Below are 57,671 nucleotides of genomic sequence, written 5' to 3'. Positions count from 1 at the left end.
GGCTATAAATGCTAATTTCTTCATGTTATAAATTGTTAATTGAGCCATATCAAAGATAATAAAAACAAAGAAGCGGCAAATTGACTATTTTTGCGAATTGTAAAAATGCATATTTCATGAAGAAGCTATTTAAAATCCTTACCTATGTTAAACCCTACTGGCCTTACGCTAGTTTGAATGTATTCTTTAATATCTTGGCGGTTATCTTTTCATTGGCTTCGTTTGCGGTGTTTATCCCCATACTAAATATGCTTTTTAAAATGCAGGATATTCCGGAGGAAGCTGTTCCTCTTGATATTTTCAACTTCGATTCCATCTCTGAGAATTTCAATTTCTATGCCGGACAACTGATTAAAATGCATGGTGAAATGGAAACTCTATTGTATATCGCATTTATTATTCTAGGACTATATTTCCTTAAAAATCTCTTTCGTTATTTGGCCATGTTCTTTTTGGCACCCATACGTAATGGTGTGGTGAGAGATCTAAGAAATGATATGTATAAAAAAGTACTGATCCTTCCCATCAGTTATTTTAGCGAAAAGAAAAAGGGGGATATTATCTCCAGAATGACTTCTGATGTTTTAGAGATAGAATGGTCTATTATGAGCTCTTTGGAATCGGTTTTTAGAGAACCCATTGCCATAATTGCTTCCATTGCAGTCTTGTTTTTTATGAGTCCAAGCTTAACTATTTTCGTGATGGTATTATTGCCCATTAGTGGCTTCTTGATTGGTCAAATTGGTAAAAGTCTGAAAAGAACCAGCGATAAAAGCCAGAAAAGTATGGGTTTTATATTGAGCGTAATTGAAGAAACCATTGGAGGCTTAAGAATTATCAAAGGCTTTACAGCCATCAATAGTACCGAAAAGAAGTTTCAAGCCATCAATCAAGATTATACCAAGTTGATGATTAAACTATATCGTAAACGAGATATGGCCTCTCCGCTAAGTGAATTTATGGGAGTAGGTGTGGTAGTTACCATTCTTTGGTATGGCGGTAGATTAATCCTAAGCGAAGATTCCACAATGGAAGCAGCAGAATTCCTTGTTTATTTAGGGATTTTCTCGCAGATTTTGAATCCAGCTAAAGCCATCACCACTGCTTTCTATAATATTCAAAAAGGTGCGGCCTCAGTGGAAAGAGTAGAAGGCGTATTAGATGCGCCTGAAATCATAGAAGAAAAGCCCCAAGCCATTGCTAAAAAAGAATTTATTGATACTATTGAATATAAAGACCTCAGCTTCTCCTATCAAAATCATGTAGAAGTCTTGAAAAAGATTAACTTGAAGATAGCAAAAGGAAAAACCATTGCGCTTGTTGGGGCATCAGGAGGAGGTAAATCAACATTAGCCGATCTATTACCACGTTTTTACGATCCTCAAGAAGGAAGTATTTCTATTGATGGAGTAGATATTAAAGACATTGTAATTGATGATGTGCGTGGTTTAATGGGTATCGTGACTCAAGAGTCTATTCTTTTTAATGATACTGTATTTAATAATATTGCTCTAGGAATTGAAGACAAGGTCACTTTAGAGGAGGTTAAAAACGCAGCCAAAATCGCCAATGCTCATGAGTTTATCGAGCAAATGGAGGAGGGCTACGATAGCATTATTGGTGATAGAGGACAAAAATTATCTGGTGGACAAAGACAGCGATTGAGTATTGCGAGAGCAGTTTTGAAAAACCCACCCATTATGATATTAGATGAGGCTACATCAGCACTCGACACTGAGTCAGAAAGACTCGTTCAACAAGCTTTGGAAAACCTTATGAAGAACAGAACTTCACTCATTATTGCACATCGCTTGTCGACTATTCAACATGCCGATGAGATTATTGTAGTAGATAAAGGTGAAATTGTAGAGCGAGGAATTCACGAAGAGCTCCTCAAAGAAAAAGGGATATATCATCGCTTGCATGATATGCAAGCATTTGCTTAAAGCCTAGGTTCGACGACCCCTAGCTTAAGCTAGGGGTCGTCGACCCTAGGCCAGCTATAAGCGAGCCTTTATAGCTTTAGTAGCTTCTTCAAAACCTGGTTTTCCCAGAAGAGCAAACATATTCTTTTTATAGGCTTCAACACCTGGTTGGTCGAATGGGTTTACATCTAAAATATAACCACTTAATCCACAGGCAAACTCATAGAAATAAATCAACTGGCCAATATTCTCTTCGTTTAATTCTGGGATACTGATTCTTAAATTGGGTACTCCACCATCAACGTGAGCAATGGCAGTTCCAAGTTCTGCATTATAATTCACCTCAGTAATGGTTTTTCCTTTTAGGTAATTTAAACCATCGAGGTCGGCAGCATCCAATGGGATCTCGAGCTTTCTTTTGCTCTTCTCCACACTAATTACTGTTTCAAAGAGATTTCTAATTCCCTCTTGGATATATTGGCCCATACTGTGTAAATCGGTAGTGTTACTCACTCCAGCTGGGAAGATTCCTTTGTTCTCTTTTCCTTCACTTTCGCCATATAATTGCTTCCACCACTCTGTCATATAATAAAGAGTAGGTTGGTAGTTCACCATGATTTCGGTGGTTTTTCCACTATTATAAAGTGCATTACGAGTGGCAGCATATAAGGCAACAGGATTGGTTTCTATGGCAGTGTTCTTCTCGTTGAACTCTTGCATCTCAACTGCTCCTTTAACTAGGGCGTGAATATCGAAGCCAGCAACAGCAATAGGTAATAATCCAACAGGAGTTAAAACAGAATATCTTCCTCCAACATCATCTGGCACCACATAGGTTTTATAACCTTCTTTATCAGCAAGGGTTTTTAAAGCACCTCTAGATTTATCTGTGATGGCGATAATTCTATCGGCGGCCTCTTCTTTACCATATTTAGTTTCAAGATGGTTTTTGATAATTCTAAAAGCCAATGCGGGTTCAGTGGTAGTTCCAGATTTGCTGATTACAGTCACTGCATAATCAAGTCCGTCCAAAGCTTCCATCAGGTCCACCATATAATCTTCGCTAATGTTTTGTCCAGCGTAGATTACTTGTGGTCTGTCAGATTTCACAAAACCTTTAAACTGATGTTGCAAAGCTTCAATAACAGCTCTAGCACCTAAATAACTTCCTCCAATTCCGATAACCACAAATACTTTTGCTTTTGCAGCCATTTTATCGGCATCGGCTTTAATCTCGTCTAAAAACTCAGTGCTAATAGAGGAAGGTAAATCTACCCAGCCCAAGAAATCATCACCTTTTCCTGTTTTATTTAAAAGGTTTTGGTGATTTTTGTTGATCACATCTTGAAAGGCATTGATGTCTTCTTTCTTTACAAAGTCTAATGCTCTGCTAATATCTAAGTTGATGTTTATCATGTTTTTATAAGTTTTAATATCTAAATATGGTTGTTTGCAAATATCATAAATTTAGGAATACAAAAAAGAACCCTATTTAAAAAGTCATTGATTCTTAAAGAAAACGAGCATCCGAAAAGAATCAATGACTTTCAAAAAATTTTAAAAGAGACTATTTATTGATGACTATCTTATGTTGTACTGTATTTTTCTCATTTTTCAGCTCTAACATATAGCTTCCAGAGGCCAAGAGACTTAAATCTAATTCTAATTTTTGGCTACCAGGCTTTATTTTGTCAGTAATAACTTTACTTCCATTTAGAGTCCAAAGTATAACTTCGGTATCAGCTTCTAATGGCTTATTGATTTCAATATAAAGTCTGTTCTGCGCAGGGTTGGGATATATCGCTACATCCATAATAGAGACCTCAAAAATTCCAATGGGAATAATTTCAATAAGCATTTCAGAGGCTTCACTTAGTCCGCAAAGATTTTCAGCGACCACTGAAAGCATACCTGAATTGGCATCCTCTGGGAAGTCTATGGTAATTTCATTACTTCCTGTTCCGGCAATCAAAACCCAACTTGGATCCAAAGTCCAATTATAGGATTCAGCACCATCAAGAGTCTCCACAGAATAGGTTTCTGTGTCCATTCCCCAAATTTGATCTAGGCCTGTAATACTACTAAGTTCACTTAACACAGGATTAGAATTCAGTGCTTTTGAAGTTGCGGGGCTTAGTCCACACTCATTTTCTAAGACAACTGAAATATCGCCATCATTAGAACCAACGGTTACAGAAATCTGATGTGTAGCGCTAGTCCCAGCCCAGCCACTTGGCAAACTCCAATTATAGGAGACCCCGCTTTGCTCTTCCATGCTATATATTTCTGTTACTCCAGCACAAACTTCTTCTTCTCCCAATATTTCACTGGCTGGTATTGGCACCTGATTTACATCGACAGTCAAGCTATTTGAAGGACCATCTCCACAACCATTGGAAGGGGTGACTATGATTTCGCCACCATTATTTCCGATACTTGCTTCTATTTCGTTGTTTGCGCTTGTTCCATTCCATCCGTTAGGCAATTCCCATGAATATTCAATACCATCAACAAATTCAACAGAATAAGTTTCTGTTTCTCCAGCACATATTTCTTGAGCTCCACTTATGGAGCTAGGCTGAGCAGGAGTACTTGTAAGGACTCCTAGAGTGGCTGTTTGTGGCGTTCCTTCACCACAAAAATTACTTGGTGTTACTGATATTTCACCACCAGTATTTCCCACTGTAACGGTGATAGAATTGGTGTTGCTATTTCCTGTCCAACTACTTGGAAGCGACCATTCATAGCTATCTACTGATGGGTCGAATGGAACAGAATAGGTTTCTAAGAATCCTATACAAGCCATAATAACACCTTCGATAGGATCTGGCTGTGCTGGTCCTTCATTAGTTACTTCTAATGAAATGGATTGACTAGGGCCCGAACCACATTCATTATTCGGAATAACAGAAATATTTCCTCCATTACTACCAATGGTGACAGTAATTTCGTTACTTATACTTGTTCCTGTCCAGCCTGAAGGAATAGACCATGTATAATCCTCCACATTCTCATCTAGTTCAACCGTATATAGCTCTTGAGTTCCCTCACAAACTGATGGATTTCCATCTATGGCACTGACTTGAAATGGGATGGAAAATGATATAACATTTAATTGTCTCGGGGAACCATTTCCACATCCATTTACTGGAACAACTGAAACAACACCATCCTCTGTTCCAACTGAAACCGTAATTGAACTCGTGCTACTTGTTCCAGTCCACCCACTTGGCAAAGTCCAAATATATGAATCTGCATTTGGGTCATTAGTAATTGAATAAGTGATAGATTCTCCTTCACATGGAGTTTCGTCTCCACTAATAGCAGAAGGTTGCTCTGGTAGTGAGATAGCATCAACAGCCAAGGATCTTGAGGATCCATTTCCACAATCATTCATTGGGCTCACTATAATATCTCCTTCTGTACTTCCTGCGGTAACAGTGATTGAGTTGGTATTGCTATTTCCCGACCATCCACTTGGAAGGGTCCAAGTATAAGACAATACATTAGGATCGTTATCTACAGTGTAAGTTATAGAGTTTCCTTCACATGGAGAAGTTTCACCAGATATGATAGAAGGCTGAGCTGGTAATTCATTTACCTCAATAGCTAAAACTCTAACAGGACCACTACCACATTCATTCTCAGGTATAACAGAAATATTTCCTCCTGTAGAACCAACAACTACAGTTATTGCACTATTTGTGCTTGTCCCTGTCCAAGTACTTGGTAAAGTCCAATTATAAGTATCTGCATCAGGGTCATTAGTGACCGAATAAGTTTGACTAGTGCCTTGGCAAGGCTGAAGATTTCCAGCCATGCTGCTCGGTTGTTGAGGTAATGTATTATTGGTGAGCGTTGCAGCAGCAGACAAGGCAGACATTTGTCCATCTTTTTCTACTTTCCCTTTATACACCCCATTTACCAGATCTGGAAAAGTATAGAAGTTAGTATTAGCGGTGGCATTATCCAATACAGTACCTGAATTATCTGTAAGGTAGAAAGTTTGGTTTCCACTCAAGCTACTCGTCACTTTAATGGCTCCAGTATTACAATCTGGAATGGCAGAAACTGTAGCCACAGGAGTAGGTGCAGAACCCTCGATATTGATATGATCAACAAACCAATCGTCACCATCATCATTAGTCATTACAAAAGCAATATAAATCTCTTGCCCAGCATAGGCAGAAAGGTCAATTGTTTTTTCTGAATAGTTAACAGAAAAGGTGTCTTCACCCCAAGAGTTAAGAGTTGAAAAAGACGAAATATTGGTTTGAGATGTTGTGGAAACTTTAATATAATACATTGATCCATATTCTGCTTCGTATGCCTGCTTTTGGTAGAATGACATTTCAGCACCAGAGGATATAAGTATCTTAGGGCTGACCAACCAGTCTTCAGCTAGACCTTCTGTATTTTCCCAAACTATGTGAGCTGATTGACTACCACTATAGGCATCATCTGAGGATTGCCAATCTTGTACAGTTCCTAGCCCATTAATTCCTCTATAAGAATCCCAACAGTTTGGTGGGAAAGTTGATGACTCAAAATCCTCAGTAAATGGTAATCCTAGTACTCCGCAATCAGTGGTAAAAACTTCCTGCCCTCCATAAGCTGTTCCGTAACTGTTTATGGCATAGGCTCTAGTATAATATGTTGTTGCTGGTGATAAGCCTGATACTGAGGCAGTATAGTTGCCTGTTCCTGTATTGGCATTTACTATTTTGAAATCATTAGTAGTAGGGTTCGAGGAGGTGCTATAAACCACTCCTCTCTCCGAAATATTAGAGCTTCCTTGGTTAATCACATTACCTCCTAGCGTTGCAGTAGTTTGAGTAATATTAGTTGGAGTAGTTGTTTGTACAGAAGGAAGGTCTGTATTTTCCAGAACTAGTGGAGATTCCCATAAGCCTCTTCCATAGGAGGCCAGTCGGAGTTTGCTATCGGTAGCATCTCCGGCGTAATAAATCTCTAATTCTCCACATTGAACCTTGGGGAGGTTGGTATTATATTCCGTCCAATCGTTACTACCCTCTCTAAAATATACGCCAAGCTCTGTTCCAAGATAAAGGTGACTTGTTGAGCTTGCCTGTGTGTTTTGAACTATAGTATATGCTGGAATGGAAGGTAAACCATCAGAAATATTATTCCAAGTGCTTCCTCCATTTGTAGTTTCATATACCAAATTATTATTATATCCACTCAAGCTTACCCAAACGGTATTGGGATTATCAGCTTTTATGGCGATATAGGTAATATTGGAGCTACTTGTTGGCAAATTAGATGTTACGTCAGTCCAAGAACCTCCTCCATTAGTAGTTTTCCATATTTCATTAGGATCTGAGACGAAAAGCACATCATTATCAGAAGAAGCAATGGCCATGGCACGAATTTTTGAGGAGGTATTCATAGTTGAAATCTTGGTCCAATTATCTCCCTTATTGGTGGTCTTCCAAATGTCAGTATAACCAGCAAAGAGCGTGTTATGATCTACAGGATCAATGACATAAGGCGTTACCCATGCGCCATCTCCAGCAGCAGAAGGCTCAATATCTGTACTTGAGGCCCAATGATTTGTGGTTCTTGTGATTTGCCCATTAACATATGTAGCATATTGTGTGTTTGAGGAAGTATAGTCGATAAGACATTCCATACCGTCGCCTCCTTTTACATCGTCCCAGAAATTACTAAAAAAGAGCTTTGAACCATTGTCTTGCAATCCTGTAATAGTTTCAGTGGCATTGGTTTGAGACACTCCCAGTTTATACATTTGGCTGATGATCATCCCATTAGTTTTGTCTGTCCAAGAAGTTCCGTTATTAGTAGACAGATAGATTCCTCCATCATTACATTCAAACAAATCACCATTATCTCTATATTTCAACATATGCTTGTCGGCATGCACAGCAGGAACGCCATCGCCCCACCAATGATTAACTATTGACCAAGAGGAACCTCCATTTGTAGATCTCCAAGTATTAATTCCTCCAACCAATATGGTGTTGGCATCATTTGGAGAAACAGCAATGGATAAATCGTACCATCCTTGTCCTTGAGAACCTCCACCATTGGAATCCCATCCCAATAGGTTTGAACTATTTCCACTAAACACTTCAGAAAAACTATTCCCGCTATTTGTTGATTTATAAATTCCATCTAGAGCACTACTTGAGTTGGCTATTATGGCATACACATAAGTTGGCTCGTCAACAGAAACAGCTAGCTCTATTCTGTTACCTTGAGATAATTCTTCACTCCAGTCGCCTCCTCCATTTGCACTGCGATAAATACTTCCTGAGGTGGTTGAACCATAAAGGGTATTAAAATCACCTGGTTTGTATTCCATATCGATGAATGAAATTGAGGTAAGTTGATTATCCCAAGTGGAGCCCCCATTCGTGGTTTTATAAACACCATTGCTGGTGGCTGCAATAATGGTTTGGTTATCACTTGGGTGTAATAATAAACGAGTTACCATATCACCATCGGATAAATTAAATTGTATTCCTGTAGTATTCCAAGTAAAACCTCCATTGGTGGATTTTAAAACTCCAATGCTTCTATTGTCCCATGCATCTCTATCTCCTGTGGCAATATATATGGTTTGGGAGCTGCTATAATCAGTTGGAATAACGATGTCAGAAACTCCCAATACATTATTTTCATCAGTTAGGCATGTCCAAGATGACCCATTATTTGTGGTTACCCATAGTCCACCAGCAGGTGCTCCAACCCAATAGGTACTATTATCTGTTGGATGAAATGCCACACAGTTTAATCTGCCCACTCCAGCATAACCTCCAGTTGAACTACTTGGTCCTAAATTCGTCCAATTTGCAGATTTATAATTTCTTTGCTCAGGATTTGTTTTGATAAACTCATCATAAACTTGTTGTGCTGTTTTACTTGGGAAAATTCCTGTACTCGGATTTACTTTGGCTTCCATTTGATAATACCAACGATAAAACTGTTTCCAACCAGGTGCTTTAACTTCTTTGCCATCCTCTATATAGTATCCTTTATTATTAACTTGGTAGGGCTCCCAATATTGATGGAATGCACTTTCGTAATCATATAAGGTCCATTCTTCTTTGGATTTATTCTGAGGCATATTTTGCAGCCAAGGCTGTGCCATTAACAATGTAGAACTAAATAAAATTAAAATGAGTAATATTTTCTTCATGATGATGCTTTTCGATGTTGTCAGTTTATTATAAAAAAACCTGTTGTGTGTTAATAGTGATGTGCCAAGTAGCAAAAATACCATTTCTGAATAAACAAAATCAATAAAAAATGCTGCCAGAAATCTGACAGCATGAACATATTATCTACTATTATTATGAAATTATAATATTTATGGAGTGTAAATTACATTTGTATTTCTATATCCAGCTCCATCACTATACCAATCAGGATAATTCGCTCCATCACTTTCTGCCCAATCACCAAAATAGTTATAAGCATCGATGATAGCTGATTTCTCAATTGGATAATCAAAACCGCTTGAAATATCGATAGCCCAAGGTAGATTATTAAAAGATTTATAATAATATCCTGCACTGGGAACGCTTTCATCTTGGCCTGTGCCAAACAAACTTAAATTCGCTAAGTCAGTAGGCTTATTGTTTTTCAAATGTACTTCTCTACTTCTATCACCGTTTATAAAAATAAATGGGTTGAAAGGTGTTTGCCCAAGGTTGATATCACTTATTGGATAGGCAAAGCTAATTAAGAAATCTATTTGCTGAGGCTCCACATAAATAGAACCAGGCCTTGTGTTTACTCCAGTTCCGCCACCTGGGTGTGGAAGTAAGTCAAAGCCATTGTCAAAGAAAACAACAACAGCATTAGATTGTCCTGTTTCTAGATTTCTTCCATCTAAATTGATAATGTTTTGTGTCATACTAAAGTCACCAGTAACTTCACTCACCATATCATTAGCAATAGGTAGCTCCATTCCAAATCCATTCTTGTAACTAGCACCAATTGCCATGACTTTTAAGCTCACATATATTTCAACTGCATTATCATTAGCATTGGTTACGGTATTAAAATTATAATCCACAACCAAATCGTTAAAGTCATAATCAGCTTTAAATGGCCATAAATCTTCAAAAGCTAAGGTGCCAAATGTGTTCTCATTAGGGTGGTAATTATTGAAAGCTCTTTCTGGATCATATGGATAATCATCAAACTCATCAATTACTCCATCTCCATCTGTATCTAGACTTCCTGGTCCTTCGCTACCTGGATTACAATATGTTTCAGGTATACTTGCTTCACAAAATGTTACACTTGGAGCAATGGTTCCATTATTAGTTTCTATTTCATTCTCATCGCAGTAATCTATGTTTCCAGAGATGCTTCCAGAGCTATTTATGGTGGTGTTTCCTGTTACTACTATTTTAGAATAAGAAGAACCATTACCAACAATATCATCATTAATCATCATGTGAACTACATCAATCAAAGCTTGGTCATACATTTGTAACTCCCCATTACTATTAAGAGTTAGAGTTCCATTGATATCCATATATGAGTAATTATATAAGGTGCTATTATTATTGAAGTTGCCAGCAACATTAGCTCTACAGTGATTTTCAAATATTGCATTGGAATTATTGGCTACATTTCCTGCGAAATTCATAATTCCTTCATTATAGGTGAAACTATTATTGTTATAGTGATTAGAGAATGCTATAATACCATAATTGTAAAATTGACCACCACTGTTGATGTTAGCTCCAGCTAAGGCTATATATCCCCAGTTTTTAAAAATACCATTAACATTAGGGCCAGCACTTACCATGAAAACATCACTATAATTTTCAATAACTAAATCGGAGCTGTTCATATTCAGCGAGTTTGAAATAAAAGCACCATCGTCATTTATAATAATGGTTCCGCCACCATTTATCCATTGTGAAGTTAAGGTTCCGCAAACTTTAAGAGTTCCACCATTCATGGTTAAACCTCCGGTAAAAGTAGCTCCATTTAAAATACAAATTGTTTCTCCGCTATTTATTGTTAGCGTTCCAGTTAGATGATCAGAAATAGTAGTAGTACAATCGCTGCAACCGGGACCGGTTACATTTCCTCTCATGCTATTTACCGATTTAGTATCTGTGAATATGTATTCTAATTTTTCACCATTAATATCCATTGTTACAGTTTCTATTACACCACTATTTGTTGTACGACGGATGTAAATAGTTTCTTGATAAGCGGGTAAGATTATTGTCGTTTGGAATTCTTGGTTTCTATTAGTAATCCCTGATTTAATGGCTTTACCATTCTCATTAGGGTTGGCATCAAAGAGTTCAATTTTTAGGGCTGGGAGACCAATATGGTCGCTCGCAATAATCTTTATATCTATAGTTTGGCTGGTTTTGAAATTAAATGTTTCGCTTACTAGCAAGTCCTCCATGGTTTTTTCAGGAATACATGGTGGGTCTTGTTCTAAGTCTTTAGAACAGGAAGAAAACCCCCAAACTAAAACAAATACTAAAAGTATAATTTTTAAGTCTTTCAGTAGTTTCATAGGTCTAATTTTAAATGTCACCGATAATATCAAGAATTATGCCAATAGCTTCGGTTTGTCAGGATTCATTTTTATGTTTCAGATATTCAGTATCTTTAAGTTCGTATGCTCAGTTTCTATGTTTGTGAATATTTTCCATTGTAAAGAATGTTTAAACCAGAATTAGAGATTGAATTAGGCCACAGTTTCAGATAATTATACCAATTGTATAATGAAATTAGTTCTTAAGCATTTCATTATTACAATGGTTAATGCCGATAAGAAATGATCCATTTGTATTAAGATTAATTTTTAGGCTAAGTCCATTTCATCATCGGTATTAGTTCATATATGACACAGATTTATGAAGAGCTATCAGGATAGCCTAAAGAAAGTTGTGAAAATATAGGGGCTAATTTCGATATCCACTAGTGGAAAAACCAATAATACATTATCTTTTACTTAATCATCCTTTGATGTAACCCGTTATAACTACATGATTATTAATGCAAATCTAATACATCATTGGCTTCCTGATGAATTATTTAATAATCGAACCTCAGGTTTTAAGGAATTTGAGAAATGCAAATAGCCCTACTGGCCTAAGGTTTAGTAAATGTTTTCATTCTGGATTTCTAAAAAAAGCACATAATGTATTTTATTTTCATGCAAAAAAAATGCTGCCAGAAATCTGACAGCATGAACCTATTATCAATTATTATGAAATTATATTATTTATGGGGTATAAATTACGTTAGTATTTCGGTAACCAGCACCATTTGTATACCAATCTGGATAATTGGCTCCATCACTTTCGGCCCATTGTCCAAAATAGTTATAAGCATCAATAATGGCTGTTTTCTCAATTGGATAATCAAAGCCATCGATGATATTTATTGCCCAAGGAAGATTGTTTGAAGATTTATAATAATATCCTGAATTAGGAACACTTTCGTCTTGACCAGTTTGGAATAAACTTAAATCTGCTAAGTCAGTAGGTGTATTGTTTTTCATGTGTACTTCTCTTCCTCTATCCCCATTTACAAAGATGAATGGGTTAAATGGCGCTTGTCCAAGATTTGCTGCGCTCACAGGATAATCAAAGCTGATTAAGAAATCTACTTGTTGTGGTTCTACATAGGTAGCACCATTTCTAGTATTTACTCCTGTTCCATCACCAGGGTGAGGAAGCAAGTCGAATGCATTATCAAAGAACACAATAACAGCATTACTTTGTCCGGCCTCCATGTTTCTTTCATCTAAACTCACTATATTTTGAGTCATGCTAAAGTCACCTGTTATGCCACTAACTGCATCATTTGCAATGGGAAGTTCGATTCCAAATCCGTTTTTGAATCCAGCACCTATGGCCATCACCTTTAAACTTACATATACTTCTACTGAATTATCATTGGCATTGGTTACCGTATTGAATTGATAGTCCACAACCATATCGTTGAAGTCATAATCACCTTCAAAAGGCCATAGGTCTTCAAAGGCAAGTGTGCCAAAGGTGTTGTTATTAGGGTAATAATTATTGAAAGCTCTATCTGCATCATTTGGATACTCATCAAACTCATCATCTACACCATCCCCATCTGTATCATTTCCTCCGGAACCTCCAGAACCGTTGCTGCCTGGGCTACAATAGGATTCAGGAATGCTAGCTTCGCAGAAAGTCACACTGGCTTCAATAGTTCCGTTATTGGTTTCTATTCCACTTTCATCACAATAATCTAAATTACCCCCAATTGTAGCATTATTCAATGTGGTATTATTAGAAACCATAATTTTTGCATAGCTATCACCTAAGCCGTACACATCATCATTAATGGTCATGTCTACTGTTTCAATTAATGCTTCGCTATATAAATTCAAACCTCCATTACTATTATTGGTGAGCCTACCATTTATCTTAGCATAAGAATAGTTATTAAAGGCACTACTATTGTTTAAGTTTCCGGCAATGATTAATCTACAATGATTGTCGAAAGTAGAATTTGAATTGTTTGCTACGTTTCCTGAGATATTCATAAGCCCCTCGTTATAAGTATAATCACTATTGTTGTAATGACCAGAAAAATTGATATTCCCATAATTATAGAACTGACCTCCACTATTAATATTAGCTCCTGCAAGGTTTATGGTACCGTAATTCTTGAAAACTCCTTTAAGGTTTGGAGCAGAGCTTACCATAAAGGCATCACTATAGTTTTCGAAAACAAGCTCATCATCGTTCATGTTCAAATTACTTGCTTGTAGTACTCCATCATCATTAATAACAATAGTTCCATCACCATTTAGATTATTGATTATCAGTGTACCACACACTTTTAGTGTTCCCCCTTGCATTAATAAGTTTCCAGTAAAAGAACCTCCTGAAACAATACATATTACATCATTGTTCTTTACTTTTAGGACTCCATTCTGTGCGTTTGAAATGGTACTAGTACAATCCACACAACCAGGACCATCTACATTTCCTTTTAGTGCATTAGCAGATTTGGTATCTGCAAATGTGTATTCGATATCTTCTCCAGTAATATCTAAAGTGACCGTTTCGAGAGAGCCATCTGTAATTGTTCTACGGAGATAAACCACTTCTTGACTAGCTGGTAGGGTAATGGAAGTAGAAAATTCTTGTTCTTTATTAGTGATGCCCGTTTTGATAATTTGACCATCCTCATTAGGGTTGGCACTAAAGATGTCAATCTTAACAGCAGGTAGGCCAATCTTATCGCTAGAAACTACCTTAATATTAATAGTTTGACTGGTTTGAAAATCGAAGGTTTCGGTTACGACCAAATCATCCATGGTTCTGGCTGGTGTGCCTGGATCATTATTGGTATCTAGTTTTTTGTACAAGATGTGGCTCCCCAAATAAATAAAAAAGCCAACATGGCATACTTAAAGTTCTTAATAGGTTTCATAATACATTTTTTATTGTTCGTTTATCAATTCACAAATAGCGTACCAAATTATTACCAAATTATTAACAAAATATAATACAACCTGATACATAGAGGCATATGGGTAAATATATTTACTTGGTCATATTTATTGGTTAGATAAATATATCTCGATATGAGAAATCACATCAATATGAGAACGTAAATAATATTCTTAAAAGAAAGTCTTTTTTAAATAAGCCAGATTAAATATACAAAACTTTTCGAAGCAACTGCAATCCAGAGCGTGATATATTTATTTTTTCGCCATTAGTCAGTAATAATAGATAGGAATCTTTATTGTAGTTTTCCAATTTTCTGATAAAACTGGTATTTACTATATAGGAACGATGGACCCTTACATATTTTTTAGGGTCTAAATTTTCCTCAAAGAATTTCATTCGTGCATTCTTCAGGTATGTTCTTTCTTTGGTGTGAATAGAGATATAATCATCCTGCGCCTCCAGAAAAACCACATCCTCAATAGCGATTAGGTGAATATCCGTCTTATCTTTTACCGCAATCCGATCTAATTGTTTGTCATCGTTATCTTGGATGGAGCTTACTATATCTTTATAATCTTTTGTATTTATTGCTTTTGGGGAATTATTAAACTTTTCATATGCCTTATCGATAGCATTAAACAATCTATCCTTTGCAAAAGGCTTGAGGAGGTAATCCACTGCGTTTTTCTCAAAGGCTTCAATGGCGTATTGATTATATGCTGTTGTGAAAATAATCATAGGAGCATCGTCAAGTAGTTCGAGTAATTCGAGACCCGTCAACTTAGGTAACTCAATATCTAAGAACACTAAATCAGGTTTTAAATCTTGTATGGCTTTTAATCCACTAAAGCCATTATCAAATTTACCTATCAGTTCTACCTTATTATTCTCCTCTATATTTTTCCCTAATAATTCAGCGGCTAAATACTCATCTTCTACTATAATTGCCTTAAGTTTAGTCATCAGTTTTTATGTTTTGAGGGATAATTAATCGAACCCTAAAGATATTACTTTTCTTCTCAATTTGAAATAAATGAAATTGCTTGAATAATATTTCGAGTCTTTTTCGCACTGTATAAAGGCCAGTCCCTGAACCTTTCCTATGTGCTGTCTTTTCATCGTAATTATTTTCTAATTCTAGGTATAAATTACCTTGTTCTACATGACAATTAAAGGTAATGTTTACCTGGTCCACATCTCCCTGTAAGCCGTATTTTATGGCGTTTTCAAGTAAGGGTTGTAGTATTAATGCCGGAATCTTCATTTCTTTGCAATTGACTTCCCCGTTTCTTTCAAAATGAATTTTGTTGCCAAATCTCATAGTTTCAATGGCTAAATATCTTTCTAGGTTTAGCATTTCATCATCTAAGGATATGAGTTTTTTATAATCCTGATTCAAGCTAAATCTTAAATAATCAGATAATTCCAGTAGCATATTAGTAGCTTTATCTGGCTGTATTTGAATAAGCGCATGTAAAGAATTTAAACTATTGAACAAGAAATGTGGATTTAGTTTAGAGCGGAGGAGGTTGATCTCTGTATCTTTGAGCGTTCTTACTAAGTCGTTCTCTTTCTTTTGACGCTGCTGCATATGAGAATAATAGCTGTTCAGGTAATAGAAGAGGATAAGAACAATATACATTAAAAAACCATTAAGGTATCTCCAGCTGATTGCTTCCCAAAGGAAATCCTGAATTTCTGGAGTTTCAGAAAACAGTGCTGATAACAGATAAATACCGCTAATCACCCATATGCTTACTATAATAATTAAAGAACTGGCATGCTCCATAAAAATAGAGAATGTACTTTGTTTTTGAAACTCATTAAAACGAATAAAAAACCAAAGTCCTATTCCGAATAGATAAAACAACGCACCATATACCAAACCATCCACAACTGCATAATGCCAATCGAAATTGAATAATTGCATGAGGGCAAATGTTTGAATGCTAATGATAAGGATCCAAGCCAAGCTATAGAAGGCCAAATTTGCTTTATTACTGAGAACAGGATGCGGTTTCATAATTTATCTCCTTGTTGATGCTTTAATTAGTATGATTTAATTTCAGCACCTCCAAAGATAACAAGCCCTTTGATTACAAGCACAGAATCGCTTCCTTCTCCCGTTTGTAGTTCTCGGGAGATGTATCTTTGGTCTGAAAATCCACCAAAAATAGGTGTAGCTTCCAATACAATATTCCAATCTGAAGGCACTACAATCTCAGAGCCACCAAACATAAAAAACACATTGAGATAATTTCTTCCAGGAGCTAAACGAGAGCGAGTCATATTTACTTCAGAACCTCCAAAGATGGCCGTCATGCGACCACCTTTAAAGTTTGAAGAGTTTATTCTTTTTTTAGTACCACTAAATATAGCCACATCATCCACATAGTCGGCATCAGAAAAAGAGGTGTTTTGGTATTTTTTTCCATGAGGGCCTTGATGGGGAGGGGTGAATGGGCCAGAGCCATTTCCTTTGTCGTTTCTGTCATTCCCATCGTTATTATTGTTATTCCATGGGCCATTAAAGTTATGACCAGGACGTTTGAAGAGCAACATGATACCAACAATGATAATCACTACAGGCCAGAAAAGCTGACCAGCTCTAACAGATAGGTCGAAAATATTTGGTAGCCAAAAGAAAGTTCCAATGGCGATAAGGATAAATCCAGCTACTTTATTTCTAGAAAGGGTAAGGTTTAAGATACCGATTCCAATAAGTAAGGTTTTCCAGCTGAAAATATAATACCTTATTTCGGGAGTGAGGAAATCGAAATTACGGAGCAAGAAAAGTAGTCCGATAGTCAGTACAACAATTCCTCCTATGAGGTGATTATTTGTTTTGTTGGCAGGGGCTTGATTTGTCATGATTTCTATTTTTTAGTTTTATTTTCTAATTGATGAAGCAAAACTAGGTTCAGAAGGTTTTTTTCGCAATCGCTTTTCGGTGAACGGAGGTTATGTTTCGGTGAATGACGAAAATACAACCATTAAGCTCACTATTATATAAAACAAACCCTCAAGAATAAGGATAAATTCTAAATGATAAGTTTAAACCATTTAGGAAACAAGATTACTAGACAATTGTCTTAATGGATACAGAACAGAAATGGCACTCATGGTTAATACCATAAATAGGACTTTAAAGAAATCAGAGAAAATGATTTGGACAGGATAAGCATCAACAACGAAACCTGTCCCGCCTTGACCCAAAGAAATGACACCAAATTGCTGCTGAATAAACGCGATTAAACCACCCATTAGCAGCCCGATTAAACCACCAGCCAAGCTAATCATCATTCCTTCCATAGCAAAGATTCTCAGGATTAGTTTCTTAGAGGCCCCCATAGCTCTCAATGTCGCCATATCTGGTTTCTTGTCAACTATCAACATACTAATGCTACCGATTATATTAAAAGTAGCTATCAGCAAGATAAAGCCAAGAATAAGATAAACCATAGCCTTTTCCGACTGCATGACTTGTAGTAGTACCGATTGCTGTTCGAGACGATTTTTCACAATAAAACCCTCCCCTAAAAGTTTCTTTATTTCTTTTTGTACTTCATTATAATCATAACCTTGTTCCATTGCTAATTCAAAAGAACTGCATACATTTTTTTGACCTAAAATATCCTGTAGTGCTTGAAAGGAGATAAAAGCATAATGTTCATCATAATCTTGGCGCACGCTAAAATATCCCGAAGGAAACAAGCTCAACGTTTTAAAAGAATCGTCTAGTTTAGTACTGGCTTTTTTGCTTTTATCTGGCACATATACTTGTATTGAAGAATAAAAATCACTCAATCGGCTTTGTAAACGATAAGCCACTCCATAACCTAAAACTATGTAATCGGCTCGTTTTTCACGTAATTTAAACTGTCCTTGAACCATCAAAGTATCCATCTGACTCATGATGGCAAAAGAGGAATCCACACCTTTTAATTTCACTATGGCTTGGCGGTCTTTGTATTTTAATAGTGCATTTTCTTCTAAAACAGGGCATACGTATTTTACTCCTTTAATATTTTGTAGCTTCTCCAAAGGAAAATCTTTCATATGGATGGTTTTCCCTGTGGAGGGCTCTACCACTAATTCTGGATTAAAGCTATTGAATAGTGAAATGACCAACTTTTCGAAGCCATTAAAAACAGACAGTACAATAATTAATGCAGCAGTAGTCAGCATCACACCAACAACAGAGATGATGCTGATGTAATTAATAATGTGATGCGATTTCTTGGCGAAAAGGTATCGTTTGGCTATGTAGAAGTCGGTTCTCACTTTAGAAAATCACCCCTAGATTTAGTTCGAAATAATAAGGAACAGCCTTTGCATCGACGCTGTTATCAACAGTGTTTGTCCCTTTTAGAATATTTGTAAATCCGTTATTAAAATTGATTCCGATCACAACACTTACCGATTCGTCAATTACATACTCAGTTCCAGCTCCTACTAATAAGGAAGCTTTTACAAGAGTTGTTTCTTCTTTAATGTCTATTTTGTTCTCGCCATATGAATATTTCCCAGTTATGGGATTACTTCCGCTATACTCATCATTGGCTTTCGCTCGTATATTGAATCCAGTATTAATCCCTATCTGTCCAAAAAACTTTAAATTTTTTGCCAATTCATTGGTTTTCATTTTCAGTGCCATTGGTACCTCAATATATCTTAGATTATAATCTCTTTGCATTTCACCAGTATAATCCATAGGAATTCCAGCAGTTTCAAGAGTGGCCATATGAGGGTATTTTAATTTTCCACCAAAATAACTCACATTAAAGCCTGTGGCTAGATAGTAATTCTCCATTAGCGTAATATCAGCTATTAAACCCCAAGAAAATGTAAAGTCACTTCCGTTTCCTTCGTAGTTTTTGGCATCTGGACTTAACCAACTAATAGCAGGGCTTAATTTAAATCCAAATTTAAAAGGTTTCTGCTGGGCTCGGCTCGAGATGCTGAGCATCAAAAACAGAACGATAAGAGAACTAAAGAGCGTGTTTTTAATATAATATTTCATCCGTTTATATTTTATTTTCGTTGATTTATAAAAGTGTTTGAATTAAAAAAAAACATTTTTAACTGAAATTTGTGTAGATTATTCATGTTTTAAAGCTACCAAATGAGTGGTTTATGTGCTAAATTGGCATTAATTCCTTAAAAAACGAATGAAATCTCATTTCATTTTAACGAAAGTATTATATTTGAAAGTTCAAACAGCCAAGTGCGATGGCTATTTTTAAACAAATCTATGTTGAGTAAGTAATTATAAAATCTATATGTTATGAGAAAATTATTCCTTGTTTTTACGGTGTTATTAATGAGCACAGCCTTAATGGCTCAATTGCCAAATATTGGTATTAGAGGAGGTCTAACGACTTCAAAATTATCAACAAATCTAAGTGAAAATTTTGCATCTGAAAATCAGTTGGGTTATCAAGGTGGTGTGTTTGTTCGATTAAAATTCAATAAGTTATATATTCAGCCAGAAGCGATCTATAACCATAGGAGTACTAAATTAGAGTACGAAGTAGTACCTGTATTAGATTATGATAATCAGAAAGTGGGTGCTAAAACCAGTATGAAGATTGGTACTATAGATGTTCCTGTTCTTGTAGGTTTTTATTTGGTAAAAAGTAAAATGTTCAATTTGAGGATTTTTGCGGGACCAGAAATTTCTTTCGCATCTAGTAAAAGTGTAGAATATCAATATACAACTGGAGATGGTACTGATTTCAATGGTGAGGTAGTGGATCCGATTACCGTTGATGATTTCAACCAAACTACATGGTATATGCAGGCTGGAGCTGGGGTTGATGTTCTTTTCTTCACTTTCGATGTACGTTACGAAAAAGGCTTGAGTGATTTGTATAATAAAAGTGATTTCAACTTTAAAAATAATGTCTGGGTATTTACTTTAGGTTTTAAATTTATCTAAAGAAATAAAAAAATTACAAAACCGTTTCCTTAATCAGAAACGGTTTTTTTTGTAATCTATAATTTAATAAAAATGAGGCAGGTAAAACACTTTAAACTCTCCTTGATATTTTTTGTAATTTTAATATTTGCAAGCTCATGCAATCATCCTTTTAACGTGGATGTTTCAGATATAGAAAGTAGGGATATTAAAATTCAACGCTATGAACAAGCTTTGTTTGCTGCGCCATTAAGTATAGGAAGAATAAATGAGCTACAAACACAATTTCCACTTTTTTTAGGCAACAAAACACTACAAGAAGACCAAATTGTACAGTTAAAAAACTATGTGAGCGACCCTTATTTGCAGAAGCTTTTCGACGAAACTGAGAAGGTATTTCCTAACTTAACGTCTCAAGAAGTTGAACTATCAAAGGCCTTTCAGTATTTACAGTTCTATTTCCCCAAATTTCAAATTCCAGAAGTATATTCTTATATCTCCGGCGACCAAGCGGAAACCTATTATGAGGATCCTGTTATAGTTATCAGTCTAGATCATTACTTAGGCTATAATCACGAAGCTTATAACATGGCTGGAACTCCAAAATACAAGCAGTTTTCTCTAGATAAAAAATTTTTCCTTAAGGATGTTCTAATGGCCATTGCTAAGTCTTATATTCCATCTCCAGGGAATAATGCCCAACTTCTAGAGCAGATGATTTATGAAGGTAAAATGCTCTATTTTATCAAAAGTATGAGTCCTGCATTAAGCGACAAAGTGCTTTTTACTCAAACAGAAACTCATTTTCAATGGCTTCAAGAAAAAGAAAAAGATTTATGGAGGTATTATATTGAGAATGAATTATTATACACTTCAGATTACTTGACTTATAATAAGTTCATTTCAGATTCACCATTCACAACATCATTAGGTGATGATTCTGCGCCACGAACAGGAATTTGGCTTGGCTATCAAATTGTATTTTCTTACATGAAGAAAAATGAAGTGGAACTAAAAGATCTCCTTCAAAACAAAGATGCCCAGCAAATACTGATTAAGTCTGGGTATAAACCTGGATTGTAGACCTTTATAAATATACTGCTAGTTGATTCTCTTAGGTGACAATCCATATAAAAATTATGATGTTATATATACCTTGGATTCAGGTTTTTTAACTTTTTAAGCAGTCTTATTTTTCATACTTTTGCACAAATTTTTAAACATAAGACATGTCGCACAGCAAAGTAATTCAAGAAGGCCTCACCTACGATGATGTACTTCTAATTCCAGCCTATTCTGAGGTTTTACCTAGAGAGGTTAATGTGAAGACCCAATTTACCAAAAACATTGAACTCAATATTCCTATTGTATCTGCAGCTATGGATACAGTAACTGAATCAGCAATGGCTATAGCACTAGCACAAGACGGTGGTATAGGTGTGATTCATAAAAACATGAGTATTGATAGCCAAGCTAATGAGGTAAGGAAAGTGAAAAGAGCAGAAAATGGGATGATTATCGATCCTGTTACACTACACTCTAATGCATTGGTTTCTGATGCTTTAAATATGATGGCTGAGTATAAGATTGGTGGAATTCCAGTAGTGAATAAATATAACGAATTGGTGGGGATTGTCACCAATCGTGATTTGCGTTTCGAAAGGGATTTCAACAAACCAGTTAATGATGTAATGACTCATGAAGTGATTACTACTAATGAATTTGCTGATTTCGAGAAAGCAGCAGACATTCTTCAAAAATATAAAATTGAAAAACTTCCAGTGGTTGATAAAAACAATAAGCTGGTTGGTTTAATTACCTATAAGGATATCATCAAAATTAAGCAGCGCCCAAATGCCTGTAAAGACACCATGGGTAGACTTCGAGTGGCTGCTGCCATAGGCATTAGTGGAGATAGCTTGGAAAGAGCCGATGCTTTAGTAAAAGCAGGAGTTGATGCTATTGTTATCGATACAGCCCATGGTCACACCAAGAGTGTGGTGATGGTATTAAAAGAAATCAAAGCTTCCTTCCCTAATATTGATGTGGTTGTTGGAAATATTGCTACTGGTGCAGCTGCTTTAGCTTTAGTAAAAGCGGGTGCCGATGCAGTTAAAGTTGGAATTGGACCTGGTTCTATATGTACCACAAGAATTATTGCAGGTGTTGGTGTTCCTCAATTAAGTGCTGTGCTCAATGTAGCTAAAGCATTAAAAGGTACCGGTGTCCCAATTATTGCCGATGGAGGAATCCGTTATACAGGTGATATTGTAAAAGCTTTAGCGGCTGGTGGTCACACTGTTATGGCTGGCTCATTGTTCGCTGGAGTCGATGAGTCTCCAGGAGAAACCATCATTTACGAAGGAAGAAAATACAAGTCATACCGTGGGATGGGTTCATTAGAGGCCATGCAAAAAGGTAGTAAAGATCGTTACTTCCAAGATATGGAAGACGATATTAGTAAATTGGTTCCAGAAGGAATTACTGGACGTGTGGCTTATAAAGGCACTTTATCAGAAGTTATTCATCAAATAGTTGGAGGATTAAGAGCAGGTATGGGATATACTGGTTCATCGGATATTAGTGACCTTCATAAAGCACAGTTTACTAAAATCACAGCCGCTGGGGTAGCTGAAAGCCATCCTCATGATGTTTCCATTACTCGTGAAGCTCCTAATTACAGTAGATCATAATTCATTTATCCAATCATAAAGTCAAAACAATTAAAAAATGAAATTCTTTAAATCTTTATTGTTAAGCTTAGTTGCTGTTCTTATCGTATCTCAAGTACAGTCGCAAAATGCAGAAAAAACCTTAATGACCGTTGGTGAGGAAGCCATCACTGTTGAGGAATTTTGGAATATCTATCAGAAAAACAACACTGATAAATCAATAGACAAAAAATCTGTAGATGAATATCTTGACCTCTATGTTAACTTCCGATTAAAAGTAAACGAAGCCAAATCCATGAAAAAAGATACGGTTCCTTCTTTTATTAAAGAGCTTGAAGGTTATAGAGATCAGTTGGCAAAGCCTTATTTGGTTGATGAGGATATCAATGAGGAATTAATGACGGAAGCTTATGACCGCATGCAAAAAGATGTGAGAGTAAGCCACATCTTATTATTTCTTGATGAGGATGCCTTACCAAAGGATACTTTGAAAATCTATAATAAAATTGATAAAATCAGAGCAGAAATTGAATCTGGCGAAATTAGTTTTGCGGATGCTGCAGTTAAATATTCTGATGATCGTTCTGCTAGAGATATGCCTGCTGAAGGGCGAAGACCAGCAAGAAAGGGGAATCAAGGTGATTTAGGCTATTTTACAGTATTCGATATGGTTTATCCTTTTGAAGTTGCGGCTTATAATATCGGTATTGATGAAATGTCAGCTCCAACTCGTTCTCGCTTTGGATACCATTTGATTTATAAAACAGATGAAATACCAGCGATAGGAAAAGCTCAAGTAGCTCATATTTTCATTAAAAGTATGGAGGGTGACACTGCAGTTGATCCAGTGGAAGCTAAGAAGAATGTAGAAGCTATTTATGCTAGATTTTTAGCGGGTGAGTCTTTCGAAGATTTAGTGAAGACCATGTCTGATGATAAAGGTTCTGCAGTTAAAGGTGGGGAACTACCCATGTTTGGTGCAAATCGTATGGTTCCTGTTTTTATTAAGCAAGTTTCAGAATTTGATAGCATAGGGCAAGTTTCTGCCCCTATACAGACCATGTATGGCTGGCATATTGTGAAATTCTTAGACCAAAAACCCATTGGTTCTTTCGAAAGTGTTAAAAGTGAAATCAAAGACAGATTGAAGAAAGATGTAAGAAGCGAAAAAGGACGTCAGTCTAAAATTGCTCAAGTGAAAAAAGAGGAAGGTTTTAAAGAAAACCCTGCTGCTTTAAAGGAGCTCACCACGCTGCTCGATTCTACTCTGTTGGCTCATAAATACGATGAAGAAAAAGCAAAAGAATTTACCACAGAATTATTCACATTAGCTGATGAATCTTATACCCAGTATGATTTAGTGGTTTATATTCAAGCCAGCGGTAAGAAAGCTGCTATTACGGACTTATCTCGTTATATTTATAAGAAATATCAAGATTTCGTTGATGAAACAGTCATTGATTACGAGAACCGTCACTTAGAAGCTAAATATAAAGAGTTTGCTTTATTGATGAATGAATACCGTGATGGTATCTTATTATTCGATTTGATGGATGAGAAAGTTTGGTCAAAAGCCGTTAAAGATACTACTGGATATGAAGCTTATTTCAACGAACACCGCAACGATTATATGTGGGACAAACGAGTGGATGCTGCTACTTTTACTTTTACCAATCCAGAAGCATTTAGTACAGTCCAAGCTCTGGTTCAGTTAAATAAAACTGATTTAGATATTTTAGGTGAATTACAAAACGACAGCTTGAACGTAGTAAAATACGAGCGTGAAAAGTATTTAAAAGGCGACAATGCTGATATTGATAATGTAAAATGGAAAACGGGTTCATATGAAGTGATTAAGAACGAAGCAGGAACTCCATTGGCTTTAATCAGAATTCATGAGAAATTAAAACCCATGCAAAAAGAATTATCAGAGTGCAGAGGTATGGTGATTTCTGATTATCAAAATGAATTAGAAAAGCGGTGGATAGTAGAATTAAAAGCAAAATATCCTGTGATTATCGATAAGGAGGTTTTAAAAGATTTAAAGTCTAATGGACTTGTAAAATAATACTTAATAGCGAGCCCAAAGTTGAGCGTAGCGTTTCAAGAACCTCCTCTACTTTGGGTTTACTTATGATGAAAAAATGGACTCAAATATCACTTATTTTATTGCTGCTCATGTCTTCATTTGCTTGCAAGAGACATCTGTATTCCGATAAAGAAACAGTATTGGCCAGAGTGGGTGAAAGTTATTTGTATCTTTCTGAATTATCTGAAAATATTCCTAGAAATATTAACAATACAGATAGTATTCAAATGCTTAATAGCCTTGTTGACAACTGGGTGAGAAAAGAATTATTATTGCAACATGCCGATAAAAACTTACCTGATAGCTTAAAAGATTTCTCAGAACAGTTGAGAATCTATGAAAATAGTTTGACTATTTATGAGTTCAAAAAGAAATTGGTGAATCAAAGGTTAGATACTGTGGTTGAAACTAAGGAGATTGAAAAATATTATGAGGATCATTTAAAAGATTTTCAGTTGAAAGACAATATTCTTCAGTTTGCATTTATTCAGATTCCTATTCAATCAGATTCAGTAGATCAGGCTAAGGAGTATATTCAAAATATCGCAGATACTGCTCTTGATAGAAGTAGAGTTGAAGTGTTTTGCCAAAACAATGCCATTGATTATTACTTGAACGATGAACATTGGATATCTTTCAATGAACTCATTAAAAGAGTTCCTATCGAGACCTATAACCAAGAACTCTTTTTGGAGAATAATAAGTTTATAGAAATAAAAGACCATCCCTATTGGTATTTTGCCAATTTGCGAGATTTTAAAATAAAAGAAGATGTGAGCCCTTTAAATTTTGAAAAGGATCACATACGAAATATTATTCTTAACCGAAGAAAGTTGAATATGTTGAATAGCTTAGAAAACGATATATACGAAGAAGCTACTCGACAACAACAATTCGAAATATACTAAATATGATACAAAAAAACGTGCTTAGATACTTTTGGTTACTAGCAGGTGGATTATTCCTCCTTACTGCTCAAGCTCAAGAACAGACTGAAATTACGAAATTTGAAGATGATAAAATTCTAGATCAGGTAGTGGCTGTAGTTGGAAAAAATATCATCCTGAAATCGGATATTGAAACTCAGTATTTGCAATATAGAATGCAGGGTTTTATTGAGGGCAATAGCAGAACCATTAAGTGCGATATTTTAAAAGATCTTATCTTCCAGAACTTATTGCTTAATCAAGCCGATGTGGATAGTATTGTGGTTGGTGAAAGCCAAGTTGACCAAGAGCTTGATCGTCGTTTTCGTTATTTTATTTCTCAGTTTGGCTCTAAAGAAAAGCTAGAGGAATACTATGATAAATCTGTTGATGAGTTTAAAGATGAGATGCGTGTAGTAATTAAAAAGCAGCTGATACAGCAAAGTGTACAAGGTGAAATTGTTAGTAATGTGGGCATCACTCCAAAAGAAGTAAAAGCTTATTATAAGGAAATTCCTCAGGATAGTCTTCCACTCATCAATACCGAGTATTTTGTAGCCGAATTGGTGAAGGAACCCCAAATTACTGCGGTGGAAAAATTGGCTGTAAAAGAAAGACTTTTAGAACTCCGTAAGAGAATTTTAAAAGGAGAAAGTTTTGCCACTTTAGCTATCCTATATTCTGAAGACCCAGGCTCAGCAAAGAAAGGTGGGGAACTAGGAATGTATGGTAAAGGTGAATTGTACCCGGAATTTGAAGATGTAGCTTTTAATTTAAAGGAAGGTGAAATTAGTGGTATTGTGGAAACTGAGGCTGGATTTCATGTGATTCAAATGATTGAAAATCAAAAAGACTTTGTGAACGTTCGCCATATATTATTGCGCCCAAAGGTTACGCCTTATCAAATTCAAGAAACTGTAAGCTATTTAGACAGTATTTATAACCTGATTCAGGACAGTACTTATACTTTCGCACAAGCTGTTAAACTGTTTTCAGATAACCCAAACAAAATTAGTGGAGGATATTTAATCAATCCACAAACAGGAAATAATATGTTTCAAGCTGAAGCTTTGGACCCAAAGGTTTTTTATGTGATTGATAAGATGCAAGTGGGTGATGTAAGTAAACCTACATCATATACCAACGAAGATTCAAAAGAAGCCTATCGATTATTACAATTGGTGGAGAAGACACCTCCTCACCGCGCCAATATTGAGCAAGATTACGATAAGATTTATAATATTGCACTCAATCAAAAGCATCAAGCCATACTAGACGAATGGGTGGTTGAACATGCTAAAAAAGCTTATATCAGAATAGTAGATAATTATTCTGACTGTGAATTATATAATGACTTGATGTCCTCAAAGAAATAAACCATGAAAAAATACGCATCAGATGTGGAGGCAGTAGATGCTTTTGCAGAAAAGTATAAGCTTCTTAAAGCAGAGATTTCTAAAGTGATTATTGGTCAAGATGAGGTCGTTCGAGATGTAATTATTTCTGTATTTAGTAAAGGGCATGCCTTATTGGTTGGTGTGCCTGGTTTGGCTAAGACATTATTGGTAAATACGATAGCAGATACATTAGGTTTAAATTATAAAAGGATTCAGTTTACGCCCGATTTAATGCCTTCCGATATTATTGGTTCTGAAATTTTGAATGATAAAAGAGAGTTTAAGTTTATTCAAGGTCCAATTTTCTCCAATATTATTTTAGCGGATGAAATCAATAGAACCCCGCCTAAAACTCAATCGGCGCTTTTAGAAGCCATGCAGGAACAATCAGTTACTGTAGGTAGAACAAGTTATCAGTTGGACAAGCCTTTCTTTGTTCTAGCTACTCAAAACCCCATCGAGCAAGAAGGAACCTATCCACTTCCAGAGGCTCAGCTCGACCGTTTTATGTTTAATATCATCCTTGATTATCCTTCCTACGAAGAAGAAGTACAAGTGGTTAAAGCAACAACTGGATCTCATAAAAACGAAACCAATGAGATTTTAGGAGCAGAAGAAATCCTGTTTTTCCAAGACTTAGTTCGTAAGATTCCTGTTACTGATAACGTATATGATTACGCCGTAAAGTTGGTGGCTAAAACTCGTCCGAATACTCCAATGGCCCACCAAATTACCAACGACTATTTAAGTTGGGGTGCAGGGCCGCGAGCTTCACAATATTTAATTATCGGAGCAAAGTGCCATGCTGCCATTAACGGGAAATACGCCCCAGATATTGAGGATGTTAAAGCCGTAGCTCCTCAGATTCTTCGACATCGCTTAGTCAGAAACTACAAAGCTGTAGCCGAAGGAATTAGTATGGAATTTATTATTTCGGAATTGGGGAAGGCTTAGGAAGGATAAAGGAGGAAGCCTGAAGCCTGAAATTGGAAGCGTGAAGTATGGGATGATAGCCCTTTACGGGATAGCGTCCCTGGTATTTTGTAGAAATTGACATTGAAAACAATACCCAGAAACTAGCACCCAGAACCCACCACTACTTCAAGCGAAAAAGTTGAATGGCTTGTCCAATAATATATTTTGAAGTGAGCCAATACTTGTCCAACAATTCTTCTGGTTGTCCTGATTCACCAAAACAGTCTGGCATTCCCATGATCTTCATCTTAACGGGATGGTTTTGACTCACCACCTCAGCCACAGCAGAGCCTAAACCACCATGTATTTGGTGTTCTTCCACCGTAAGAATAGCTCCAGTTTCTCGTGCTGCTTTAATGATGGTTTCTTCATCGAGAGGCTTAATGGTATGCATATTGATAACTCTAGCATTTACACCCTCCTCCTTTAGTTTTTTGACTGCTACTAATGCTTCCCATACCATATGTCCAGTTGCAATAATAGTAATATCATCTCCATCTACTAGGGTTTGAGCTTTCCCAATTTCAAAAGGTAAATCAAAAGAAGTAAAATTAGGAACGGCTTCTCTACCATAACGAATATATACTGGTCCATTGGCTTGTTCAACGGCTGCAGACACCGCCAAATGTGCTTGATTGGCGTCGCATGGGGAAAGCACCGTCATATTTGGTAATACTCTCATAATAGCCAAATCTTCCAATGCTTGATGAGTTGCTCCGTCGGGGCCAACAGAAATACCAGCATGAGCCCCGCCAATAATAGCATGCACATTATTATAACACAAGGAGATTCTAATTTGGTCGGTTGTACGTAATGCAGCAAAAACGGCATAAGTAGCAAAAACAGGGAGCTTTCCACTTAAGGCCAAACCCGCAGCAACACCAATGGCATTTTGCTCAGCAATCCCTAAAGAATAAAATCGTTCTGGAAAAGCATCAGCGAAAAAGTTCATGCAAACCGAAGAGGTGATATCGCTCCCTAATCCAATAATATTTTCTTCTTTTTCAGCAATAGATTTTAATCCCTCCCCAAAACCAAAACGAGTAGCTTTTGAGCCCAAATTTGAATATTTCATATATTTTTTCCTTTCTATCTCAAAGTTAAAGAAAAAGGGAAAATATTCCAAGGAGAAATTTCTGAGGAGGTCTTTTGGAGAAATTAGAGTGTGATTTAGTAAAGAAATGTTCAAAGTACTTGGAGGTAAAAGCTTATATTTATGTAATAAAATATCCTTCAAATTGGATTCTTACAGAAAAAGACAACTATTAATCACTTTACATAGGTTACTGAACTTATCGAAGTGTTCCAAATGGTCAGCAAGACAGAATAGCCTGAAAAATGACCCCTAATTACAGATCAGCCTGAAGAAAATATTTTGCAGAACTTTTCAATATGTCAATGATAAGAATATTGAATTTGATTTCTCAGTGACAAGCTTGGAATACTATTCTCTAATAATCGAGACCATCATCCTTTACATAAGGGCATAAAAAAACGCCCGAATGAAACATCCGGGCGCAGAATATATATACTCTTGTTTTAATGATCTTATTATTTAGAAGTATTTAGCAAAAGATGTCAAGGTCGAGGTTTTTGCAGTCTTGAAATTTAGGAGTCCCGATAGAAATCATCGGGATGACTGAATTTAAAACAATAAAAACGATGAGATTGGCTATTTCTTGCAAATACAACTTACATTTTAATCCATTTTTGGATAGTTACTTCACCATTCTTTTGAAGTCTTACTAAATAAACTCCATTCTCCATTTCGGAGCCTTGAGAATTTCTACCATCCCAATTATACTGATAGCTTCCGCTAGATAATCTACTGTCTTCTAATCGCTGTATCAACTGCCCATTGATATGGAAAATCTCAAGCTGAACAGCAGCAGGCTCTTCCAAAACTAAACTGATGGTTCCATGATTATTGATTGGGTTTGGAGCAATAACAAAATATTCTTTAGAATCGAACTCATCATTAACACCTACTCCATCTGAAGCTACAATACTATGATAATTATTAGCTTCCGTTGTGACAATAAGGCTATCATAAAAAATGGCTTTGCCTACTGCCACATCCAAATATACTTCAATAGACTCTGATGGTAATAACTCATAAGGATAAGAAGTGATTTCAGGAACAGTATGATTAATCCACCATAATGGAGAACCAGTTTCTCCTCTGACTATATTAGTTATTGCAGCAGGGCCATCACCAGTATTGTTTATAATGATAACGTGCTCTTCAGTTTCATGAACAAATAAAGTATCAGGAGTGAATGTAATATTTTCAGAAACAGCTTCACCACTTACAGTAAATACAAATGGATCTGGAGCACCAATATAAGGCATATTTTCGCTTCTTCCACTTTCATCGGCTGCATGAATATAGTAGGCCACTTCGTCACCTTCACTAGCGATAATATCAGCTGAGAACATCTCTTCTCCATTATCAGTCATAGTCATATATTGGAAAGCTCCCCCATTGATTTGATAATAAACCAAAAGAGAATCTGCATAAAGACTTTCGTTGCTATAAGGATGAATTTTAGCTTCAATGGTATAAGCGCTTTGTACTTCTACTTCGCCATGGAATGCTGGAATATGAGTGATCTTCAACATGCCGAAATCAGCAATCTCATGGGTTCTACAGTGCAGAGCATCAGAGTTTAACCAACCATCGCTTCCTGCCATTACGGTAACAATATTATAACCCGGCATGGCTTCCTCGTAAGTTGCAATAGCAGTAGCATCGTGAGTGCTTCCTGTAATCGGCAAAAATACTGTATTGTTTAAAATGAGTGAATTAGTATAAGGTGTGTAAGGATAATTTCCTGGAGCATAAACTCTAATCACCTCAAATGGATAGCCATAAGCACAGTTTCTTGTGGCAAAGTAATTGGCAGCAGCTTCATAATCCTCATAACGATAATCACTTTCTGGAACTTGAGAAACCAATACCTTATCTACATCGAGGAATTTTCCCCAACAATCGATATGCATGATATAATCATCTAATGGATCAGTTACCACAAAATTATCTGTCACCCCTAAATATTCTTCCATATAAGCATCTACTTGTGCATCTGAAATGGAGTTTTCTTCATAAACTAATTCTGTTTGAGCCGCAATGCCAAAGCCATCACACATATAGTTTCCACCTGTGTGAACAACAGGCATATTATAAACTGCAGCACCATATATATCGGCTATTTTAGCAGGAATAATATCATCATCTGGACGAGGTCTGTTATAGGTAAAGTTAACGATAGAAACCTGATCTTCTTCACGAATAAACCATGGACCGTAATCACGTGTCCAATAAGTATTATGAGGCTCCACCATAAAATCAACATTATCCATATTTACACCAGCATTTTCATACTGAGTAGTAACTGAGTTTTGTTGGCTAGTGGAATGTACTAAAGTGGTTACCTTAACCACATTCGACATTTCTACTATTAATTCCATTGGAATACCAAATGGATAAGCAATTAGAACCGCTTCCATGGGCTCAAACTCAGCAACTGGATTTATAGGGCCTTCAGGAGCCTCGCTAGGTTGAAAGAATTTACCAACATTGCTTCTATTGTCATATTCTTCTTGTGATAACCATCTTCCTTTTTTCAATTCTTCTGAAGATAGTTGTTGCGCGAAAAGACTCATTCCTGACCAAAGAAAGGCCACAAATATCAATAGGTATTTTTTATTCATGTTTGTTAATTATGATGTTTTTAATAGCAGACCAAATTACATCATTAATGGTTGCCTTAGCACTTAGAAAGTAATTTATAATGATTTTTAGTTGTGAATCAAATATTAAATATTCATTTATTCCACGCAAAGAAAACGCAAAGGAAAACCCGCAAAGGCCAGCTAAGAAAAGGAAAAAAAATCTCTACAAAGCCACAATATTTGAAATCTTCATTCATACATCTGTATAGCTGCGTAGCCAGATAGATTATTGGCATTTCTTCCCTACATTTGCCTCATGCTTAGCTTATACACATTTCAACTATTAGAGGAGGGTGAATTTAATAGATTCTACCCAGAAATATGCTCCCAACTACCTATTTCTGTTCAGCAAAAAGTAGATACCTTTAGATTTCCTGCTGACAAACAAAGGAGTTTGATGGGTGATTTAATGGTGAGAAAGTTCTACAGTCAAAAGCTTAACCAAAATCCAAAGGAAATTGACTTTGAGTATACCGAGCATCAAAAGCCCCTGCTAAAAAATGTAGATGGAGAATATTTCAATATCAGTCATAGTGGGAATTATGTGGTGGTGGCCTTTAGTGACAAACCTGTTGGCATTGATGTGGAATTGATAAAAAAAGATCGAAGGAATATTGCAGAACGATTCTTCACTCCTTCAGAAATTATAGACATGAATGCGGCCGGTACCGAAGAAGAACAAATCAAATATTTCTATCAACTTTGGACCTTAAAAGAAAGCTATATGAAAGCCATTGGTGATGGCTTAACCATGTCATTAAGTTCATTTTCATTTGCTAAAAATGAGGAAGGTTACTATTTGTCCAAAAGCAAATATGGATCGGATTGGTTTTTTCATTCTCAAGAATGGAATGGTGATGCTTTTTTGAGTATTTGCTCTAAATATCCCCAGATACAAAACCAAAGCCCTTTTGAAATAGAACTCGCTCGAAAGCTTTTTACATCATCTGCTTGAAAAAAAGGTTTTATTGCCACGAAGCCCCAAAGACACAATATGGGCTACTAAGCCTTTAGTTTCAGAGCAAATTCTTCAGCGACCCGTGCGAGATAGTTGGATGAGTTTTTAATGGAATCGTCGATATTTTTAGCATAAGCCTTTACTTCAGCCAAATAATCTACTCCATATTTCGCTAAGTCTTGCTCATCGAGCTCACTGAAACCACAGAAAACAGCTAATTTTTGATTGGTCTTTGAGTCCATCACTCCTTTGATGACTTTTCCAGAGAAGGTTTGCTCATCGAGCCTCCCCTCGCCCGATATCATCCAATCGGCTCCTTTAATCTGCTCATCGAAATGGGCTATTTCTTTAATTAAAGCTATGCCTGATTTTAATTCAGCATCTAAAAACAAAACTGTTCCAGCTCCAAGGCCTCCCGCCGCTCCGGCACCTGCAATATTCTGTAAATCAAAGTTGAACTGATTATTAATAATGTTACTGAAATTTTGCAATCCTCCATCTAAGGTGGCTACCATTGGTGCATGGGCTCCTTTTTGAGGAGCGTAAATATGAGCTGCACCATTTTCACCAAATAATGGATTATCCACATCACAAGCCACATGAAATTTGATGTCTTTGAGTGTAGGAGAAACAGATGTGGTATCAATATGCATCAATCGGTTTAAGTCTTCTCCTTTCCCCAATAATTCTTCATGATTCAAATCATAAAATCGATAGCCTAGGGCACGGGCCATCCCCATACCTGCATCATTAGTAGCACTTCCTCCAATTCCTAAAATGATATGCTGGGCACCTTTTTCAATGGCATGCTTAATGAGTTCACCCGTTCCAAAAGTTGAGGTTTTTAATGGGTTCAGTTCTTCATTTTTTAATAAACGAATACCTGAAGCATCAGCCATTTCTATGAAAGCCATTCTCTTTTTTGGTGAATATAAATAGGATGCTTTAATCATTCTTGCTAGCGGATCATGTACTTCTACTTCCACTCGTTCACCTCCCATATAATACTCCAATACCTCCACCGTTCCGTCGCCACCATCGGCTAAAGGAAGCTTCTTTATTTCTACGGAGTCCAAATGTTTTTTAAGGGCCTCCTCCACAATATCACAAAACTGTAATCCACTGAGAGCGCCTTTAAACTTATCGGGTGCGATTATGATTTTATACATTTGTCAATTCTTTAAAACGGCACCGTAAAAATACTTCACGGTGCCATGGGGGTGTTATTAATCAAATCAATTATTGAACCAATCCTGTTTACGAAACCAGTTCATGAAAAAAAATGTTTCAAATTTATTCTGCATCGGGGTTTTTAAACTGCTTAATATAATCGTAAACTCTACGTTGAACTCTAGCTTCGTTTAGTCCATAACCCAATTCAGTAGTCTTCACTTCATTAAACCTATTGCGAGCTAGAATAGCAGATAATTGAGCTTCCAATGCCGTTCTACGCCACATGGGATGATGTGCTCTATCTTTTAATTCCTCAGCTCTTTCAATTTCCGACTGAATATCTTCCTCTGTTACATAAGCGGCATATTCATAATCTTCGAAAGATTCTCTGTTTCTATTTTGGTCAACAATGAGCTCACAATCTTTACTCATTTCTAAGTCTTCTCGATCAATATCCAATCTCATGCTGAAAATCTTTTTAGAGGCCAAGTCAAAGGATACCGCTGACTTGTCCAGCTTCAATTCTTCTTGTGCTTCTTCTAAAAGATTGCTTAGACTGGCTTTGTTTATCTTGAAAGCACTATTCACCGATACTTTTGTACTTTGCTCTGCTGAATTATATCCTCTAATAATGATGGATTTACCATCCTCGCTTCTCTTTATAGCCGTAACTTTCATGGTATTTAATGAATCACTAGCCGAAAAATAGGACTTATTTGTTTTTATCTCACCTTGATGTTTATCGGTTGTACAGCTAATGAGATCGGAATTATAAATATTCGACTTTTGACAAACTTCGGCTTGCTCTATATTTCCTTCATGAGGGTAAACAGCGTATTCAAATTGCATTTCACGCAGACACTGGGCATCTGGAGTAAAAATCTCTGGCCCTGCATCGCCAATTCTAGAATTAATTTCTTTGGCTATCCATCCTACTGAGCGGAATAAAGTAAGCGCAATTTGGTCATCGTTTAACACCTGATATTCTGGCAATCCTTTTGAAAATACCGACAAACCATCCACACCATCATTTAAATCTACAAATTCACGATTCAAGAAAATAGTATTAGGCTTGGCTTCTCTAGCTCCAATAATCACTTTTTTTACATCCTCAGGAATAGAAGACTCATCATAATCTTCAATATGAATGGGACGCTTCACCACATCGAATGGGCTTCCAGCATAAGCGATATCCGTATCAACACCACTTGGGAAAATCACACGCATCAGGTGGTCCTTTACGGTATTTCTCAGGTGAGTTTTACATTTTACAATTCCTGAATCCGACTCAATGGTATAATAATTTATCAAAGGAAGCTTCCTCAATTTTTCGCTTCTGCAAGTATGGTTTTCAGCATCAGACTCTGGTAGCTCCAAATCATATTGAGTACGAATGATAACTTTTGAATCGCTTTGCTCTACAATTTCTATTTGTGCTTCTACATGTTCCGAAGTAATAATTTTATCTACATCGGGATAAGAATAATTATACTCATCACCAGTATCCGCTCTATCTTCTATGATACCTAAATTCTCAAATAACTTCCCACTACTCTTGTGAAGAATGGTAAAACTACCATTACTGTTGAAACATACTTTAATATGTTTATTACTAATATCTAAACCATCAACTTGGAGCTTATCGTCGTTTTCATCAGACTCCTCTATTAGTTTATATCCCATAGCTGGAATATCTTTCACATAATAAGAAGCATCTTCGAAATCCACATTCTCGGAGCGCTCTTGCATACTGGTATTGAAGACAATTTTCACATCCTCAGTAGCAGAATTAGAAGTATCGATAAGGCTACAAAGTTCTTTCAGTTTTTGTTCTGTTAAGGATTGAGTAAGCATATGAACCACTCTGGTTCGGTTTTCCATATCGGTATGAACATCATCGATACTCACCCCACAAATGCTATCGTGAGGATGATTTTTGAGGAGGGTTTTCCAAGCTTCTTTTATCTGGGTTTGTTCATATTCGCCTCCCAATGCCCATACTAAAGCTGACAAAGGTTCTACGCGTTTTTCGAGTGCCTTTTGCTGTTCATCATTTTGAAGTTTCAAATACATACGTGCCGACATCACGCCTGGAAAAACAGAAATAAACCTTCCACTATATAAAGCGCCTTCTAAGGTTTTCAAATCGGGTTTCTCCTCCATCACATCACGGATATATTTCACCGGATTCGATTGGATGATTTCAAACTCCTCGGTATCCATTTTCCCATTACTGATATAGGGCTGGATATCATCAGGAATCATCTCCTGATCGTAACCATTCATCAATAAAATTTGATTGGTGGTGGCAAAAGGGCTGAGCTTGTTTACTTCATCGTAAACTCGATCTTTCATAATGTCATTATGCTCTGCTAATCGCATCACATTTCTATAACTATCTAATAAATACATAGAGGGAAGTACAGTTCCATCGGGTGATTTCCATAAAAACTCCGACTGAACATCATTGGGATCCATTTCTACACCACGCCAAACAAATAATCCTTCTAGATTAAATTGCTTGTGAAGCTGGGTAGTTTGTGAAATCTGACCGAAATTATCAAGCATCCAACCCACATTCATGGCGCCACCTAATTCTTTAGCCGCTTGAATTCCATAGGTGAAATTTCTTACCAAAGACTCCTCGCTGAGCAGTTGCCAATCGGGTTGTAAATAATAAGGACCTATGAATAAACGATTCTGCTTCACATATTTTCTAATCTGACGCTTGTACTCGTTTACATTATACTTATGCTTGTCCAACTCCTCAAAATAATCTTCTACCATAGCCATTTGACCATCGAGCACAAAGATATAATCTGGCTCTTTCTCAAACATCCTAAATAGATTATTAAAAAATGGAATCAACCATTCGTTGGTATATTTACTATTGAGATACCATTCGCGATCCCAATGGGTATGAGATATAATATGAGCAGTTTTCTTTTTCATCTTCACTTGTTTTTATTCTTGAATTTATACTGATTTCAACCACAAATAAGCATAAGGCTCCAGTTGTGTTTCTACAGGTTTCCAATATGTCATATTGACTTTATTACTAGTATGGGATTCTATATTAATGGCTTTATCGGAAAAATTAAATAGACAGTAAACGCTTTCCGATTCGCTTTTCCTTTCGATAATAAATAAAGCATCTTTATTAGAAAAAAGAGCTTGACTAAAAGGATGGAATGCATCTTCTTGCTGACGCAATTCCAGTAATTTCTTATATTCTGAATAGACTCTATATCTTAGACTTGACTTACCTTCAAGCTCCCTATTCAAATCATCAACTTGAATTTTAGCTCTGTTGATTCTTCTATTTATGCCCGAAGCCTTCACTGCCTCCACATCATTCTCCGAACCAAAAACAGAATGATAGTAGACACCAGGCACGCCATTAAAACTCAACATCACTGCTTGAGTGAGCATAAATCGTTTGGCACGATAGGCTATACTTTCTTCTGGTGAACTGAGCAAATCCATATAATTACAATTGAGCTCATAGGGTGTTTTACTGCCATCGGGATTGGATTTATAGGAAACAAAACCACCATGACATTCTGCTTTATTGGCCAACATGGAAATTTGCTCATCACTAACTATCCCTTGCAAAGGACGAACTCCAATACCATCGTGGCTAGCCGTAAAGTTGAAGAAGCATGTTTTATCAGAAGGCAATTTTAAAGACTGTGCCCAATTGCTTAAGGTGTCAACTTCCCTTGCATGTAGGCTATATGCCAATAATGGAGGCAAACTGAAATTATAAATCATGTGTGCTTCATTCAAGCCATCTCCAAAATAGGAGATATTCTCGGGATGAGGAACATTGGTTTCTGTGATTAAAACTACTTGTGGTGCTATTTGTTCAATAATCTTGCGGTAAGCAATAATGATTTCATGGGTTTCATCTAAATGAATACAGGTAGTCCCAAGCTTTTTCCACATAAAAGCAATGGCATCTAGACGAATAAATTTTGCTCCCTTTGAAATATAAAACAACAACACTTCCAAGACTCTCAAAAAAACCTGAGGATTCTCATAATTTAAATCTATCTGATCTTCAGAAAAAGTAGTCCAAATATATTTTTCTTGCCCTTGTTTTAAAAAAGGATGTAAGAGTGGTAAAGTTCGCGGACGAGTCACTCGATGTAAATCAGGATGATTGGGATTGGCTTCAATAAAAAACTGGTCATAGTTTTTATCTCCGCTTAAAAATCCTTGGAACCAATCAGATGATTTAGAAATGTGGTTAATCACCGCATCAAACATCAACTGAAATTCTTGATTGAGCTCCAAAACTTCCTTCCAAGTACCAAATTCGGGATTGACCTCTTTATAATCTACCACCGAAAAACCATCATCGGAAGTAAATGGATAAAAAGGAAGAATATGGATGGTATTGATCATGGATTTTAAATGTGTAGAACATACCTTCTTGAGACTTGTCAAATTGGGCTCATCACCCTGAATAAAACTGTCGGCATAGGCAATCAAAATCACATCTTCCTTACTCAGTAGAAAGTCCTTCTTTTCAATTAAGTCACTATACTCCTCAACTAACTTTGCTATAGCCGACAGTGTTTCATTTAATTGCTCCGGATATAAAAATTCGATATGTTGCTTTATGATATCCATCCTCAAAATATTTTTGCTAGCATCTTTTGTAAACCATCGATGGACAGTTCGCGTTTTGCTGTATTATAATTTTCTTCTACTTGTTTTGTTCTATAATCAGCATCCAAAAGGTATTTAATAGATTCATCTGCGGCTTTTTCTATTTTCTCTTCATCAACACGCACCCAATTATTATCGGATTGATGTTGATGCCCAAATGAAAGCACATTGAACTGATACTTTTCGATATCTGATTGATAAACGGGATATTTATAAACAGCCACAGGCAATTTGGCCACCAAAGCTTCTAAAAACTGGTTTCCCCAACCCTCCAAAATACTTGGATAAGTCACCAAATCGGCCATGGTATAAACATCCCATAAGGAGAATTTCTTCTCCTCAGTATTTTCACTTCTCTCGGGTTCAACATTTGAACTGATGTCTTTTATCTTGACGCCTTTTTCCAAAGCATAAAGCTTCAATTTCTTTAAATATTCTGGGGATTCTGACTGACCAGCTAGGACTAAGTATATATGACTTTTCTCCGTAAATGATTCCCCATTATAGCATTTCTGGTTGACGAGTAGGTCTCGTTTTTTCTCCAGAGCTGCTGCATAATCTATGGCTATTTCAATGGCTTTTCGCTCCACCACTCGTGTGGCTTGAAGCAAAACAATATCGGAATTCTGAATTCCAAATTCCCTCCTCATCTCTCGGTTATAATCATCCACCTTCATCAAGTCATGATCAAAATCGAAAACATTGGGAACTACATCGGCTTCTACTCCATGTCTAGATTTTAACTCGCCTTGCGCAATGCTATTGATACAAACATGCTCAATGCGTGGATGCACAGGAGGAAAATAATCCTTCAGCATGTCTTCAATCATTTTATGATTAGGATGGGCATATAAATCTCTCTCCCAGTAAAAATCGTGGTGATGACATATGGCTTTCACTTTAGACTTCTTTATGGCATTGACAAAACCAATTCCCGCAGGCAATCCCCAACCCAAGGAAAGAATATTATTAGGTATCAACACATCTATGGCACGGCATCGAATAATTTCTAGCAAAGCTTGTTCAATGAGTTCAGCCACCATGAGTATTCTGCCCCTAAGTTTTTCTTCTGACCAAGGATACTCTGTTTGGCCATAAGCTTGCTGCACTATTTTGTTATTAATAGCATATTGATAATGCAGCTCAGGAATAATCTCTGCCTCTCCCCTTTTATCGCTTCCGGCAATAAAAATGACTTCATGCCCAAGCTGTTCAAGTGCTTTTTTCCACTTGTCCATCTCCAAGGAAACACCATCGGTTTCACCGACTCTAAAATGACATAAGGCTATTTTCATGAGCTCTAATAATTATTATCCAAATATTTGCGGTACGAATAAACTAAAGACGAAAATCACCATAAAGAATACGATAAGCATGATTCCTTCTTTGGAGAAAAAATCTTCTTTTCTAATTTTATAATTAACTTGTGAGGTTTTGTTATTGGGGTCTTTCCTGATATAACTTACTACATAAGCTATAATCACACACATAGCAAATCCGGTAAAATTCAACCAAATCCAAAAGATATCGATTCCTGGATCGAAACCGAAAATTTGCTGCATGGTTTTAGAAAAAACCAGATTAATCAGTACGGAAAGAATAATACCTGCATTCATTCCATACTTATTCACTTTCTTGGAATAAATAGCCAATAAGAAGGTGGCTAAAACAGGTCCATAAAATACAGAACCAATAGCATTTATAATTTCAATAACTGAGCTCTCACTTCCTCCTAATAAAAAAGCACTGGCAATACAAACCGCTCCCCAGAAGACTACAGCACCTTTTGAAACCATCATATATTTCACTCCAGAAAGTTTCTTTTTCCCTCTGTTAAAGAAATCTTCCACGGTAACTGCTGATAAAGAGTTTACGGTAGAACTTAAAGAAGACATGGCTGCTGATAAAATCCCCACCATTAAAATACCTATTAAACCATGAGGTAAATAATTAACGATAAAAACAGGAACCATTAAGTCAGGTTTAATTCCAGAAGACGCATACTCTGCTGGGAAATATCTTTGTGTAACTACAGCTAATTGATCCACAAATTCTGGTGCCACTAAAATAAAACCGCCAAGTACCAATCCTAAACTACAATAAATTAAAACCACTGGGAATCTTAGTACTCCATTTGCAAATAATAGCTGACGAATTGTTTTTTCATCTTTAGCAGATAAAAGTCTTTGGGCTTGAGTTTGGTCGGTACCATAATAAGAGGCATAGAGAAAGAATCCTCCAATAATCATGGGCCAAATACCATATTCACCATCTCCAAAACCGAAGTTATTATTGATAACTTGTAACCTTTCAGGATCTACACTTGATAAAGATCCACCACTATCTGCCATTAGGAAGTAACCATAAACTAAGGCAATGACTAGTCCTCCGAAAAGAATCACCATTTGGATGGCGTCGCCCCAAACCACAGCTTTCATACCCCCTTGCCATGAATAAATAATGGTAACAATACTAATGAGCGGAATGGTATAAATGAAATCGATATCCAATACTGCTTGTAGTATGATGGCAATGGTATAGACCATAACTCCAGTACTTAAAGCTCTAGATATCTGAAAAACTACACTTAAAATCATTCGAGTTGAAGCATCAAATCTACGCTCCACAAACTCATAAATACTCACTACACCAGAACGGAACAAAGGCGGAACAAGTACGACCATTAAAAAGAACATGGCCAATGGAACGGAAAACTCAAAGGTTAACCATTTCATTCCTCCTCCAGCTTTTAAAGCCACAAAGGCGGGTGCAGAAACAAAGCTAATGGCAGACAATTGAGTAGCCATAGTTGACAAGCTCAAAGGCAACCAGCCCAAGCTTTTCCCTCCTAAAAAATAATCAGTGGAGTTTTTATTCTCCTTAAAGAAATAACCCATTCCTAGGAATCCTGCAAAATACACTAGTATGATAACATAGTCTAGCCAATTCATCTACTGTAGTTTTTGTGATTTATAATGTTCTGAAAGTTAAAAAAAGAACCGGAGGTGAACAATCCTCCGGCTCAAACAAATCATAAACTTAGAATGTAAATGTTGCTCTAATGAACAATCTTCTTGGCAATATTGGACGACCAACAAAATAAACACCACTATTTGATTGTGATAAATCACGTGGATTACCTTCTGTAGGTCCTTTAGAATCTGTTAGGTTAAATACAGCTGCACCAAGGCGCAAAGTTTCTCCGTTATCACCTAAACGCATGGTGTAACCAGCGTCAAGTCTGAATATATTAATGGCATCTAATTCTACATTATTACTATCATCTGTGAATTTTTTACCTGTGTGGCTCATGGAAACTCCAGCATCAAATTTTTCACCAAAATAATCTAAAGCTAGATTTGATAAGAAGTTAGGTTGTCTTGCTAATTTATTTCCAACATACTCTGGAGTAGATTTATGCTCGTCATACTCGTGGTTTTGATAAGTTAAACTACCACTGAAGTGTAAATACTTCACGAATTCATAATCCCAAGTAGCTTCAACACCTATACTACGTGTACTCTTAGTGCTTACATCTTCTATAATTGTTCCAGGGTTATTTGGATCATCAATTAATCTCACATCTCTTCTGTCATTTAAATCAACATAATAACCAGCGATGGTAGCTTTTATTTTCTTATTGGCATATTTAGCACCAATTTCACCTTGATAAATCTTCTCTGTTTCGTAAGAACCGACAGTTCCGTCAGATGAAACCTGAATTCCACGAGGTTGAGGGAAGAAATAACCCTTAGTTAAGTTACCATAAAGATTTACATTTTCATTTAACTGATAGTTAGCTGCTAAAACGCCAGCCCAGTCTGTATCTTGACCATTACCAGTTAAATAGGCATTATTTCCCCAACTTACAGTCTGCAATTCAGAGGAAAGAGACTCATCTTCGCTCATTTGGTAAGTTGTATTACCTTCTCTAGTTACATCAGCACTAATTTTCTCTACACGTAAACCTACGTCAATTCTCCAACGACCAATTTGCATTTCGTCCGTTAAATAACCGGCCATTTTATTGGCAGTAATGAAGTTATTAGCATATGCCGCACCTGGATTAAAAACACCATTCTGGCTCAATACCATATCGTTTCCACCTGAGGTATAAGTAATGTCCACCAACTGTGGAATAGAATTAAATTCACTTACATATCTTGATTGAATATTTTGGTCTTCCGCTTCACTGCGAGAGAAGAAACCTCCTAAAGTAACGTGGTGTTCTAATTCACCAGTAACCCATTTTTGAGTCAAGTTCATTTCACCAGCTAAATCAGTCATCGGACGATTACGATCTAATAAAGTATTCACTAAAACTTTGTCAGAATTAGGCATTGTTCTAGTAGTGCCTGTATTTGTTCCTACAATATTTGTAGCTTCAGGGTCTATAGCTGTTACAAAATCAGTTAAAGATTGAGGATTTCCAGAACCCGCTAAGAATAGGTTAAACTGGTGCTGATAGCGAGCATAACGAAGTTTAGTGTTTAAACGTAAACCGCTAGAAAATTCTTGTTTATAATCGGCCATAAAATAACCACCTTTGGTAGAAACACCATCTTTTATTGGAGTATGATAAACTCCATTAGGAGTTTGATAAGAAATATTGCTGGCATGCACCGTTTGGATAGTATTCACTTCTTCACCATCGTTACCTGTAGCAAATTCTCTACTATCTCCATCTAATGGAAGGGGCAAGAAAAATTGTACTCTATCATCAATATATTGACCAGATAAAACTAAAGAACCATGGTCGAATAATTGTTTAACATTACCTCTTAATTGAAAACCTTGTGTTGGAAGACCCGTTTTGATAGGACCTTCATCATAACGATAGAATCCACTAAGAGCGTAATAAGTTTTAGAACCTTCACCACCTAATTTTCCACCACTATAGAAATCAGCTTTCATGCGACCTTGATCGGCAGCTTCAAATTGAATAATGTTTTCAGGAGTTTCTGTTCCTGTTTTAGAAATATAGTTGATTAAACCAGCAACAGAACCTGCGCCATAAAGAATAGCAGCACCACCACGAGGGAAGTCTAACATACGAATACCAAAATCGTTTCTTACATAAACATCATGTGCAGATGAGTTCAATCCGAAAGTACTAATTGTAGGCATTCCATCATACTGTAATGGATTAAATACATATTGTCCACCAGAAGGTAATCCACGAACAAATACATTAGTTGCTACTTCACCTCCTCCACCTTCAGCGGTAATTCCAGGAATCGAACGAAGGATGTCAGCTTGTCCGCTGGCTGCCTTCATTTGAATTTCTTTTGCTTTCATGGATGTCATAGACATGGCTGCTTCATTTTCTGTACGGACAGTCATTGAACCTGTAATGGTGACCTCCTCAAGCCCAACTCCACTTGCTAAAATAACCTTAACAGGCACCGTAGAAGTGACATCGACTTCAACAGATTCGTAACCAACGAAACTGGCCACTAAAGTAACGGGGAACTTCTCCACGTTCAGGCTAAAATTACCATCCATATCAGAAATGGTTCCGTTCAATGTGTTTTTAACAATTACAGATACTGAAGGAATAGATAATCCATCTTCATCTGTCACTGTTCCTGTAACAGTAGTCTGTGCATATATATTTAATGCAAAAACTAGGTTAAGAAACATGAATAAAAAAGTAAATTTCTTCATAATATTTTGTGTTTTGATGATCTAATTGTTAACAAAGAAATAATATAAATTAACACCACACAATAAGCAAATTTTACGTAAACGTTTACGGTTGACAATTAATTTAAAATTTGTTAAATTTGCGTATAATTCTGAGATAATCAATAAACTACACATGAAGCGCGTAACACTGAAAGACCTAGCAAAATCGCTAAATACAACAATAGCTACTGTTTCAAGGGCTTTACATGACCATCCTGAGATCAGTGACAACATGAAGAATAGGGTGAAGGAAGCAGCTGCACTTTATAACTACAAACCCAATACCACCGCGCTTTCTCTTAAATTTAAAAAGTCTTATAGGTTTGGAGTTATTTTCCCTCGGCTCACCCATTATTACTTGGCTCAAATATTAAGCGGTATGTTAAGCCAAGCTACCAAAGCTGGATATAAAATGATTATTGCGGAGAGTAATTATAATCCTGAAAAGGAAATGGAATTAATTCAAGAGTTTTACGAACTTGATGTGGATGCCATATTAATACTTCCCAGTAGAAAGCTAGGCTCTCAAAAAGCCAAACTCGAAAAACTCATAAGAACAGATATTCCCTTTGTTATCATAGACCGTCTAATCCATTTCAAGAAACTCAAAACACCACTTATCTCGTCCAACGATGATATAGGAACAAAAGAAGGTATTGTTCATTTAATAGACCAAGGTTATAAAAAGATTGCGCATTTAAGAGGCTTAAGCTCCTCTACTATTGCTACGGTAAGGGTTGATGCTTACTTAGATACTTTGAAAGCTCATCATATGGAATTTCATAAGAACTGGCTACTCACTTGCAAAAAGTTCAACCAAAATGAAGGAGAAAAATTAGCAAAACAACTCATGGAAATGGACAATAGACCTGATGCCATTTTCTGTGTGAGTGATAATGTAGCTTTAGGAGTCATTAGAGGATTAAAGAAAATGGGAATTAGAGTCCCTGAGGACGTTGGAGTTCTTGGCTTTAGCAATTCTGATCTTGCACAGGTGAGTTCACCTTCACTTTCATCCATACATCAACCAGGTAGAAAAATCGGTATTAGAAGTATAAAAATGGTTCTCTCGAATATTGATGATAAAATTGATATTTCTGAAGAACATTTAATTATGAAAACTCGATTGGTGGTGAGAAAGTCTACTATGAAGAAAGGCTAAAAGGATACAAAATCTCAGAGGTTGAGAGATCTAAAATCTGGGGCTATAGAACTCCATATTCATTCTTATTGTCACTGTCTTCTTATTCAAGATTAAAAGCTAGAAAAAAATTAGTATTTGAGCTGAATGATATAGAGATATGTGTTTTCTAACCAAACAAATATTAACCCAAAAGTCTTCAACCATATTTAGATATTCAAACTCTTCCATTTTCTAGCTTCGTTGTTCCTGTTATTTTTTTCTCTTAAAAAGCAAAAAGGCCGTTTTCCTAGAAAAACGACCCTTTGGTACTTAAAAGAAATTACAATATATCTTAAATTACTTTAACATCCACTGCATTAAGTCCTTTTTTTCCTTCTTTAAGTTCGAACTCAACTTCGTCGTTTTCACGAATCTCGTCGATTAATCCTGTAGCGTGTACAAAGAATTCTTTTTTTGTCTCGTCATCAATAATAAATCCAAAACCTTTAGATCCATTAAAAAATTTTACTGTTCCTTTTTTCATTGTAATATATTAAAATTGAACCACAAATGTATACTTTATTTTCAAACCACAAATAATTTTTTAGGCAAAGCTGATGATTATAAATAATTATTTAACCTATTTTGGAGCACAGAGGAACTATCATACTGTATTACTGACAGATAGATATCCTGCTTTTATTTCCTAAAAAATCTAAAAATTATCGATTTTATCAATAAATAGCCCATTGCTACTGTAATAGTGAGTAAAAAAGCTAAGTAATTGACTCCTATCTATATAATGCGTCGAACTCATTTTCATCATTCTTTTTTTGTTTCTTTGCAAAAAACACGACATTGAGTAGAAAATTTATCATCAGAGCCATTGCAGTTTTAATGCTTTATATAGCTGCAACTAGTTATATTTTTCAAAACGAAGATTCCTTCTTTTTTAATCATGACCAACTAGAACAAAACTATATTTACGATTTTAAAAACAATTTTCAGGAAATGGAAATCAATATTAACCCAGAAGTAAGTTTACATGCTTTATGGTTCAAGCAAGAAAAAGCCAAAGGATTGCTTCTGTATTTCCCAAATGGAGATTATCAATCGGAGAATTTTGATATTCAATCAATTTATTACTATCAAATGGGGTTTGATGTCCTCATTCCGGAGTATAGAGGGAATGGAAAATCCACTTCTTATTACCAATCGGAGGAGGATATGTATAAAGATGCGCAGCAATGGTATAAAATGGCTCATAGCTTGGCAGATTCCAGTAGCTTAATTATTGCTGGACGAGATTTTGGGAGCGGAATGGCAGCCTATATAGGAGGTGAGTTTCCTGCAGAACTCGTTATACTCGAAAACCCATATTACTCTTGGAATGCGCTCATGCTCAGAAAATACTTCTGGATGCTTCCCCACTCCTACCTCACTCAATTTAAGATTCCCCTATGGGAGTTTGTGAGAAAATCTACTAATAAAACCCTCCTCATACATGCCTCTGAGTCTAGTTTTACAGATATAGAAAACAGTCATCGTCTCTTACAATTCCTAAAATCTGGCGATGATTTAATTGAATTAAAAGGGGAAAACATAGACTATAATCATCCTGATTTTCAAAAAATCATGGAAAAAATTTAAATTTGCGCTATGGCGAAGAAAAAGAAGTTGGCATTGCATTGGAAAATTCTCATCGGGATGGCCATTGGTATTATTTATGGTCTGATGGCTAGTAAATCGGGATGGATAGATTTCACCATCAATTATATCAAACCTTTTGGTACTATTTTTATCAATCTTTTAAAGTTGATAGCCATGCCTCTTATCCTTTTCTCGCTCATTAGTGGAATTGGAAATTTAAAAGATATCTCCAAGCTCAGCAGCATGGGCTTAAAAACCATTTCTTTCTATCTTTTTACAACAGTAGTGGCCATTACTATTGGTTTGGTTTTGGTTAATCTTATCGATCCCGGAGCCAGTTTCCCTCAAGAAGATCAAGCCAAATACACTCAAATGTATAGCTCGCAAGTGGAAGCCAAACAAGAGAGTGCTGCTGTTTTAGAAGATGAATCTCCCTTGCAGTTTTTGGTGGATTTGGTACCTTCAAATATTTTTGGGGCTGCTGCCGATAATAGCAATATGCTACAAATCATCTTTTTCTCCATTTTTATTGGCATTGCCATTGTCATACTGCCTGAAAACAAAACCAAACCCGTTAGAGACTTTTTCAACAGCATGAATCTGGTGATTTTAAAAGTGATAGACCTCATTATGGAGTTCGCACCCATAGGTGTTTTTGCCCTTCTTGGAACTATTATTGTGGATATGAAAGGGGATATAGATCTCTTTAAAGCCCTTGGCCTATATGCTGTGACAGTGGTCTTAGGATTGCTCATTCTCATTTTCGGATTCTATCCCATTCTGGTAAAGTTTTTCACCAAAGTAAAACTTTCTCAATTTTATAAAGGAATTGCTCCAGCGCAACTTCTGGCCTTCTCCACCAGCTCGTCGGCTGCCACGCTACCAGTGACCATGGAATGTTGCGAGAAAAACTTAAAAATCTCTAACCAAGTGAGCAGTTTTGTCCTCCCCATTGGTGCCACCATCAATATGGATGGAACCAGCTTATACCAAGCTGTAGCCGCTGTTTTTATTGCTTCTGCCTTTGGTATGGACTTAGATTTTGGTCAACAATTAACCATAGTATTAACAGCTACCATGGCCAGTATTGGCTCTGCCGCTGTTCCGGGAGCTGGAATTGTGATGTTGGTGATTGTGCTTACCGCCATTGGCGTTCCCAGTGAAGGTATTGCTTTAATTTTTGCTGTCGACCGTCCGTTAGATATGCTCCGAACCACTGTAAATGTTACAGGAGACTCCACCATTGCCAGCATTATTCACAGGTTTGAAAGTGGGAAGATAGAGGCGTGATGCTCGATGCTCGATGACCGATGCGGGGTGACGGATGTTAGATGTCAGAAAATCCATACCCTCTTAACTATAAAATTTCACCCAAAGAAAATGCAAAGTTTTTTTTTGACGCAAAGACCGCTAAGAAAAAGAATACCCCGCTTCGTGCTCCCAGCTTCACGCTCCATGCTTCGTGCACCATGCTTCCAAACTCTTGACTCTTTGCAAAAAATAATATAGCTTCGCAAAAAATATGATTTTATCCGAAAAAACCATGAAACCATGAGAAAACTAATCTGCCTTTCTTTATTCTTATCCTTTGCCTTTTCTATTTCTGCTCAAGTGAGCACCCAATGGCGCAGCACCCATAGAGACGGAATCTTTGAGGAGGCTAATCTCTTAAAATCATGGCCAGAGGAAGGCCCAACATTATTGTGGTATAACGATTCTTTACCCACGGGATATTCTTCCCCAGTAATTGGAGAAAATTTTATTTATGTAACAGGTTTGGTAGATACCTTAGATTATGTTTTAGCCCTTAATAAAGTTGGGCAAGAACAATGGAGACAGCCCATTGGTGAGGCTTGGACAGAGTCCTTCTCTGACAGTCGCAGTACTCCGACGCTTATTGATGATAGACTTTATGTGCAAAGTGGATATTGTTGGGTAGCTTGTTTTGATGCCATTAGCGGAGAGAATATCTGGAGAATTAATGTCTTTGACAAGTTTGAAGGCAGAACAGGCCAATGGGGATATTCTGAGTCCTTATTGGTAGTAGACGAGAAAGTCTTAGTTAGTGTAGGAGGTATGAAAACCAATATGGTGGCTTTGGATAAAAACACTGGAGAAACCATATGGCAAACTGAAAGCTTACAAGATACAGCAGCCTACGCCTCTCCTATTCTAATTGAAGAAAACGGGATGAAAATCGCCGTTAATGTCCTTTCTAATGATGTTTTTGCAGTAAATATTGATGATGGTGAAATCCTATTCAAGCATAATTACTCATGGATAGATGATGAAGATGCCTACGCCTTATGGAACAGTGCTGGAGCCAGTAGAATCAATACCAATAATCCTGTTTACAAAGACCATCAGCTATATATCACCAGTGGATATAACCATGTGGGTGCTAAATTCCAACTCTCAGATGACTTTAGAAAAATAGACTTGATGTGGACCGACTCCATTCTTGATGTGCACTTTGGGGGTGTGGTTCTCATTGACGGATATATTTATGGATCCAACTGGATAAACAATGCCAATGGTGACTGGTGCTGCATCAACTGGGAAACTGGAGAAGCCTCTTATTCTCAAAAATGGAACAATAAAGGAAATATCATTTACGCCGATGGCCTCCTATATATTTATGAAGAAAAACGTGGACATATTGGAATTTTAGAACCAAACCCAGAGAAGTTTGAAGTCATAAGTTCATTTAGGATTCCACATGGCAAAGGCCCACATTGGGGACATCCTGTTATCAAGGATAAGGTACTATATGTTCGACATGGTCAAGCTTTAATGGCCTTCGATATAGCTGATAAGAAATAGAACCTCTTATAATATTCTATAAACTATAACAGAGTTGTTGCTGCTACCCATACCAAAACCTACTCTATGCTGTTTCGTATAAATCATCCTTTTCGTAAATCAATTGATTATGCAAACAGCAATTTGGCTTGGTACATTCAATCCCCAAGATTTGATATTGATAATCGTCACTTTCTATGATAATATCTGAAATCATCTCATTAAGATCATGATATTTCTTCGGCTTTTCAAAATACGATTCGCATTTATACCATAAAAGAAGAAAAATCCCATGATCAGTACGTTGACAATCCATATAATCAGCAAAATGCGTATTGATAGCCTCTATGGCATCCTTGTGATGTGCTTTTTTGATTTCCATACACACTTTAAAAGAGGAACTAGAAAAGGTAAGATCTATACGTCCATTGGAGACTACATTTTCACTAGTAATACTAATATTTCTATTATTACAAAGTGGTTCTAAAATGCTCTTAATATAGGGATAGAATTCGTTTTCCTTGGTTTGAGCCTTCATATCTATATCGCGCCAAAACTTTAGGAAACCTTTTTCTTTGCGGATTTTTGGCTCTAATTTATTGCGGATTAATTCTACCATAAAATCATGAAGTTCTTGGCTGGAAGAAAAGCTTTTAAAATCTTTAGAATTCTCTACCACTCGCTGCCACTTGGTTAACTCACAATCAATAAATTTGATCAAAGAAGTATATTGCACTTCATCGTAAAAATTATCGGTTTTCTTCATACTATCCACCAGTGAATCTAAGTACTCGAGCCGATCCTCTTTATTATCCAATTCTGCTATTCGACTCAATACCATCTTTTTCTTTAAACGAATCAAACCTTCACGAGAAGTATAAACCAAATATAAAAGCTGAGCCTTTAATTCTCCAAAATTAAATGTCTTCATAAAAGCCTCCTCTATTAATGGCTTTTCACTTTCTAATTCTAGGGTCTTAATATCTTTGATAAATCGTTCTATCCCTTCACTTTTTACCATGTAATTGGTTGAGCTTACAATATCAACCTCGCCAAGTTCATTAATTAAACCTTTGATAATTTGACTCTGAGTATGCAGCACAGAATTGTTTTTTTGGAATCTTGTAAACTCCTTAAACTTCTCATTCCCTAAAACAGAATATGCTTTAGATAATAAAACGCCAAGATCGATTAAAGTACGTGATTGTGGTTTAAAATCCTCATGGAGAGAATTTACAATGTCGTCAAATGATTTCATATCTTCATTATTTATGAGCTGTCCATGCGAGTAGACAGCTCAGATTATTTAATGTGTTTATATGTTAAGAAGTCGTCTAAAGCTTATTACAGCCTCGAAAAACTTATTCTTTTATCATCAATCGACATGTATTTTGTTCAGAAACAGAAAGAAAAAAGTTTGAAAAAGAGTGTAAAAACTTACCTGTTAAACCTTGTAAACACATAGTTGTACCAGTACTTCTCGGTTTATTAAGTGGATGGAGTATTTTCGTATCTGTATCCAAAACAAAATGTTTAATTATACTACCCTCAAATATACTGTTTTTATTGTTATTTATTTAACAATGCTGATATTTAGGTTATTCACCTAATTTAAAGCTAAATAAAAAATTCATTACACCAATTCAAATTGCATATTTATTCACGAATCGTTCACATTCTTAGGAATTATTTATATTTAAATCTGGGTGATTCAGAGGCTTTACAAAAGACAAATCACAAAACCTTATGCCCTCTTTCGAAAAGAAATCCCTGTATCACTCCCCGACATTAAATCAGAAATCATCTTAGTTTTTGGAAATTGCTCCAATAATATTTTAATAAAAACAGTAATAGGAATAGACATGATTAAACCCGGAATCCCCCATATATATCCCCATAGCATCAACATTACCAGAACTGTGATTACATTTAAAGAAAAAGTTTTTCCCATAAAAATGGGCTCTAACACTCCTCCCATTAATACCTGAACACCTATAATCACGATGATAAAAAAGAGGAGGGTTCCAGTTGGATCTAGTTCAACAAATGCAAACAAACTTAAAAGTACCACTGCAATCACAGAACCTACCATTTGCACAAAATTAATGAGGAAGGCAAACAAGCCCCAAAATAAAGGAAAGCTGACATCAAAAAACAGGCACGCCAATCCAAAGCCAATCCCAGTAAACAAACTGATCACAAATTTCACAATAACAAACTTGAGTATGTCTTTCTCTATCTTCATGAATGTTTTAATGGAAGTATGCCGGTGCTTAAAAATGGTAGATTTCAATAGTTTCTCAAAATTAAAAGATTCAGATAATAACAGCACCACAAAAAATACGGTCATCAAGGTCATGGTCACTGTTGAACGAAGAAATTGAAAGGTAGAACCAAAATTCTTCATGAGTGAATTATCCTTAAAATAATGTTTTAAAACATTTTCTCCTTGTACCCGCTCCATTCCAAAAAAAGACTCCACTAAAACTATTAATTCAACGATTTTAGTCTCCGCTTTGTCCATAAAGCTTTCTTGTGTGGCCATTATCTCATTAGTGGTTAACTGAACCATTTCGCCTCCAAGCTTTAAAAAACCAACAATAATAACAATAACCAAAAATACACCGATAGGCTTTGGCACTTTCTTTCTTGTCAACCAACGCATAAGCGGCAGAAACAACAAAGCAATAAACATAGAAAATATAAGAGGAATAAAAATAAAAGACAATAACTTCAGCAAGTAAAACGCCAAAGGGATCACTATAAACAGCAGCAGGGTGTTGGTAGTTTTTAAATCTTTCATTGATAAGGAAATAGTGTTTATTACCAAAAACAAAGATAATCTCTTTTCACTTAGGATAGCCCAATAAAAGCCTTAAAAAACAACAAATATTTTAAGCCAGAAAAACCGGTAAAATATTATCATTCTTACAAAAGTAAGCTTCATTTTCCGCAAACGTTTGCTTAAAAATACCTATGTTTTAATGATTTATAACCAAAAAAAACACCTATTTTTGTCAAATAACCAATAAATTTACACACATGTTTATTACAAATATCTTACTTTTTGTGAGTCTAATGACTGGTGTTTTTGCTCCAGAAGATAAGCCCAAAGCCCAAGCATTCGATTGGAATAATGCTACAGTATATTTTATGCTCACCGATAGGTTTAATAATGGTGACACCAGCAACGACAGCAATTTTGCAAGAAAAGACGATACAAAGCAACTACGTCAATTCACAGGTGGAGACATCAAAGGAATCACTCAAAAAATAGAGGAGGGGTATTTTAATAAGCTTGGAGTAGATGCCATTTGGTTTTCGCCAGTTAACGAGCAAATCCATGGTAGTGTAAATGAGGGACAAGGAAACACCTATGCTTTTCATGGCTATTGGATTAAGGATTGGACGAGTATGGAGCCCAACTTTGGAACAGAAGCCGATTTAGCAGAACTCATGGAAGCTGCTCACACCAAAAACATAAGAGTGTTAATGGATGTGATTATAAACCATACAGGTCCTGTGACTGAGAAAGACCCTGTTTGGCCAGCTGATTGGGTAAGAACGGAACCACAATGCGAATACAAAGACTATAACTCTACTGTCTTCTGTACTTTGGTGAAGAATCTTCCAGATGTGAGAACTGACCAAACTGAGGAGGTTGAAATTCCTGAAGCCCTCTTCAAAAAATGGGAGAAACAAGGTAGAAAGCAAAAAGAGCTGGACGAGCTAGATGCATTCTTCGCTAGAACCGGCTACCCTAGAACTCCAAGATATTATATCATCAAATGGATTACCGATTATATACGCAAATTCGGAATCGATGGCTTTAGAGTAGACACCGTTAAACATACCGAAGCCGATGTTTGGGCCGACTTAGCCAAAGAAGCTCAATTGGCTTTTGAAGATTGGAAAGCCAATAACCCGGAACCTATACAAGAAAACCATGATTTCTTTATGCTGGCTGAAACTTATAATTACAACGCTAACAATGGTAGAATATTCGACTTTGGAGACAAAAAAGTAGACTATTTTGCCAATGGTTTCCATAGCCAAATCAACTTCGGTTTTAAAGGCGATGCCAATAAAAGCTATGAAGAATTATTCTCTAGCTATGCTGCCTTTCTAAATGGTGGTGATTTGAGCGAAGTCACTTTTATGAACTACGTGAGCTCTCATGACGACAGCTGGCCATTTGACAAGGAAAGAAAAAGAACTTACGAATCAGCTACAAAACTATTACTTTGCCCGGGTCAAGCTCAAATTTACTATGGTGACGAGATTGCCCGTCCACTCATTATCGAAGGAGCAGAAGGCGATGTGAACCTCAGAAGCATCATGACATGGGATGATAGTTATGACAAAGATTTATTAGAGCATTGGCAGAAACTAGGCACATTCAGACATGCCCATCCTGCAGTTGGAGCTGGGGAACATAAAATGCTAAACAATACACCTTATGTGTTTATGCGTTCCTATGTAAAAGGCAGCAAACAAGATAGAGTCATCGTTGGCCTAGACCTCCCCAATGAAAAATTTTCAGTGAATGTAAGAGATTATTATAAGGATGGTGATTTATTGATGGACAGCTATACCCATGATTATTATACCGTAGTCAATGGTGAAATTGTGATTAATACTGAAGCTGGGATTGTTCTTCTGTCTAAAGTTGAGAAGTAGGGAAAAAGCTTGAAGCTTGAAGTTCGAAGCACGAAGTTAGTTCATGCTTCGTTCTTCCAGGTTCATTCAAATTTTTACAAATACCTAAACTCAAGAATACAGATTAACTCCAAAAACAAGCGTCCATACTTCTTCAAGATTCATGCTTCCCACTTCATGCTGCTTCCATTCTTTCTATTGAAAACACTTTCTTTAGCACGATTTGTTTCTCCTCAAATTGCAATTAAAATGATTACCTTTATCGCATCATAATGCATTAACATAAGAAAGATGACATTTGGCAAAACAATAAAACTTTTCCTAATTGATGGAGATACCAATGGAAGATTGGCTTGCGAATTATCCAATTGGACTGGAAAAGCATATAAAATTCCGAGGAAATCAATCAAAACTTGTGCTGATAGACCTGAGTTAATGACCACTGGCGTTTATATGCTTCTTAATAGAGGAACAGAACTATCAGAAAAAGGACAGATTTATATTGGTGAAGCTGAAGATATTTATAAAAGACTCATTCAACACCTAAAAGAAAAAGATTTCTGGAATGATGCCATTGTCTTTATCAGTAAAGATGACAACTTGAATAAAGCACATATCAAATATCTAGAAAACCGACTTCACGAAATAGCAACGAAAGCTAATCGCTACGATATCATTAATTCTCAAACACCAACACAATCTAGCATTTCAGAATCTGACCGAGCAGAAATGGAGGAATACTTGGCTAATGTCTTAACGCTAATAAATACCTTAGGATATAATACATTTGAGCAAATAAGACAAGCTGAAACCAATCAAACTTCACCAAGTAATGATGATTGGTTTTATATTTCAGCTACTAGAGGAGCGAATGGAACAGGAAAATCAACTTCTGAAGGATTCGTAGCTTTTGAAAATTCTCAGGTAGCTGAGCCAATAACAAAATCGTATCCTCAAACAATGAAAAAACTCAGAGATGCTCTAATTGAAGAAAAAGTAATCATTGAAGTTGATAATAAACTCATTCTTAGCAAAGACTACCTTTTTAGCTCTTCCTCATCAGCAGCCATGATTATCATGGGAAGAAGTGCAAATGGTTTAACAGAATGGAAATTAAAATCAGGACAAACCCTTCAAGAATTTGAATCCGGCCTTAGTGATTAAATTTGTATAGACATCAACAATAAGGAAAGGTTCGAAGAACGAAGTCACTTCTAGCTTCGGACTTCTAGCTTCATGCCCCCCCTTTATCAACAATACATTCTTCATCACAAAATATTTTTCAAAGTTTAGCAATCCGATTTATTAATATCTTTGGTCTTTAAACATCAAATTTCAAGACTCATGCCTATCATCACATTAACAACTGACTGGGGAATAAAAGATCATTATTTAGCATCGGTAAAAGGGGCTATTTTAAAATACATTCCACAAGCTCAAACTGTTGATATATCACATGAAATTGCACCTTTCGATTTAAACGAAGCTTCATATATTTTGCGAAATACTTGGGATAATTTCCCAGATGGAACCATCCATATTGTGGGCGTTAACTCTGAAGCTTCTCTAGAACATCCTCATGTTTTGATCAAACATAAAGGGCATTATTTTATAGGCGCTGATAATGGTATTTTCTCCTTGATGTTTGATGAAATTCCAGAGGAAATCTACGAAGTAGACATCATCCAAACCTCAAATAAATACACATTCTCTACAAAAGACACCTTTGTACAAGCTGCATTGCATGTGGTAAAAGGCGAACCATTGGCAGAGTTAGGAGACAGATTACCCGAGCTCACCAATAGAATGGCTTTTCAACCAGTAACGGAAACGGGAGTGATTAAAGGAAAAGTGATCTATATCGACCGTTATGAAAATGTGGTGACTAATATTTCTGAAACCCTCTTCCAAGAATTGGTACAAAGCAAACCATTTAATATTTTACTCAGAGCTGGGAAATATAAAATTAATAAAATCCGCAGCAGCTATAGCGATGTGGGAGAAGGTGAATTGGTAGCGCTATTTGGTTCTGACAACCTCCTCGAAATTGCTCAAAACAGAGGCCGTGCAGCTGGTTTATTGGGTTTACAGGTTGATGATGTGGTTAGGATTGAGATTGGGGAGTAGCACAAAGCCTTACCAGACCAGCTCACTCGGAAATGCCTTCCGAGTGTATATCGCATTTTTTATTATTTTTATGCTATGTCAGATCAATATAAAATACATGAACCTAATAAGGCCTATTTTATCACCATGACCACTGTAAGTTGGGTGGATATATTTACCAGGAAAAATCATAAAATGACCATTGTTGATCCCAGCTCACTCGGAAATGCCTTCCGAGTGCATATCCCATTTTTTATTATTTTTATGCTATGTCAGACCAATATAAAATACATGAACCTGATAAGGCCTATTTTATCACCATGACCACTGTAGGTTGGGTGGATATATTTACCAGAAAAAATCATAAAATGGCTATTGTTGATCCCAGCTCACTCGGAAATGCCTTCCGAGTGCATATCCCATTTTTTATTATTTTTATGCTATGTCAGACCAATATAAAATACATGAACCTGATAAGGCCTATTTTATCACCATGACCACTGTAGGTTGGGTGGATATATTTACCAGAAAAAATCATAAAATGGCTATTGTTAACTCTTTAAAATACTGCCAAGAGAATAAAGGGTTAGAAATATAAGACCGTTGCATAACGTAAGGATTCCTTAAATGGACAGTTTTTTTAGCTTTTTATCTATTATTTGTATTTCTAACGTGTTATATACTCTTGTTTTTCGATCATTTCCCCTTTAATTTTTACTATTA

At 36.3% G+C, this 57,671-nt stretch carries 38 protein-coding genes (1 of these 38 running past the window's edge); 17 read left to right on the top strand and 21 right to left on the bottom strand.

Annotated elements, in window-relative coordinates; all coding sequences use genetic code 11:
* Nucleotides 1–24 carry the beginning of a hypothetical protein gene (locus HNS40_RS11935; RefSeq protein WP_172281066.1) on the bottom strand. It extends 483 nt beyond the left edge of the window, so only the first 24 of its 507 coding nucleotides appear in the window; it begins with the start codon at nt 22–24; its stop codon lies beyond the left edge, outside the window.
* A 92-nt stretch (nt 25–116) separates the two neighbouring features.
* Between HNS40_RS11935 and HNS40_RS11930 the strand changes: the two genes are divergently transcribed.
* Nucleotides 117–1,946: an ABC transporter ATP-binding protein gene (locus HNS40_RS11930; protein ID WP_172281065.1), complete on the top strand. Its 1,830-nt coding sequence runs from the start codon at nt 117–119 to the stop codon at nt 1,944–1,946.
* Between the two features lie 54 nt (nt 1,947–2,000).
* On the opposite strand, the gene HNS40_RS11925 is transcribed toward HNS40_RS11930, so the two are convergent.
* From HNS40_RS11925 to HNS40_RS11885, 9 genes are all read right to left on the bottom strand, one after another.
* Nucleotides 2,001–3,341: a glucose-6-phosphate isomerase gene (locus HNS40_RS11925; RefSeq protein WP_172281064.1), complete on the bottom strand. Its 1,341-nt coding sequence runs from the start codon at nt 3,339–3,341 to the stop codon at nt 2,001–2,003.
* 151 nt (nt 3,342–3,492) lie between these two features.
* Complete coding sequence (locus HNS40_RS11920; RefSeq protein ID WP_172281062.1) at nt 3,493–9,108, bottom strand: T9SS-dependent choice-of-anchor J family protein; 5,616 nt, start codon at nt 9,106–9,108, stop codon at nt 3,493–3,495.
* A gap of 171 nt (nt 9,109–9,279) precedes the next feature.
* Nucleotides 9,280–11,466 carry an LruC domain-containing protein gene (locus HNS40_RS11915; RefSeq protein WP_172281060.1) on the bottom strand — a complete coding sequence of 729 codons (2,187 nt, stop codon included), beginning with the start codon at nt 11,464–11,466 and terminating at the stop codon, nt 9,280–9,282.
* A 714-nt stretch (nt 11,467–12,180) separates the two neighbouring features.
* A complete protein-coding gene (locus tag HNS40_RS11910; protein WP_172281058.1) occupies nt 12,181–14,310 on the bottom strand; it encodes an LruC domain-containing protein in 2,130 nt (709 codons plus the stop codon).
* Between the two features lie 289 nt (nt 14,311–14,599).
* On the bottom strand, nt 14,600–15,361 hold the full coding sequence (locus HNS40_RS11905; protein WP_172281056.1) for a LytTR family DNA-binding domain-containing protein: 762 nt from the start codon (nt 15,359–15,361) through the stop codon (nt 14,600–14,602).
* Nucleotides 15,354–16,421: a sensor histidine kinase gene (locus HNS40_RS11900; RefSeq protein WP_172281054.1), complete on the bottom strand. Its 1,068-nt coding sequence runs from the start codon at nt 16,419–16,421 to the stop codon at nt 15,354–15,356. The genes HNS40_RS11905 and HNS40_RS11900 overlap by 8 nt, the downstream gene beginning before the upstream one ends.
* A gap of 26 nt (nt 16,422–16,447) precedes the next feature.
* Complete coding sequence (locus tag HNS40_RS11895; protein WP_172281052.1) at nt 16,448–17,269, bottom strand: LiaI-LiaF-like domain-containing protein; 822 nt, start codon at nt 17,267–17,269, stop codon at nt 16,448–16,450.
* Between the two features lie 192 nt (nt 17,270–17,461).
* Nucleotides 17,462–18,682 carry an FtsX-like permease family protein gene (locus tag HNS40_RS23715; RefSeq protein ID WP_172281050.1) on the bottom strand — a complete coding sequence of 407 codons (1,221 nt, stop codon included), beginning with the start codon at nt 18,680–18,682 and terminating at the stop codon, nt 17,462–17,464.
* A gap of 1 nt (nt 18,683) precedes the next feature.
* Nucleotides 18,684–19,421 carry a porin family protein gene (locus HNS40_RS11885; RefSeq protein ID WP_172281049.1) on the bottom strand — a complete coding sequence of 246 codons (738 nt, stop codon included), beginning with the start codon at nt 19,419–19,421 and terminating at the stop codon, nt 18,684–18,686.
* 264 nt (nt 19,422–19,685) lie between these two features.
* Here HNS40_RS11885 and HNS40_RS11880 point away from each other — a divergent pair, with 264 nt between their 5' ends.
* The 7 genes from HNS40_RS11880 to HNS40_RS11850 all read left to right on the top strand — a co-directional run bounded on the left by HNS40_RS11880 (nt 19,686) and on the right by HNS40_RS11850 (nt 28,356).
* Nucleotides 19,686–20,339, top strand: coding sequence for a porin family protein (locus HNS40_RS11880; protein ID WP_172281048.1), 654 nt, complete (start codon nt 19,686–19,688; stop codon nt 20,337–20,339).
* A 72-nt stretch (nt 20,340–20,411) separates the two neighbouring features.
* Entirely contained in the window at nt 20,412–21,401 is a 990-nt protein-coding gene (locus HNS40_RS11875) for a hypothetical protein (protein ID WP_172281047.1), read from the top strand.
* 146 nt (nt 21,402–21,547) lie between these two features.
* Nucleotides 21,548–23,011, top strand: a complete 1,464-nt coding sequence (gene guaB, locus HNS40_RS11870) for an IMP dehydrogenase (protein WP_172281046.1) — start codon at nt 21,548–21,550, stop codon at nt 23,009–23,011.
* 37 nt (nt 23,012–23,048) lie between these two features.
* Nucleotides 23,049–25,058, top strand: a complete 2,010-nt coding sequence (locus HNS40_RS11865) for a peptidylprolyl isomerase (protein ID WP_172281045.1) — start codon at nt 23,049–23,051, stop codon at nt 25,056–25,058.
* 68 nt (nt 25,059–25,126) lie between these two features.
* Entirely contained in the window at nt 25,127–25,987 is an 861-nt protein-coding gene (locus HNS40_RS11860; RefSeq protein ID WP_172281044.1) for a hypothetical protein, read from the top strand.
* A gap of 2 nt (nt 25,988–25,989) precedes the next feature.
* Nucleotides 25,990–27,381, top strand: coding sequence for a peptidylprolyl isomerase (locus HNS40_RS11855; protein WP_172281043.1), 1,392 nt, complete (start codon nt 25,990–25,992; stop codon nt 27,379–27,381).
* 3 nt (nt 27,382–27,384) lie between these two features.
* Nucleotides 27,385–28,356, top strand: a complete 972-nt coding sequence (locus HNS40_RS11850; protein ID WP_172281042.1) for a MoxR family ATPase — start codon at nt 27,385–27,387, stop codon at nt 28,354–28,356.
* Nucleotides 28,357–28,498: 142 nt separating this feature from the next.
* Here the strand turns inward: HNS40_RS11850 and HNS40_RS11845 are convergent, their stop codons facing one another.
* Nucleotides 28,499–29,452: a transketolase family protein gene (locus HNS40_RS11845; protein WP_172281041.1), complete on the bottom strand. Its 954-nt coding sequence runs from the start codon at nt 29,450–29,452 to the stop codon at nt 28,499–28,501.
* Nucleotides 29,453–30,069: 617 nt separating this feature from the next.
* Entirely contained in the window at nt 30,070–32,091 is a 2,022-nt protein-coding gene (locus tag HNS40_RS11840) for an agmatine deiminase family protein (RefSeq protein ID WP_172281040.1), read from the bottom strand.
* 277 nt (nt 32,092–32,368) lie between these two features.
* Here HNS40_RS11840 and HNS40_RS11835 point away from each other — a divergent pair, with 277 nt between their 5' ends.
* Nucleotides 32,369–33,067, top strand: a complete 699-nt coding sequence (locus HNS40_RS11835; RefSeq protein ID WP_172281039.1) for a 4'-phosphopantetheinyl transferase superfamily protein — start codon at nt 32,369–32,371, stop codon at nt 33,065–33,067.
* A gap of 47 nt (nt 33,068–33,114) precedes the next feature.
* Here the strand turns inward: HNS40_RS11835 and HNS40_RS11830 are convergent, their stop codons facing one another.
* The 6 genes from HNS40_RS11830 to HNS40_RS11805 all read right to left on the bottom strand — a co-directional run bounded on the left by HNS40_RS11830 (nt 33,115) and on the right by HNS40_RS11805 (nt 44,587).
* Nucleotides 33,115–34,239: a glycerate kinase gene (locus HNS40_RS11830; RefSeq protein WP_172281037.1), complete on the bottom strand. Its 1,125-nt coding sequence runs from the start codon at nt 34,237–34,239 to the stop codon at nt 33,115–33,117.
* Between the two features lie 124 nt (nt 34,240–34,363).
* On the bottom strand, nt 34,364–37,195 hold the full coding sequence (locus tag HNS40_RS11825) for a glycosyl hydrolase-related protein (RefSeq protein ID WP_172281035.1): 2,832 nt from the start codon (nt 37,193–37,195) through the stop codon (nt 34,364–34,366).
* Nucleotides 37,196–37,219: 24 nt separating this feature from the next.
* Nucleotides 37,220–38,881, bottom strand: a complete 1,662-nt coding sequence (locus HNS40_RS11820; protein ID WP_172281033.1) for an alpha-amylase family glycosyl hydrolase — start codon at nt 38,879–38,881, stop codon at nt 37,220–37,222.
* Nucleotides 38,882–38,883: 2 nt separating this feature from the next.
* A complete protein-coding gene (locus HNS40_RS11815; protein WP_172281031.1) occupies nt 38,884–40,215 on the bottom strand; it encodes a glycosyltransferase family 4 protein in 1,332 nt (443 codons plus the stop codon).
* 15 nt (nt 40,216–40,230) lie between these two features.
* Entirely contained in the window at nt 40,231–41,871 is a 1,641-nt protein-coding gene (locus HNS40_RS11810; RefSeq protein WP_172281029.1) for a sodium/solute symporter, read from the bottom strand.
* 88 nt (nt 41,872–41,959) lie between these two features.
* A complete protein-coding gene (locus HNS40_RS11805) occupies nt 41,960–44,587 on the bottom strand; it encodes a TonB-dependent siderophore receptor (protein WP_172281027.1) in 2,628 nt (875 codons plus the stop codon).
* A 154-nt stretch (nt 44,588–44,741) separates the two neighbouring features.
* Between HNS40_RS11805 and HNS40_RS11800 the strand changes: the two genes are divergently transcribed.
* Entirely contained in the window at nt 44,742–45,770 is a 1,029-nt protein-coding gene (locus HNS40_RS11800) for a LacI family DNA-binding transcriptional regulator (RefSeq protein WP_172281025.1), read from the top strand.
* A 313-nt stretch (nt 45,771–46,083) separates the two neighbouring features.
* On the opposite strand, the gene HNS40_RS11795 is transcribed toward HNS40_RS11800, so the two are convergent.
* Nucleotides 46,084–46,275, bottom strand: coding sequence for a cold-shock protein (locus HNS40_RS11795; protein ID WP_172281024.1), 192 nt, complete (start codon nt 46,273–46,275; stop codon nt 46,084–46,086).
* 314 nt (nt 46,276–46,589) lie between these two features.
* Here HNS40_RS11795 and HNS40_RS11790 point away from each other — a divergent pair, with 314 nt between their 5' ends.
* The 3 genes from HNS40_RS11790 (at nt 46,590) to HNS40_RS11780 (ending at nt 50,204) form a co-directional block, all read left to right on the top strand.
* The gene (locus tag HNS40_RS11790) at nt 46,590–47,381 is read left to right on the top strand and encodes a S9 family peptidase (protein ID WP_172281023.1); all 792 of its coding nucleotides are present in this window, start codon (nt 46,590–46,592) and stop codon (nt 47,379–47,381) included.
* 9 nt (nt 47,382–47,390) lie between these two features.
* Entirely contained in the window at nt 47,391–48,671 is a 1,281-nt protein-coding gene (locus HNS40_RS11785; protein WP_172281022.1) for a dicarboxylate/amino acid:cation symporter, read from the top strand.
* Nucleotides 48,672–48,932: 261 nt separating this feature from the next.
* Nucleotides 48,933–50,204, top strand: coding sequence for a PQQ-binding-like beta-propeller repeat protein (locus HNS40_RS11780; protein WP_172281021.1), 1,272 nt, complete (start codon nt 48,933–48,935; stop codon nt 50,202–50,204).
* Between the two features lie 64 nt (nt 50,205–50,268).
* On the opposite strand, the gene HNS40_RS11775 is transcribed toward HNS40_RS11780, so the two are convergent.
* The gene (locus HNS40_RS11775; RefSeq protein WP_172281020.1) at nt 50,269–51,441 is read right to left on the bottom strand and encodes a hypothetical protein; all 1,173 of its coding nucleotides are present in this window, start codon (nt 51,439–51,441) and stop codon (nt 50,269–50,271) included.
* A gap of 486 nt (nt 51,442–51,927) precedes the next feature.
* On the bottom strand, nt 51,928–52,986 hold the full coding sequence (locus HNS40_RS11770; RefSeq protein ID WP_172281019.1) for an AI-2E family transporter: 1,059 nt from the start codon (nt 52,984–52,986) through the stop codon (nt 51,928–51,930).
* A gap of 239 nt (nt 52,987–53,225) precedes the next feature.
* On the opposite strand from HNS40_RS11770, the gene HNS40_RS11765 reads away from it, so the two are divergent.
* From HNS40_RS11765 to HNS40_RS11750, 4 genes are all read left to right on the top strand, one after another.
* Nucleotides 53,226–54,863, top strand: a complete 1,638-nt coding sequence (locus HNS40_RS11765) for an alpha-amylase family glycosyl hydrolase (protein WP_172281018.1) — start codon at nt 53,226–53,228, stop codon at nt 54,861–54,863.
* A gap of 270 nt (nt 54,864–55,133) precedes the next feature.
* Nucleotides 55,134–56,006: a GIY-YIG nuclease family protein gene (locus HNS40_RS11760; RefSeq protein ID WP_172281017.1), complete on the top strand. Its 873-nt coding sequence runs from the start codon at nt 55,134–55,136 to the stop codon at nt 56,004–56,006.
* 180 nt (nt 56,007–56,186) lie between these two features.
* The gene (locus HNS40_RS11755; protein ID WP_172281016.1) at nt 56,187–56,969 is read left to right on the top strand and encodes an S-adenosyl-l-methionine hydroxide adenosyltransferase family protein; all 783 of its coding nucleotides are present in this window, start codon (nt 56,187–56,189) and stop codon (nt 56,967–56,969) included.
* A 421-nt stretch (nt 56,970–57,390) separates the two neighbouring features.
* Nucleotides 57,391–57,546, top strand: a complete 156-nt coding sequence (locus tag HNS40_RS11750) for a hypothetical protein (RefSeq protein ID WP_172281015.1) — start codon at nt 57,391–57,393, stop codon at nt 57,544–57,546.
* Nucleotides 57,547–57,671: the final 125 nt, after the last annotated feature.

Source organism: Lentimicrobium sp. S6, assembly GCF_013166635.1.
Taxonomy (GTDB): Bacteria; Bacteroidota; Bacteroidia; order Bacteroidales; family UBA12170; genus UBA12170.
The sequence above is the reverse complement of the archived record's forward strand: the minus strand, read 5'-3'. Positions and strand labels throughout refer to the sequence as shown.

Coding starts and splice junctions, on each gene's coding strand:
- HNS40_RS11930 (WP_172281065.1), top strand. CDS start 117: ATGAAGAAGCTATTTAAAATCCTTACCTATGTTAAACCCTACTGGCCT.
- HNS40_RS11925 (WP_172281064.1), bottom strand. CDS start 3,341: ATGATAAACATCAACTTAGATATTAGCAGAGCATTAGACTTTGTAAAG.
- HNS40_RS11920 (WP_172281062.1), bottom strand. CDS start 9,108: ATGAAGAAAATATTACTCATTTTAATTTTATTTAGTTCTACATTGTTA.
- HNS40_RS11915 (WP_172281060.1), bottom strand. CDS start 11,466: ATGAAACTACTGAAAGACTTAAAAATTATACTTTTAGTATTTGTTTTA.
- HNS40_RS11905 (WP_172281056.1), bottom strand. CDS start 15,361: ATGACTAAACTTAAGGCAATTATAGTAGAAGATGAGTATTTAGCCGCT.
- HNS40_RS11900 (WP_172281054.1), bottom strand. CDS start 16,421: ATGAAACCGCATCCTGTTCTCAGTAATAAAGCAAATTTGGCCTTCTAT.
- HNS40_RS11895 (WP_172281052.1), bottom strand. CDS start 17,269: ATGACAAATCAAGCCCCTGCCAACAAAACAAATAATCACCTCATAGGA.
- HNS40_RS11885 (WP_172281049.1), bottom strand. CDS start 19,421: ATGAAATATTATATTAAAAACACGCTCTTTAGTTCTCTTATCGTTCTG.
- HNS40_RS11880 (WP_172281048.1), top strand. CDS start 19,686: ATGAGAAAATTATTCCTTGTTTTTACGGTGTTATTAATGAGCACAGCC.
- HNS40_RS11875 (WP_172281047.1), top strand. CDS start 20,412: ATGAGGCAGGTAAAACACTTTAAACTCTCCTTGATATTTTTTGTAATT.
- guaB (WP_172281046.1), top strand. CDS start 21,548: ATGTCGCACAGCAAAGTAATTCAAGAAGGCCTCACCTACGATGATGTA.
- HNS40_RS11865 (WP_172281045.1), top strand. CDS start 23,049: ATGAAATTCTTTAAATCTTTATTGTTAAGCTTAGTTGCTGTTCTTATC.
- HNS40_RS11860 (WP_172281044.1), top strand. CDS start 25,127: ATGAAAAAATGGACTCAAATATCACTTATTTTATTGCTGCTCATGTCT.
- HNS40_RS11855 (WP_172281043.1), top strand. CDS start 25,990: ATGATACAAAAAAACGTGCTTAGATACTTTTGGTTACTAGCAGGTGGA.
- HNS40_RS11850 (WP_172281042.1), top strand. CDS start 27,385: ATGAAAAAATACGCATCAGATGTGGAGGCAGTAGATGCTTTTGCAGAA.
- HNS40_RS11845 (WP_172281041.1), bottom strand. CDS start 29,452: ATGAAATATTCAAATTTGGGCTCAAAAGCTACTCGTTTTGGTTTTGGG.
- HNS40_RS11840 (WP_172281040.1), bottom strand. CDS start 32,091: ATGAATAAAAAATACCTATTGATATTTGTGGCCTTTCTTTGGTCAGGA.
- HNS40_RS11835 (WP_172281039.1), top strand. CDS start 32,369: ATGCTTAGCTTATACACATTTCAACTATTAGAGGAGGGTGAATTTAAT.
- HNS40_RS11830 (WP_172281037.1), bottom strand. CDS start 34,239: ATGTATAAAATCATAATCGCACCCGATAAGTTTAAAGGCGCTCTCAGT.
- HNS40_RS11825 (WP_172281035.1), bottom strand. CDS start 37,195: ATGAAAAAGAAAACTGCTCATATTATATCTCATACCCATTGGGATCGC.
- HNS40_RS11820 (WP_172281033.1), bottom strand. CDS start 38,881: ATGGATATCATAAAGCAACATATCGAATTTTTATATCCGGAGCAATTA.
- HNS40_RS11815 (WP_172281031.1), bottom strand. CDS start 40,215: ATGAAAATAGCCTTATGTCATTTTAGAGTCGGTGAAACCGATGGTGTT.
- HNS40_RS11810 (WP_172281029.1), bottom strand. CDS start 41,871: ATGAATTGGCTAGACTATGTTATCATACTAGTGTATTTTGCAGGATTC.
- HNS40_RS11805 (WP_172281027.1), bottom strand. CDS start 44,587: ATGAAGAAATTTACTTTTTTATTCATGTTTCTTAACCTAGTTTTTGCA.
- HNS40_RS11800 (WP_172281025.1), top strand. CDS start 44,742: ATGAAGCGCGTAACACTGAAAGACCTAGCAAAATCGCTAAATACAACA.
- HNS40_RS11795 (WP_172281024.1), bottom strand. CDS start 46,275: ATGAAAAAAGGAACAGTAAAATTTTTTAATGGATCTAAAGGTTTTGGA.
- HNS40_RS11785 (WP_172281022.1), top strand. CDS start 47,391: ATGGCGAAGAAAAAGAAGTTGGCATTGCATTGGAAAATTCTCATCGGG.
- HNS40_RS11780 (WP_172281021.1), top strand. CDS start 48,933: ATGAGAAAACTAATCTGCCTTTCTTTATTCTTATCCTTTGCCTTTTCT.
- HNS40_RS11775 (WP_172281020.1), bottom strand. CDS start 51,441: ATGAAATCATTTGACGACATTGTAAATTCTCTCCATGAGGATTTTAAA.
- HNS40_RS11770 (WP_172281019.1), bottom strand. CDS start 52,986: ATGAAAGATTTAAAAACTACCAACACCCTGCTGCTGTTTATAGTGATC.
- HNS40_RS11765 (WP_172281018.1), top strand. CDS start 53,226: ATGTTTATTACAAATATCTTACTTTTTGTGAGTCTAATGACTGGTGTT.
- HNS40_RS11760 (WP_172281017.1), top strand. CDS start 55,134: ATGACATTTGGCAAAACAATAAAACTTTTCCTAATTGATGGAGATACC.
- HNS40_RS11755 (WP_172281016.1), top strand. CDS start 56,187: ATGCCTATCATCACATTAACAACTGACTGGGGAATAAAAGATCATTAT.
- HNS40_RS11750 (WP_172281015.1), top strand. CDS start 57,391: ATGTCAGACCAATATAAAATACATGAACCTGATAAGGCCTATTTTATC.